Source organism: Bacillus sp. FJAT-22090 (assembly GCF_007676755.1).
Taxonomy (GTDB): Bacteria; Bacillota; Bacilli; order Bacillales_A; family Planococcaceae; genus Psychrobacillus.
Window position 1 is genome coordinate 10,868 of the sequence record NZ_VEBK01000009.1, and the last position, 57,671, is coordinate 68,538.

The 57,671-nt window shown below is 37.3% G+C and carries 57 protein-coding genes, 1 riboswitch and 1 other annotated feature (1 of these 59 cut by a window edge); of the genes, 21 read left to right on the top strand and 36 right to left on the bottom strand.

Going from position 1 to position 57,671, the window contains the following annotated elements; translation table 11 throughout:
• Positions 1–135: 135 nt before the first annotated feature.
• From FS486_RS20175 to mutY, 11 genes are all read right to left on the bottom strand, one after another.
• On the bottom strand, positions 136–312 hold the full coding sequence (locus FS486_RS20175) for a hypothetical protein (protein WP_186321437.1): 177 nt from the start codon (positions 310–312) through the stop codon (positions 136–138).
• A gap of 62 nt (positions 313–374) precedes the next feature.
• Positions 375–1,265 carry an ABC transporter permease gene (locus tag FS486_RS12075; protein ID WP_144511938.1) on the bottom strand — a complete coding sequence of 297 codons (891 nt, stop codon included), beginning with the start codon at positions 1,263–1,265 and terminating at the stop codon, positions 375–377.
• A gap of 24 nt (positions 1,266–1,289) precedes the next feature.
• Positions 1,290–2,294 carry an ABC transporter permease gene (locus FS486_RS12080; RefSeq protein WP_144511764.1) on the bottom strand — a complete coding sequence of 335 codons (1,005 nt, stop codon included), beginning with the start codon at positions 2,292–2,294 and terminating at the stop codon, positions 1,290–1,292.
• A gap of 70 nt (positions 2,295–2,364) precedes the next feature.
• Entirely contained in the window at positions 2,365–3,993 is a 1,629-nt protein-coding gene (locus tag FS486_RS12085) for an ABC transporter substrate-binding protein (RefSeq protein WP_144511766.1), read from the bottom strand.
• A 24-nt stretch (positions 3,994–4,017) separates the two neighbouring features.
• Complete coding sequence (locus FS486_RS12090) at positions 4,018–5,001, bottom strand: ABC transporter ATP-binding protein (RefSeq protein ID WP_144511768.1); 984 nt, start codon at positions 4,999–5,001, stop codon at positions 4,018–4,020.
• On the bottom strand, positions 4,976–5,995 hold the full coding sequence (locus FS486_RS12095; RefSeq protein ID WP_144511770.1) for an ABC transporter ATP-binding protein: 1,020 nt from the start codon (positions 5,993–5,995) through the stop codon (positions 4,976–4,978). The genes FS486_RS12090 and FS486_RS12095 overlap by 26 nt, the downstream gene beginning before the upstream one ends.
• 233 nt (positions 5,996–6,228) lie before the next feature.
• Positions 6,229–7,977 carry an ABC transporter ATP-binding protein gene (locus FS486_RS12100; protein WP_144511772.1) on the bottom strand — a complete coding sequence of 583 codons (1,749 nt, stop codon included), beginning with the start codon at positions 7,975–7,977 and terminating at the stop codon, positions 6,229–6,231.
• 60 nt (positions 7,978–8,037) lie between these two features.
• On the bottom strand, positions 8,038–8,577 hold the full coding sequence (ntdP, locus tag FS486_RS12105; RefSeq protein WP_144511774.1) for a nucleoside tri-diphosphate phosphatase: 540 nt from the start codon (positions 8,575–8,577) through the stop codon (positions 8,038–8,040).
• A 145-nt stretch (positions 8,578–8,722) separates the two neighbouring features.
• Positions 8,723–8,959 carry a gamma-type small acid-soluble spore protein gene (locus FS486_RS12110; protein ID WP_260858099.1) on the bottom strand — a complete coding sequence of 79 codons (237 nt, stop codon included), beginning with the start codon at positions 8,957–8,959 and terminating at the stop codon, positions 8,723–8,725.
• Positions 8,960–9,018: 59 nt separating this feature from the next.
• Positions 9,019–9,765, bottom strand: coding sequence for an enoyl-[acyl-carrier-protein] reductase FabL (fabL, locus tag FS486_RS12115; RefSeq protein ID WP_144511939.1), 747 nt, complete (start codon positions 9,763–9,765; stop codon positions 9,019–9,021).
• A complete protein-coding gene (mutY, locus tag FS486_RS12120; RefSeq protein WP_144511778.1) occupies positions 9,759–10,829 on the bottom strand; it encodes an A/G-specific adenine glycosylase in 1,071 nt (356 codons plus the stop codon). The genes fabL and mutY overlap by 7 nt, the downstream gene beginning before the upstream one ends.
• A 124-nt stretch (positions 10,830–10,953) precedes the next feature.
• Between mutY and FS486_RS12125 the strand changes: the two genes are divergently transcribed.
• The gene (locus FS486_RS12125) at positions 10,954–11,934 is read left to right on the top strand and encodes a metal-dependent hydrolase (RefSeq protein WP_144511781.1); all 981 of its coding nucleotides are present in this window, start codon (positions 10,954–10,956) and stop codon (positions 11,932–11,934) included.
• A gap of 42 nt (positions 11,935–11,976) precedes the next feature.
• Here FS486_RS12125 and FS486_RS12130 read toward each other — a convergent pair whose 3' ends face one another.
• The 3 genes from FS486_RS12130 to recX are packed head-to-tail and all read right to left on the bottom strand — an operon-like array spanning position 11,977 to position 13,379.
• Positions 11,977–12,243 carry a YfhJ family protein gene (locus FS486_RS12130; protein WP_144511783.1) on the bottom strand — a complete coding sequence of 89 codons (267 nt, stop codon included), beginning with the start codon at positions 12,241–12,243 and terminating at the stop codon, positions 11,977–11,979.
• 1 nt (position 12,244) lies between these two features.
• Positions 12,245–12,574: a YfhH family protein gene (locus tag FS486_RS12135; RefSeq protein WP_144511785.1), complete on the bottom strand. Its 330-nt coding sequence runs from the start codon at positions 12,572–12,574 to the stop codon at positions 12,245–12,247.
• Entirely contained in the window at positions 12,567–13,379 is an 813-nt protein-coding gene (gene recX, locus FS486_RS12140) for a recombination regulator RecX (protein ID WP_144511787.1), read from the bottom strand. The genes FS486_RS12135 and recX overlap by 8 nt, the downstream gene beginning before the upstream one ends.
• 114 nt (positions 13,380–13,493) lie before the next feature.
• On the opposite strand from recX, the gene FS486_RS12145 reads away from it, so the two are divergent.
• The 5 genes from FS486_RS12145 (at position 13,494) to FS486_RS12165 (ending at position 18,606) form a co-directional block, all read left to right on the top strand.
• The gene (locus tag FS486_RS12145; RefSeq protein WP_144511789.1) at positions 13,494–14,390 is read left to right on the top strand and encodes a TIGR01777 family oxidoreductase; all 897 of its coding nucleotides are present in this window, start codon (positions 13,494–13,496) and stop codon (positions 14,388–14,390) included.
• 52 nt (positions 14,391–14,442) lie between these two features.
• The gene (locus tag FS486_RS12150) at positions 14,443–15,252 is read left to right on the top strand and encodes a polysaccharide deacetylase family protein (RefSeq protein ID WP_144511791.1); all 810 of its coding nucleotides are present in this window, start codon (positions 14,443–14,445) and stop codon (positions 15,250–15,252) included.
• 118 nt (positions 15,253–15,370) lie between these two features.
• Positions 15,371–16,747 carry a 23S rRNA (uracil(1939)-C(5))-methyltransferase RlmD gene (gene rlmD, locus FS486_RS12155; RefSeq protein ID WP_144511793.1) on the top strand — a complete coding sequence of 459 codons (1,377 nt, stop codon included), beginning with the start codon at positions 15,371–15,373 and terminating at the stop codon, positions 16,745–16,747.
• A 126-nt stretch (positions 16,748–16,873) separates the two neighbouring features.
• Positions 16,874–17,296, top strand: coding sequence for an SRPBCC family protein (locus tag FS486_RS12160; protein WP_144511795.1), 423 nt, complete (start codon positions 16,874–16,876; stop codon positions 17,294–17,296).
• 170 nt (positions 17,297–17,466) lie between these two features.
• Positions 17,467–18,606, top strand: coding sequence for a zinc-dependent alcohol dehydrogenase (locus FS486_RS12165; RefSeq protein ID WP_144511796.1), 1,140 nt, complete (start codon positions 17,467–17,469; stop codon positions 18,604–18,606).
• Positions 18,607–18,674: 68 nt separating this feature from the next.
• Here FS486_RS12165 and FS486_RS12170 read toward each other — a convergent pair whose 3' ends face one another.
• Both FS486_RS12170 and FS486_RS12175 read right to left on the bottom strand, forming a co-directional pair.
• Complete coding sequence (locus FS486_RS12170) at positions 18,675–19,121, bottom strand: hypothetical protein (protein ID WP_144511798.1); 447 nt, start codon at positions 19,119–19,121, stop codon at positions 18,675–18,677.
• Between the two features lie 152 nt (positions 19,122–19,273).
• Entirely contained in the window at positions 19,274–20,467 is a 1,194-nt protein-coding gene (locus FS486_RS12175) for an MFS transporter (RefSeq protein WP_144511800.1), read from the bottom strand.
• 483 nt (positions 20,468–20,950) lie between these two features.
• Here FS486_RS12175 and FS486_RS12180 point away from each other — a divergent pair, with 483 nt between their 5' ends.
• From FS486_RS12180 to FS486_RS12190, 3 genes are all read left to right on the top strand, one after another.
• Complete coding sequence (locus tag FS486_RS12180; protein WP_144511802.1) at positions 20,951–21,136, top strand: SE1561 family protein; 186 nt, start codon at positions 20,951–20,953, stop codon at positions 21,134–21,136.
• A 1,011-nt stretch (positions 21,137–22,147) separates the two neighbouring features.
• Complete coding sequence (locus FS486_RS12185) at positions 22,148–23,677, top strand: fumarate hydratase (RefSeq protein ID WP_144511804.1); 1,530 nt, start codon at positions 22,148–22,150, stop codon at positions 23,675–23,677.
• Between the two features lie 145 nt (positions 23,678–23,822).
• Positions 23,823–25,724, top strand: a complete 1,902-nt coding sequence (locus tag FS486_RS12190) for a heavy metal translocating P-type ATPase (protein WP_144511806.1) — start codon at positions 23,823–23,825, stop codon at positions 25,722–25,724.
• A 141-nt stretch (positions 25,725–25,865) separates the two neighbouring features.
• Here FS486_RS12190 and FS486_RS12195 read toward each other — a convergent pair whose 3' ends face one another.
• Complete coding sequence (locus FS486_RS12195; protein ID WP_144511808.1) at positions 25,866–26,834, bottom strand: YihY/virulence factor BrkB family protein; 969 nt, start codon at positions 26,832–26,834, stop codon at positions 25,866–25,868.
• Positions 26,835–26,858: 24 nt separating this feature from the next.
• Positions 26,859–27,233, bottom strand: coding sequence for a YtxH domain-containing protein (locus tag FS486_RS12200; RefSeq protein WP_144511810.1), 375 nt, complete (start codon positions 27,231–27,233; stop codon positions 26,859–26,861).
• Between the two features lie 197 nt (positions 27,234–27,430).
• Between FS486_RS12200 and FS486_RS12205 the strand changes: the two genes are divergently transcribed.
• Both FS486_RS12205 and FS486_RS12210 read left to right on the top strand, forming a co-directional pair.
• Positions 27,431–28,798, top strand: a complete 1,368-nt coding sequence (locus tag FS486_RS12205; protein ID WP_144511812.1) for an alanine/glycine:cation symporter family protein — start codon at positions 27,431–27,433, stop codon at positions 28,796–28,798.
• A gap of 66 nt (positions 28,799–28,864) precedes the next feature.
• The gene (locus FS486_RS12210; RefSeq protein WP_144511814.1) at positions 28,865–29,086 is read left to right on the top strand and encodes a DUF1128 domain-containing protein; all 222 of its coding nucleotides are present in this window, start codon (positions 28,865–28,867) and stop codon (positions 29,084–29,086) included.
• 53 nt (positions 29,087–29,139) lie between these two features.
• Here the strand turns inward: FS486_RS12210 and FS486_RS12215 are convergent, their stop codons facing one another.
• The 4 genes from FS486_RS12215 to motA all read right to left on the bottom strand — a co-directional run bounded on the left by FS486_RS12215 (position 29,140) and on the right by motA (position 32,814).
• A complete protein-coding gene (locus FS486_RS12215; RefSeq protein WP_144511816.1) occupies positions 29,140–30,051 on the bottom strand; it encodes a pseudouridine-5'-phosphate glycosidase in 912 nt (303 codons plus the stop codon).
• Entirely contained in the window at positions 30,048–31,148 is a 1,101-nt protein-coding gene (locus FS486_RS12220) for a PfkB family carbohydrate kinase (protein ID WP_144511818.1), read from the bottom strand. The genes FS486_RS12215 and FS486_RS12220 overlap by 4 nt, the downstream gene beginning before the upstream one ends.
• Positions 31,149–31,259: 111 nt before the next feature.
• On the bottom strand, positions 31,260–32,027 hold the full coding sequence (gene motB, locus FS486_RS12225; protein WP_144511820.1) for a flagellar motor protein MotB: 768 nt from the start codon (positions 32,025–32,027) through the stop codon (positions 31,260–31,262).
• Positions 32,011–32,814: a flagellar motor stator protein MotA gene (gene motA, locus FS486_RS12230; RefSeq protein ID WP_144511822.1), complete on the bottom strand. Its 804-nt coding sequence runs from the start codon at positions 32,812–32,814 to the stop codon at positions 32,011–32,013. Before motA ends, motB begins: the two co-directional genes overlap by 17 nt.
• A gap of 190 nt (positions 32,815–33,004) precedes the next feature.
• Here motA and FS486_RS12235 point away from each other — a divergent pair, with 190 nt between their 5' ends.
• The 4 genes from FS486_RS12235 to FS486_RS12245 all read left to right on the top strand — a co-directional run bounded on the left by FS486_RS12235 (position 33,005) and on the right by FS486_RS12245 (position 36,542).
• Positions 33,005–34,237, top strand: coding sequence for an aminopeptidase (locus tag FS486_RS12235; RefSeq protein ID WP_186321440.1), 1,233 nt, complete (start codon positions 33,005–33,007; stop codon positions 34,235–34,237).
• A 109-nt stretch (positions 34,238–34,346) separates the two neighbouring features.
• Complete coding sequence (locus FS486_RS20465; RefSeq protein WP_260858101.1) at positions 34,347–34,481, top strand: hypothetical protein; 135 nt, start codon at positions 34,347–34,349, stop codon at positions 34,479–34,481.
• 419 nt (positions 34,482–34,900) lie between these two features.
• On the top strand, positions 34,901–35,908 hold the full coding sequence (gene mreBH / locus FS486_RS12240) for a rod-share determining protein MreBH (protein ID WP_144511826.1): 1,008 nt from the start codon (positions 34,901–34,903) through the stop codon (positions 35,906–35,908).
• A gap of 64 nt (positions 35,909–35,972) precedes the next feature.
• On the top strand, positions 35,973–36,542 hold the full coding sequence (locus FS486_RS12245; protein WP_144511828.1) for a beta-class carbonic anhydrase: 570 nt from the start codon (positions 35,973–35,975) through the stop codon (positions 36,540–36,542).
• An 88-nt stretch (positions 36,543–36,630) separates the two neighbouring features.
• On the opposite strand, the gene FS486_RS12250 is transcribed toward FS486_RS12245, so the two are convergent.
• Positions 36,631–37,176, bottom strand: a complete 546-nt coding sequence (locus FS486_RS12250) for a GNAT family N-acetyltransferase (protein WP_144511830.1) — start codon at positions 37,174–37,176, stop codon at positions 36,631–36,633.
• A gap of 6 nt (positions 37,177–37,182) precedes the next feature.
• A complete protein-coding gene (locus FS486_RS12255) occupies positions 37,183–38,985 on the bottom strand; it encodes a M3 family oligoendopeptidase (RefSeq protein WP_144511832.1) in 1,803 nt (600 codons plus the stop codon).
• Between the two features lie 156 nt (positions 38,986–39,141).
• Between FS486_RS12255 and FS486_RS12260 the strand changes: the two genes are divergently transcribed.
• A complete protein-coding gene (locus FS486_RS12260; protein ID WP_144511834.1) occupies positions 39,142–39,870 on the top strand; it encodes a tryptophan-rich sensory protein in 729 nt (242 codons plus the stop codon).
• 24 nt (positions 39,871–39,894) lie between these two features.
• Here FS486_RS12260 and map read toward each other — a convergent pair whose 3' ends face one another.
• Complete coding sequence (map, locus tag FS486_RS12265) at positions 39,895–40,644, bottom strand: type I methionyl aminopeptidase (RefSeq protein WP_144511836.1); 750 nt, start codon at positions 40,642–40,644, stop codon at positions 39,895–39,897.
• A gap of 46 nt (positions 40,645–40,690) precedes the next feature.
• Positions 40,691–41,272, bottom strand: a complete 582-nt coding sequence (gene thiT, locus FS486_RS12270; RefSeq protein WP_144511838.1) for an energy-coupled thiamine transporter ThiT — start codon at positions 41,270–41,272, stop codon at positions 40,691–40,693.
• A 62-nt stretch (positions 41,273–41,334) separates the two neighbouring features.
• Positions 41,335–41,426, bottom strand: a riboswitch (TPP riboswitch).
• A 105-nt stretch (positions 41,427–41,531) separates the two neighbouring features.
• Here thiT and FS486_RS12275 point away from each other — a divergent pair.
• Together FS486_RS12275 and FS486_RS12280 are read left to right on the top strand one after the other, a co-directional pair.
• The gene (locus FS486_RS12275) at positions 41,532–42,596 is read left to right on the top strand and encodes a M20 family metallopeptidase (RefSeq protein ID WP_144511840.1); all 1,065 of its coding nucleotides are present in this window, start codon (positions 41,532–41,534) and stop codon (positions 42,594–42,596) included.
• A gap of 26 nt (positions 42,597–42,622) precedes the next feature.
• Complete coding sequence (locus tag FS486_RS12280) at positions 42,623–42,964, top strand: magnetosome magnetite crystal formation protein family (RefSeq protein ID WP_144511842.1); 342 nt, start codon at positions 42,623–42,625, stop codon at positions 42,962–42,964.
• A 300-nt stretch (positions 42,965–43,264) separates the two neighbouring features.
• On the opposite strand, the gene FS486_RS12285 is transcribed toward FS486_RS12280, so the two are convergent.
• The 6 genes from FS486_RS12285 to FS486_RS12310 all read right to left on the bottom strand — a co-directional run bounded on the left by FS486_RS12285 (position 43,265) and on the right by FS486_RS12310 (position 48,330).
• Positions 43,265–44,134 carry an SGNH/GDSL hydrolase family protein gene (locus tag FS486_RS12285; protein ID WP_144511843.1) on the bottom strand — a complete coding sequence of 290 codons (870 nt, stop codon included), beginning with the start codon at positions 44,132–44,134 and terminating at the stop codon, positions 43,265–43,267.
• 14 nt (positions 44,135–44,148) lie between these two features.
• Positions 44,149–45,378 (bottom strand): aminopeptidase, encoded by a 1,230-nt coding sequence (locus FS486_RS12290; protein WP_144511940.1) that lies wholly within the window; start codon positions 45,376–45,378, stop codon positions 44,149–44,151.
• Positions 45,379–45,380: 2 nt separating this feature from the next.
• Positions 45,381–46,532 carry a DEAD/DEAH box helicase gene (locus FS486_RS12295; RefSeq protein WP_144511844.1) on the bottom strand — a complete coding sequence of 384 codons (1,152 nt, stop codon included), beginning with the start codon at positions 46,530–46,532 and terminating at the stop codon, positions 45,381–45,383.
• A 265-nt stretch (positions 46,533–46,797) separates the two neighbouring features.
• Positions 46,798–46,974 carry a Fur-regulated basic protein FbpA gene (locus tag FS486_RS12300; protein ID WP_144511845.1) on the bottom strand — a complete coding sequence of 59 codons (177 nt, stop codon included), beginning with the start codon at positions 46,972–46,974 and terminating at the stop codon, positions 46,798–46,800.
• Between the two features lie 39 nt (positions 46,975–47,013).
• Positions 47,014–47,598 (bottom strand): VanZ family protein, encoded by a 585-nt coding sequence (locus tag FS486_RS12305; protein ID WP_144511846.1) that lies wholly within the window; start codon positions 47,596–47,598, stop codon positions 47,014–47,016.
• A complete protein-coding gene (locus FS486_RS12310) occupies positions 47,599–48,330 on the bottom strand; it encodes an AAA family ATPase (RefSeq protein WP_144511847.1) in 732 nt (243 codons plus the stop codon).
• A 54-nt stretch (positions 48,331–48,384) separates the two neighbouring features.
• Between FS486_RS12310 and FS486_RS12315 the strand changes: the two genes are divergently transcribed.
• On the top strand, positions 48,385–48,993 hold the full coding sequence (locus tag FS486_RS12315; RefSeq protein WP_144511848.1) for a DUF3298 and DUF4163 domain-containing protein: 609 nt from the start codon (positions 48,385–48,387) through the stop codon (positions 48,991–48,993).
• 62 nt (positions 48,994–49,055) lie between these two features.
• Entirely contained in the window at positions 49,056–49,832 is a 777-nt protein-coding gene (locus FS486_RS12320) for an HAD family hydrolase (RefSeq protein WP_144511849.1), read from the top strand.
• Between the two features lie 535 nt (positions 49,833–50,367).
• Here FS486_RS12320 and serA read toward each other — a convergent pair.
• Positions 50,368–51,954, bottom strand: coding sequence for a phosphoglycerate dehydrogenase (gene serA / locus FS486_RS12325; RefSeq protein ID WP_144511850.1), 1,587 nt, complete (start codon positions 51,952–51,954; stop codon positions 50,368–50,370).
• Positions 51,954–53,114: a pyridoxal-phosphate-dependent aminotransferase family protein gene (locus tag FS486_RS12330; protein WP_144511851.1), complete on the bottom strand. Its 1,161-nt coding sequence runs from the start codon at positions 53,112–53,114 to the stop codon at positions 51,954–51,956. Before FS486_RS12330 ends, serA begins: the two co-directional genes overlap by 1 nt.
• A gap of 56 nt (positions 53,115–53,170) precedes the next feature.
• Positions 53,171–53,404 (bottom strand) — a binding site (T-box leader).
• Between the two features lie 379 nt (positions 53,405–53,783).
• Here FS486_RS12330 and FS486_RS12335 point away from each other — a divergent pair.
• A complete protein-coding gene (locus FS486_RS12335) occupies positions 53,784–55,148 on the top strand; it encodes an aspartate kinase (RefSeq protein WP_144511852.1) in 1,365 nt (454 codons plus the stop codon).
• A 101-nt stretch (positions 55,149–55,249) separates the two neighbouring features.
• Here the strand turns inward: FS486_RS12335 and FS486_RS20670 are convergent, their stop codons facing one another.
• Positions 55,250–56,227 (bottom strand): GNAT family N-acetyltransferase, encoded by a 978-nt coding sequence (locus tag FS486_RS20670; protein WP_395940854.1) that lies wholly within the window; start codon positions 56,225–56,227, stop codon positions 55,250–55,252.
• Between the two features lie 413 nt (positions 56,228–56,640).
• Positions 56,641–57,671 carry the 3' portion of an MDR family MFS transporter gene (locus FS486_RS12350; RefSeq protein WP_144511853.1) on the bottom strand. It continues 247 nt past the right edge of the window, so 1,031 of the gene's 1,278 nt are visible here — the last part of the coding sequence; its start codon lies off the right edge, out of view; its stop codon occupies positions 56,641–56,643.

The following is a 57,671-nucleotide window of genomic DNA, read 5'->3' on the forward strand; positions in this document are numbered from 1 at the left end:
GCATAGACACTCTTTCTGCTCGGATGCGGACACCTTTTGCTCGAATGATATTCTTATGCTCGGATAGACACTCTTTATGCTCGGATGCGGACACCTTTTGCTCGAATGATATTCTTATGCTCGGATGCGAACCTTTTATGCTCGGATAGACACTCTTTCTGCTCGGATAGAGACTCTTTCTGCTCGGTTGCGGACACCTTTTGCTCGGATCGCATTCTTATGCTCGGATGCGAACCTCTTATGCTCGGATACGAATCTTTTATGCTCGGTCAGCCCCTCTTTATGCACAGACGCAGACTCCCTTTTATTCAAACATCATCCCCTATTGCTCCACAAAAAAATGTGTCATCTAATTAACTAGATGACACATTTTTTTAGTTCTTCATGCGTGGATCTAAAGCATCTCGTAAACCGTCGCCCATTAGGTTAAACCCTAGAACCGTCAACATAATTGCAAGACCTGGGAACACCATTGCCCACGGTGCATTACGTAACACAACACGGGCATCTGCTAGCATTTTTCCCCATTCTGGTTGTGGGGCTTGTGCGCCTAGCCCAAGAAATCCAAGGGCAGCTGCTTCAATAATTGCAGATGCGATTGCTAAAGTTCCTGCTACAATTACAGGTGCCATGGAGTTCGGTAAAATATGAGAAAATAAAATACGAAAATCCATCATTCCAACCGCTTTGGCAGACGTTATGTATTCCTCTTCTTTGATACTCAATACTTTCGAGCGGATGAGTCGACCAAAGTTAGGAATATTAATCACTGCAATGGCTATTAAAGCATTTTGTAGGGAAGGTCCTAGCACAGAAACAACTGCGATTGCTAATAGAATACTAGGAAATGCAAGCATTATATCAAAAATGCGGGATATAATCATATCTATCCATTTTCCATAGTAGCCAGCAATAATTCCTAAAATACTCCCTACAATAACAGAACCAATTACTGAGAAGAAACCAACCCAAAGCGAAATTCTTGCACCGTGGATAACTCGGGAAAAAATGTCTCTCCCTAAATCATCTGTACCAAACCAAAATTCACTAGATGGTGGAAGCAAGCGGTGGTCTTTTATAGACTGTTCGTTGATTCCTTGTGGTGCAATAAACGGACCAAAAATCGCTAAAAGGATGAAGAAAAGAACAATCCCTGCTCCTACTAGCGCCACTTTATTTTTACGAAAGCTTCGCCATGCATCTCGCCAAGGACCGGTCGACGTATCTGCTTGAACAACTATTTCATTTGTCGAATTCGGAACCATTTGAGTCATATTCGTTTCCCCCTTTTAGTCGTATTTAATCCTTGGATCGATCAAACCATATAAAATATCTACAAATAAATTAATCATGACGAACATAAAAGCAACGACAAGAATTCCTGATTGGATAACTGGATAATCACGGAATTGAATTGCGTCATAAATATATCTTCCAATGCCCGGCCAACTAAATATCGTTTCTGTTAAAATTGCTCCCCCTAATAACAGCCCCATTTGTAGACCTATAACTGTCAATACTGGAATGATTGCATTTTTTAAAGCATGCTTGTATACAACCCAAAACATTTTTTGTCCTTTGGCTCTTGCAGTACGAACGAAATCACTTCGCATGACTTCTAGCATACTTGAACGAGTCATTCTTGCAATAATAGCCATTGGAATAGTAGCAAGTGCAATACCTGGCAATACTAAATGCTTTAACACTTGTCCAAGCTGATCAAATCGTCCATTCAATATCGTATCAATGACATATAAGTTGGTGACGGCTGCAACGGGATTCCTCACTTCTTCTCTCCCCGATGTAGGTAACCACTGAAGTTCAATTCCAAATAACCATTGCTCCATCAAACCTAGCCAGAAGATAGGCATCGATACACCGATTAACGCTACAATCATCGCTAAATAATCAAACCAAGAATTTTGGAACCATGCGGATATAATACCTGCATTCACTCCAATAATTACTGCGATAATAACTGCGAACAAAGCTAACTCAAACGTAGCTGCTAAATATGGCCAAATTTCTTTCGAAACAGGTTGAACTGTTCGCATCGATTCCCCTAAATCTCCTTTTAAAAGGCCAACCAAGTAATCGAAGTATTGAGTATACCATGGATTATTCAGACCTAACTTTTCTTCTAAAGCTTTGATCGCTTCCTCTGAGGCTAATTGTCCCAATATTACTTGAGCTGGATTTCCAGGTATTGCCCGGATAATCATAAATACAATAAATGTCATTCCAAGTAAAACAGGAATTAGTTGTAATAATCGTTTTCCAATATAGTGAAGCACTGCTATCACCTCTCCATCCAATTGAATAAGAAAAGGGAGAAATCACGAAGACCTCTCCCCTTCAAGCATATTACTTAAAGTCGACGTTCGATAACAAATCAGATCCAGTCGGATGTGGTAAGAAGTTTACTATTTCCGCTTTACCCGCAAGTAATGGAGTTGAGTGAGCAAGTGGTACCCAAGGAGCGTCTTCAAAAATAATTTCTTGGGCTTGCTTATACAATTCATTACGTTTGTCTTCATCAACTTCTGTTTGTGCTTCAATTAGGATCTTGTGTAAGTCTTTGTTGTCATAGTAAGTGTAGTTATTGCTTCCGATATTGTCTCCATCAAGTAATACGTAGATGAAGTTATCTGCATCTCCATTATCACCAGTCCAACCTAATAGGAACGCATCCGCTTCACCTTTACTAGCTTTTTCTAAATAAGTTGCCCATTCATAAGATACGATTTTCGCTTTTACACCAACATCTTCTAAGTTCTTTTGAATAGCTTCCGCAACTTTTTTCCCATCTGGCATATATGGTCTTGGTACAGGCATTGCCCATAATTCCATTTCAAAGCCATCTGCGAATCCAGCCTCTGCTAATAATTCTTTCGCTTTTTCTGGGTTGTATTCGTATCCTGTAATATCATCATTAAATCCACTGATTGAAGATGGAAGTGGATTTTTCGCTATTTCTGCACGACCTTCGAAGAATGCTTCCACAATTGCTTCTTTATCAATAGCATAATTTATTGCTTGGCGAACTTTCGCATTGTCAAAAGGTGGACGTGTTGTTGTTAAGCCTAGGTAACCAACATTCATAGAAGGACGTTCAAATAGTTGTAAAGATGATTCTCCCTCTACTGTTGTTCCATCGGATGGATTTATTCCATCTGCTAGATCAATTGCACCATTTAGTAAATCATTTAAACGAGCTGAATTGTCTGGAATAGAACGGAATATAACTTTATCTAATTTAGGAAGAGCTTCATCCCAATAACCGTCAAACTTTTCAATTGTAATAGAATCATTACGTTTCCATTCAACGAATTTAAATGGACCAGTTCCAACTGGATTGTCGCCGAATTTGTCACCGTCTTTTTCAAATGCAGTTGGGCTTGCAATTGCAAACGGACTCATCGCGATATTTTTTAAGAAAGGTGCTTGTGCTCTTGTAAGTTTGAATACTACAGTATAATCTCCATCAGCTGTAACTGAATCGATTACACGACCTTCTTCTCCCTTGAATCCACCAAACATCGATTTATAGTATGGGAATTTTTCTTCTGAACCATTTGCCCAACGTTCAAAGTTTTTCACTACAGCTTCTGCATTGAAGTCAGTGCCATCGTGGAATTTAACTCCTTCACGAAGTGTAAATGTATATGTTAGGCCATCTTCTGATGGTTCCCATTTTGTTGCTAAACCTTCATGAATTGTTGTATCCTGTTCTCCAAAGTTTAATAATGTTTCATAGATATTTTTTGTAACTTTAAATGATTCTCCTTCAGTCACAGTAGAAGGGTCTAATGAAGTAGAATCTCCCCCGCGTCCAAAAACAAGCACTTTATCTCCTGCTGATTCAGAACCATTATCCTTTGTACCTTCATTCTCTTTTTCTGTGCTGTCATCTGATGAGTTACATGCAGCTAGTACGAAACTTAGTGCGAGTAACATCAGCAACAAAAATGACCATATTTTCTTTTTTCCCACTTTAACCCCTCCGTAAATATATTATCAATGCTGCACTAGCTCATTATATAAATGGCAGGCAACAAAATGACCAGGTTTCACTTCTTCTAATTTAGGTACCACAGATGTACAAGCTTCCATTTTAAATGGACATCTTGTATGAAACGTGCAGCCTGTTGGCGGATTTGAAGGGCTCGGAATGTCCCCTTCTAATATAATCTGTTCCCTTTGATGTTCTGGATCAGGAACAGGAACTGCTGAAAGTAATGCTTTCGTATATGGATGAAGAGGCTCTTCATATAAAGATTCACTTGTAGCAAGTTCAGCCATTCTACCTAAATACATAACGCCAACACGGTCACTTATATGGCGCACCACCCCTAAATCATGCGCAATAAATATATATGTTAGCTTTAACTCTTTTTGTAAATCTTGCATCAGATTCAGAACTTGTGCCTGAATTGATACGTCTAGTGCTGAGACGGGTTCATCTGCAATAATTAGCTTTGGATTGGTCATCAATGCTCTAGCAATTCCAATGCGCTGTCTTTGTCCCCCACTAAATTGATGGGGATATCTTTTAGCGTGATAACTACTTAGTCCTACAATTTCTAAAAAATCATACACTTTTTTCTTTCGACTTTTCTTGTTTCCGATATTATGAACGATTAAAGGCTCCATTAAGATTTTTTCAACGGTATGCCTTGGATTGAGTGATGCATATGGGTCTTGAAACACCATCTGAATTTCTCTTCTCGCTTTTCTCATTTCGCTATTTGATATTTCTGTTAGGTCTTTTCCCTCGAATGTTACTTTACCTTCTGTCGGTTCAAGTAATCGCATAAGCATTCGACCAGTAGTAGATTTTCCACATCCAGATTCCCCTACGATTCCTAGTGTTTCTCCTTCATTGACATAAAAGGAGACATCATCAACCGCTTTCACATAACCGGATTGTTTTGCTAACACCCCAGAACGGATTGGGAAGTATTTCTTTAACCCCTCAACTTGTAGCAGCGGTTTTGTCATCGACTCCTACCTCCTTCTCATCGTATAAGAAACATCTTGTTTTTTGGATTTCAGAGGTTTCATATAACGGAGGATTTTCTTTCGTGCATCTTCCAAAAACAAATTCGCAGCGTGCAGCGAACCTACAGCCAGTTGGAATGGTTCCAGGCTTTGGTACATTTCCTGGGATAGAATATAAACGTTGCTTTTTATAACGCATATCAGGTACAGAAGCAATTAGTCCTTTTGTGTAAGGATGTTGTGGATTAGTGAAAATCGTTTCAACTGTTCCTTCTTCTACTACTTTTCCTGCGTACATGACAACAACACGCTCACATGTTTCAGCTACTACTCCAAGATCATGAGTGATTAAAATAACAGCAGTATTAAGCCTTTCATTCAATTCCCGCATGAGTTTTAGTATTTGAGCTTGAATCGTTACATCAAGTGCGGTCGTCGGTTCATCCGCTATTAATACTTGGGGATCACATACTAGTGCCATTGCGATCATCACACGCTGTCTCATCCCACCAGAAAGTTGATGGGGATAATCTTTCATCAATTCCTCTGCTCGAGGCAAACCAACCAGCTTCAACATTTCTATCGCTCTTGCTTTTGCTTGTTTTTTACTCCAATCCTTTTTATGAAGAGTAATTGCTTCTAATAATTGATTTCCAATTGTAAAAAGAGGATTTAGGGATGTCATTGGTTCTTGGAAAATCATCGCAACATCATTTCCTCGAACCTTCCGCATTTCTTTCTCGGAGAACTTTGTCAAATCTTTCCCCTTAAATAAGATTTCACCGTCCGTAATTTTTCCAGGTGGACTTGGTACTAACCCCATTATGGAGAGAGACGTTACACTTTTCCCACAGCCTGATTCTCCAACAATGCCAAGTATTTCCCCTTCTTTTACATGAAAATCTACGTAATCTACGGATGGTATGACACCGTCATCTGTGAAAAAGGAAGTTTGAAGATTTTTAACTTCTAAAATGATTTCACGTTCTGTCATAACGCCCCTCCTCGTTTCAAGATAATTTATAATTTTCTATCATTTGATAAGCTATATTAATATTTTACACATATTAACTTTATATGCAACACTTTTTTGTAACTATCCTCACCCCCTTATTCCAAATACGTGAGTATTTTTATGCATATCACTCACTATCCATTCATTTATTATTTATACTAAAAAAGCGCCCTATAAGTTAGAAAGTAACTTATAAGGCGCCTCTTTTTAAATTAATTATCCAATTGTTGTATTTGAAATAAATTATAATATACATTTTTATGACTCATCAAGTCTGCATGATTTCCATTTTCGACTAGTTGACCATCTTCAATAACGAATATATTATCTGCATGTGTAATGGTGGAAAGACGGTGTGCGACTATAATTGTAGTCCGATTGGATGCCAAGCGCTCTAAAGAATCTTGAATTAAAGCCTCACTCTCTAAATCTAATGCTGAGGTAGCTTCATCTAGAACTAAAATTTTAGGATTCTTTAAAAATACACGTGCGATTGCTACTCGTTGCTTTTGTCCTCCAGAAAGCTTAACTCCCCGTTCTCCAACTTTCGTTTCATATCCTTCCGGCAATTCCATTATGAAATCATGGGCATTGGCTGCTTTTGCTGCCTCAATGACTTCCTCATCTGTAGCGTCCGGTTTTCCCATTAATATATTGGATTTTACTGAATCACTAAATAAAATATTATCTTGTAGCACAATTCCAATTTGATTTCTAAGTGATTCTACTGTGACGTCTCGTATGTCATTCCCATCAATCTTAACACTGCCACTAGTCACATCATAAAATCGAGGAATTAAACTAATGATCGTCGATTTACCACCGCCGCTCATTCCTACAAATGCGACTGTTTCTCCAGCCTTCACTTGAAAGTTTACATCGTTCAAAATGGTACTTCCATCTGTTTCATACTTAAAAGATACATTAGAGAATGTTACTTCTCCCTGCGTATTTTTTAAAGTAGTAGCGCCTTTTTTATCGACAATGTCATACTCTTCATCCATCAATTCAAAAACTCGATCCATCGAAGCAAAGGATTGCGTTAAAGTTGTTGAAGAATTGACTAAGCGTCGAAGAGGGCCATATAAACGTTCGATGTATGCAACAAAGGCAGCCATCGTTCCGACTGAAAGCCTACCGTTAATGGCTTCATAGCCGGCATAGGCTATAACAAGTAAAGGCGCAATATCAGTAATCGTATTGACAACTGCAAATGCTTTAGCATTCCAAATAGTTTGGTCAACTGCTTTATCTAAAAACTCACCATTTGCTTTATTAAATAATTTTTGCTCATGCTTCTCAAGGGTGAACGTTTTAATAATACTCATCCCTTGCACACGTTCATGTAAATAGCTTTGAACACCAGCCAATGCCTGTGAACGTTTTCTCGTTAAATCGCGTAATCTTCCAAAAAAGTATTTGACGCTAAAGGCATAAAAAGGGAAAGCAAGTAATGTAACTAACGTTAACTTTACATTCATCGTTAGCATAATTCCTATTGCAATCAGAATTGTCGTTAGGTCTAACCAAACGTTCATTAACCCAATCATAACAAAATTCTTTGTTTGCTCCACATCGTTGATAACTCTAGAAATAACTTCTCCAGCACGCGTATTTGAATAGTATTTTAAGCCAAGTTTTTGGAGGTGGCTATAAAGCTGTTTTCGAATATCGTACAGTATTTTATTGCTCACTAGCTGGGCCAAATATTGTCTGTAATACTCAATTGGTGGTCGAACTATTAAAAAGACAAGTGATGTTCCTCCAAGCCAATAGACTAGTTGTTGTATTTTTTGTTCATTTGTTAATCCCTCGCCTTGAATAATATTATCAATGACGATTTTGATAAGTATTGGTATAAATAAAGGAATCGCAAATTTGATAATACCAATAACAATCGTTAAAAATATTTGAAAGTTATACGGTTTAACAAATTGCATATACCGTTTCATTGATCCCATTTAACAACTTCCCTTCTAAAATTGAAAAACCTGTTGCTTGTATTCAACAGGTTTTTTCGTCTACTCATTTAGCTGTTTATAAAAATGATAACGACTTGTCCATGCTTCGATAAAATCCGGAGCAAATGGACCCCTTCTTTGCTTTATCCACGAAATAAGTTTTTCAATATTTCTATCTAAAATACCATCCATTTCTGTTGGATACTGCATTTCTTTTTTATGCTGGTCATACTCATCTTCATCTAAAATTGTATAGGTCATGTCTGGAAAAACCTTCACATCTAGATCATAATCAATGTACTTCAATCGTCCATTATTATAAACAAATGGTGAACTCATATTGATGTAATAGTATACACCATCTTCTCGTAGCATACAAATAATGTTAAACCAATGTTCTGCATGAAAGTAGCAAATAGAAGGTTCTCTTGTAACCCAAGTCCGGCCGTCCGCCTCAATTACAAGCGTTCGCTCATTTGCTCCTATCACAATATTTTTGGTGCCTTTTAAAACCATCGTTTCCTGCCAGACACGGTGGATACTGCCATTATGCTTGTAGCTGTGGATTTGAATTATTTCTCCTTCTGTTGGAATCGCCATCATTTAGCCACCTTTTAATTCGCCCAATGTAGAATTAAGTTAAATTTTTATACTTGTTTTATTATTATAACAATCCATGCTCAAAAACTATAGTAAAAAAATCAGCGAAGGCAAAATGCCTTCGCTGATTTTTGGTGAATCCATGTTATTTTGTTTGGTTAAAAGAACCATTAGCTCTTGAACCGCTAGCTTGTTGTTTTTTCATTTCAGCTTGACGGTTCTGTTCTCTTACTTCTGCAACATCAGTTTCAGAAGCAAACTCAGCTTGTTGAGACTTTTGGGATTTACCTAACTGAGATTGACGATTTTGTTCTCTAACTTCTTGAACGTTTGTTTCAGATGCAAACTCTGCATTTTGTCCTTTACCGACATTCTTTTTCATGGATTTCACCTCCGTACACATATATCATGTGCACGAAACGAATATCTATTCATTTTTTTTTACATTTTTATCGATCTTCCACCATCCACAATAATTGTCTGCCCTCTAATCATATTTGCATCATCAGATAGTAAAAACATTGCTGTTTTTACCATATCTTCTATTTCAACCATTCTGCCCGCAGGTGTATTTCTACGTGCATCTTCTAATAATTCCTCACGATTAGGGAAATGCTTTAGGGCATCCGTGTCCAAAGCTCCTCCCGAAACAGTGTTTACTGCAATCCCTTTTTCAGCAAGCTCTACTGCTAAATAACGTGTAAGCGATTCAATTGCCGCTTTAGAAACACCAACAGTTGTATAGTTTTCTAAATAACGTATAGAACCAAGTGAACTTATCCCTAAAATTTTCCCACCAGAAGGCATTAGCTTCGCCGCTTCTTGTGCACCAAACAGCATTCCTTTTGCGTTAATATTCATTGTCCAATCCCAATGTGATTCTTCTAATTCCATAATCGGACGCAACACTCCAGATGCAGCATTACTCACAAAAACGTCTAATCGGCCAAACTCTTCTTTAATCGTTTGAAACATGACGCGAAGTTTTTCAACATCCCCTACATTTGCTCGAATAAGAAGAGCTTTTCTTCCTAATGCCTCTATTTCTTGAACTGTTTCAAGTGCTGCTGTTTTACTTCTCGCATAATTTACAACGATATCATAGCCGTTTTTTGCAAGCTCTATTGCAAGTGCTTTTCCTAATCCTCTGCTGCTACCTGTTACTAATGCTACTTTGTTTGTCATAATATACTCTTCCTCTCTTTCCATGCGTTCCATATTTTCAAGACCGGAACAGGCATTGGTTGTTCTTCTATTTCTTCTTTCGTAAACCATTTGCAGGAAGAAGAAAGTTCTTTTTCAACACGTAGCTTTCCTTCAAAGCTTTCTAGCTCCCAAACTAAATGAGAAAAAACGTGTTTGAACTGGATCAATTCTTCTCCTTTCACAATTTTCACACCATAATCATGTTCCATTACTTCCTCAACTGTATGTGCCGCGGTTGGAAGCTCAATCATTGGAAATTGCCACATATTTGCAAGTAGACCTTTTGCAGGACGTTTTTCTAATAAGATTTTACCAGTGTTATCCTCTATTACAAGGGACTTCACTTTATGTACTTTTGTTTTCTTATTAATTGTCTTAATTGGCAATTGCTCTTGCATTCCTTCAAAAAAAGCAGTGCAGTATTCTCTGACTGGACATAACAAACATTTAGGCTTAGTAGGTGTACAAATTACTGCACCGAGCTCCATTAAACCTTGGTTGAATGCCGAAGGATTGTTTACATCAATTAGCTCCATTACTGCTTCTTCGAATGTTTTTTTTGTTTTAGGCTTAGCAATATCCTCTTTTATTAGTAATAAACGAGAAAGCACTCGCATGACATTGCCATCTACCGCATGCTCTGGAACGCCATATGCAATACTTAAAACGGCGCCAGCAGTATAAGGTCCGACTCCTCTTAAAGTAGAAATTTCTTTGCGAGTTGTAGGAACAATACTGTCGTAAGATTCAACAACCTCTTTCACTCCTGCTTGTAAATTTCGCGCACGTGAATAATAGCCTAAACCTTCCCATTCTTTTAACAGTTCTTCTTCTTTGGCATTTGCAAGTGATTCAAGGGAAGGATATTTTGCGATAAATCTTTCATAATAAGGTATAACCGTTTCTACTTTTGTTTGTTGTAGCATTACTTCAGACACCCAAATTTTATAAGGGTCTTTCGTCTTTCTCCAAGGTAAATCACGTTTTTCTTCTATAAACCAAGATACTAAGGCATCTCTTACTTGTTTTTTATATAATTCGTTCAATGTTAAGTCCTTCCTTACGATTATTGTCATGGAAAATAGGGTATATCAATGGTAAGTACTTTGTTATTTTGTCGATTTATTTTATGATGAAAGTAACTTGGATCCAAAAAGGAGCTGGTATCGAATGGATACAGGTACACATATTGTAATGGGAATTGCTCTTGGTGGATTAGCTTTAGCTGATCCGGTAGTTGCAAGTAGCTCCCTTACGACAACTGCGGTTATTGCTGGAACAATTATAGGCTCTCAGGCACCTGATATAGATACAGTTTTAAAATTACGGAATAATGCTGTTTATATAAGACATCATCGCGGTATAACGCATTCTATCCCCGCCGTTCTATTATGGCCGTTGCTTATTTCAGGTGTGTTGTGGCTAATAATACCAGACGCAAACTTGTTGCATTTATGGTTATGGACATTTTTAGCTGTTTTTCTACATGTGTTTGTTGATATTTTTAATTCTTATGGAACGCAAGCACTGCGGCCATTTTCGAGGAAGTGGGTTGCCCTTGGTGTCATCAATACATTTGATCCAATTATTTTCGGTATCCACATAGTTGGTTTACTATTCTGGATGTTTGGGGCCAATCCAGTTTCCACGTTTCTTATTATGTACATTGTCATACTCGTCTATTACATTTTACGATTTGCAGTGCAAAGTGCAGTAAAAAATTCAGTAAAGCATACCATACCCGATGCCGATGAAATTATAGTGGCTCCGACCATGAAGTTTTTCCAATGGCGTATTGCTGCTATTTCTGCAACCCACCATTATGTTGGACGAGCTTATGGTAGATCCATCTCTATATACGACAAATTTGAGCGAATTCCTTTACCAGAAACCGATCTTGTAAAAGCCGCATTGCAGGACAAAAACCTAAGCGCTTTTACTTCGTTTTCTCCAATTTTCAGATGGGAAATTACAAAATTCGACCATTTATATGAAGTACGATTAATCGATTTACGCTATAGAAGTAATGACTATTATCCTTTTGTAGCTGTTGCCCATTTGAATGAAGAGTTAGAAATTGTGAACTCCTATACTGGTTGGATCTTCAGCGAGGACAAACTTCGCAAAAAGCTTGACTTCATGCCAAATTAAAATGCGGAAAACGCTAGGATTTTACAATTCCTAGCGTTTTTATTAATGTAAGAATTCGTCCGTTTCCAATAAATGCTTATATTTTTCATTAGAGCTTGCAAACTCATGAAGCTGTTCCCCGTACCCATCAATCCATTTTTTTATAACCATTTCAGTTACTGCTGCTCCTTTATACTCATAGCCTGCTCTTGCATAGGAGGATTCAAAGTCCGACCATAGCAATTCAATCCACGCACGAGCTTTTGCCGCAGACAGCTGATCATTTTTATCGAGTAATTGTTTAGTTAACTCATCAATTTTTGTCTGCATCTTATTTTCCTTCCTTTAGAGGCTCTAATAATGAAATAGGTAAAGCCTCTTCAAATCTATCTCCACCTAATCGATATCCCCAAGCAAATCTACCTTTTAAATATTCTACTTGAAAAAACATACCTGGGTCTCCAATAATTCGATACATCTCCCCTGGTTTAATCGAGGAGGGATCTGTTAAAAAGCTTTGTGCCATTGTTGCTTTTCTTTCATATACTGCATACTCATTTACAATTCCTAGTTGCTCTGCTTTTCGAGCTTTTTCTTTTAAATTGGCTATTTCTGTTCTAAGTTCATGCTCTGTCATCTCGCTATATTTTTTCTCACTCATCTTGTTGTTCCAGCTCCTTCTTCTCTATATACAAGTCAATATGCTCAGCAGGAAATCCTTTGTGATATAACGCTTGTTTGACACGTCTTCTCAAATCATAATTACTATACTTCGAAGCATATTTCCTCCAAATTTTGTCGCCTTGTGCAGCGATAATTTCGACCCATTCCTCTTGCTTTTTTTCGAGTTCAAATGAATCGATTGCTTGAGAAATGATTGTAAAGTTATATCCTTTTCTTTGCAAGGCATCTTGAACTTTTTGCTTTATCTGTCTAGGCGTTTTCGATTCGTTTTGGTTAATTATTTTTTCTGTCAGTGTACGTGCGATTGAAAGTTGTTCCTCTTCTGAATACGAAGCTAACACTTCTTCTTGCAAATCTTTCTCAATTCCTTTTTTCTTTAGTTCTTGTCGGATTGCTCCCGGACCTTTTTTACTGTTTTTCTTTTGCGTTGCCACTAATGCTTTCGTAAAGTTTTCGTCATTTAAAAACCCATGCTCGTACAGTTTTCGTATTGCTTCTAAAATGACGGCTTCTCCAAATTCATTTTGCAACAGTTTCTGTTTCACTTCATGCTCGCTGCGCATACGGTAACTTAAAAAGTGTATCGCTTTATTATAAGCCTTTCTTACTTCATCATCAAAAACGATTTCATCGATTGTAAAACCTTCAATTACTTTTCCTTTTGACAGCTGATATTTTATCAACACTGCCTCGTCCACACTAAAGGCATACTTTTCATCTAGATATAAGTTATACCGTTCATTATTATTTTTTTGACGACCTATTCTTGTAATAACGGGCATAAATAACTCTCTCCATTCATCTTTCTACTATTATAACTTATATGTTGGTAGGTTCTAAATGATTGAACTGCTATTATAGTAAGAAAAGAAAATCACTTATAGGAGGAGATTACTATGAGAGTTGCCATCACTGGTGGTACAGGTTTTGTGGGAAGCGAATTAATAAAACTTCTTAAGGAAAGAGGAGACGAGGTATTTATATTATCACGTAATACTCATGGGTACACGGAAGGTATAACTTATATAAAATGGCTAACGGAGGGTGCCACCCCCGAAAAAGAACTTGAGGGTATAGATGCTATCGTAAATCTTGCGGGTGAATCTATTAATAACGGCAGATGGACGAATGAGCAAAAAAAGAAAATCTACGACAGTCGAATGCAAGCTACAGATGAAGTACTTCGTATTTTAAAAACACTACAGCAAAAACCGACTGCTCTCATAAATGCGAGTGCGATTGGTATTTATCCTGCCTCAACTAAAAATGTATATACAGAGAAATCGGGCGAATTAGGAACAGATTTTTTAGCAAAAACAGTATACGACTGGGAACAAAAAGCGAAATTGGCAGAGCATTATGGAGTAAGAGTAGCCTTCGGGAGATTTGGAATTATTCTAGGAAAAAATGAAGGTGCCCTTCCCCTTATAGCTCTACCATACAAAATGTTTGTCGGAGGACCTATTGGCTCTGGGCAAAATTGGATGTCATGGATTCATATAAGAGATGTCGCTAGTGCATTGCTTTTTTCAATTGAGCATACTATAGATGGTGCTTTTAATGTAGTCGCTCCAGACGCTAAAAAGATGAATGATTTTGGAAAGACGTTAGCAACGGTTTTAAAACGTCCTCATTACTTCCCTGTTCCAGCATTAGCACTCAAAATAGCCCTCGGAGAAAAAAGTCAGCTCGTACTAGAAGGACAGCATGTAAAACCGAAATCCTTAATAGAAAATGGGTTTGTATTTGAATTTCCTGATTTGCCAAAAGCGTTAGCCGACATTTATTCGTGAATAAATAAATCACACTAGCGCAATCTACTTAAAAAAGGAGGTTGCGTTTTAAATGTGGAAATATCATCTCTTCGGCATCGTCCTAGCGACTTTTGTCATCAGTATGGGATTCTTTTACCAGCCATTCTCCGCACAAGCGAAAGAAATTCATTGGGGATTTAAAAAGACAACAAATGAAATCCCGCCTGAAGCTGGAGCTGAATTGGATACAATGCTCGAAAAACACGGTGCAATTTATAAAGGAGATCCTAATGAAAAAATTATTTATTTCACTTTCGACAATGGGTATGAAAATGGCTATACGGAGAGTATTTTGGATACCCTCAAAAAGGAAAATATAAAAGCAACATTCTTCTTAACAGGTCATTATTTGGAAAGTGCCACACCTCTTGTAAAAAGAATGATTGCAGAGGGCCATCAGATCGGAAACCATTCTTATGGACATCCAAACTTAGCAAGACTTTCAAAAGAAGGTGTACAACAGGAATTACAAAAGTTTGACCAAAAACTAAGTGAACTAACATCCGTAAAAAGAACAACTGTCACTCGTCCACCAGAAGGATCTTTTAACGAACAAGTGCTAGAAGCCGCAAATGAAATTGGATACCAGCATATTTTTTGGTCTGTAGCTTTTATTGATTGGCACCGTGATCAAAAAAAAGGAGGACAATACGCTTACGATCAATTGATTTCTCAAATACATCCTGGGGCAATTATTTTAATGCATACAGTTTCTCCAGATAATGCAGAGGGCCTACCGATGTTTATAAAAGAAGCGAGAAAAAGGGGTTACACATTTGGAACACTAGATGAGTTGAACATGAATAATCAGGATATTCCGCTTTCTTTTCTTCCTCAATAAACTCCTATATAATAGAGGAAAGATTTAGCCAATCGGTCTTCTATTTGCAATCAATCCCCACTGTATTTTTTAGTGGGGATTTTACTTCAAGCAGGGGCTGGGAAAAGGACGTGTAGGAATGAAAGAACAAGCAATTATACAAGTGGGACAAGAATTCCCCCTAACGATAAAGAGACTCGGGATAAACGGTGAAGGTGTCGGCTTCTTTAAACGAAATGTTATTTTCGTAAAAGGTGCGCTTCCTGGGGAAGTAATCACTGCACAAGTGACAGAAGCCAAACCTAAATATGCGGAAGCGCAGATTAAGAAAATCCGTCAAGCCTCTCCTGACCGGGTAACACCCCCATGTCTTATTTATGAAGCATGCGGTGGCTGCCAGCTTCAGCATATGACATACGAAAGACAGCTTATCGAGAAAAGAGATTTAGTAATACAAGCCCTTGAACGTTATGTGAAAGAATTAGCTGATGATATCGAAGTAAAACAAACAATTGGTATGGAAGACCCTTGGAATTATCGCAATAAAAGCCAGTTCCAAGTAAGACAACTTGGTAACAAAGTAATTGCTGGTTTATATGCTGCAAGCTCCAACAAGCTAATCGATATAAATAAATGTATTGTGCAGCATCCAATCACGACACATATTACAAACGAAATTAAAGGCTATCTACAACAGCTGAATATTCCTATTTATGATGATAAAAATCCACAGGGTATTGTACGTACAATAGTCGTGAGAACAGGAATGAAAACTGGGCAGATTCAAGTAACACTAGTTACAACGAAAAAGAAAATGCCACATAAGGAAGAACTTGTTCAGCTTATACGTGCGATCGATTCTAATATTGTGTCCATAAGCCAAAACATTAATGCAGAAAAAACATCGCTTGTTTTTGGAGAAACAACGTTCAATTTATTTGGGAAAGAAACGATTCATGAAAAACTTGGGGAATTAGCTTTTGATTTATCTGCTCGCGCATTCTTCCAATTGAATCCACAACAAACCGAGCATTTATATAACGAAATTGAAAAAGCTGCTGCACTTACAGGTAAAGAAACTGTTGTAGACGCCTATTGTGGCGTTGGAACAATTGGCCTTTGGCTCGCAAAAAATGCAAAAGAAGTCAGAGGAATGGATATCATCGAGGAATCTGTACAGGATGCGAAGAAAAATGCAAAACGTAATGGCTTTAGTAACACAAAGTATGTCCATGGGACAGCTAAACAATGGCTCGGAAAATGGAAAAATGAAGGGTTTGTTCCGGATGTATTAACAGTGGACCCGCCACGAGCAGGTCTTGACGATGAATTACTCAAAACCATTTTAGAAATCAAACCAAAGCGTTTCGTCTACACTTCTTGTAACCCGTCTACTCTTGCAAAAGATTTACAGCAATTAACAAAGGTTTATACCATATCATACATCCAACCAGTGGATATGTTCCCGCAAACTTCACATGTTGAGGCAGTAACCTTGTTAGAATTGAAAAAATAACGTTGGGCTCGAAAATCAATCACTGATTTTCGGGCTTAATTATTAATTTTTATTTATAAACGTTTATGATAAAATATATAAAAGTCAAAAGATTCAATATTTACAATAAAGAATGGTGGAATAAAATTGGGAACAGGAAATAATAAAAAAATAATAATTGAAGCAACAGTACATGCGCCTGTAGAACAAGTCTGGAAATATTGGACAGAGCCAGACCATATAAAAAAATGGAACAGTGCTTCTGATGAGTGGCACACTCCAATTTCAGAAAACGATTTAAGAGCTGGTGGTACATTTCTTTCCAGAATGGAAGCGAAAGATGGAAGCTTCGGATTTGATTTTGGCGGGGTGTATGATGAAGTAAGAGAAAATGAGTTCATCTCTTATACATTAGGTGACGGAAGGAAAGTTGAAATTACTTTTATAGCCGTAGAAAACAATACGAAGATTCAAGAAGTATTTGATGCCGAAACGACGAATTCACTGGAACAACAAAGAGAAGGCTGGCAGGCCATTTTAGATAATTTCAAGAAATATACGGAGCAATAACATAAAGGGTAGTCAGGACTTCACCGTCTTGACTACCCTTTTGTATGCATTGAAAACACATCTGTAGATAAAGAAGAGATCTTTCCCCAAGACCTAAATAAAATAATAGAAGTTTTATTATGAAAAAAAGGGTAAAGACTAAGCAGAAAGCATTTTAAGGAGGAGATTATTTGAAAGCTGTTACATTTCAAGGAGCAAAGGATATTCAGGTAAAAGATGTACCAGATGCAAAACTAGAAAAAAAAGATGATATAGTTGTTAAAATCACAACAACGGCAATTTGCGGATCAGACCTTCATATTTATAGAGGTTCTATACCTACTAGTAAAGATTTTGTTATTGGTCATGAGCCGATGGGTATCGTTGAAGAAGTTGGACCTGATGTGACAAAAGTGAAAAAAGGTGATCGCGTAGTTATCCCATTTAATGTATCTTGTGGGGAGTGTTTTTATTGTCAAAATGATTTGGAGAGCCAATGTGATAATTCCAATGATAATCCTAAAGTGGATTCAGGAGGATATCTTGGATATACAGAACGGTACGGTAATTATCCTGGAGGACAAGCAGAGTTTTTACGAGTACCGTATGGGAACTTCATGCCTTTTGTTATTCCAGAATCATGTGAATTAGAAGATGAATCATTATTGTTCATATCAGATGTTCTTCCTACTGCCTATTGGAGTATAGAAAATTCAGGTATGAAGTCCGGTGATACTGTCGCGGTACTTGGATCAGGCCCTATTGGATTAATGGTACAAAAATTTGCATGGATGAAAGGTGCAAAACGAGTAATCGCTGTAGACCATCTTCCTTATCGCCTGAAGCACGCAGTGAACATGAATAAAGTAGAAGCATATAATTTTGAGGATTTCGATGATATGGGAAGTCATATTAAAGAAATTACAAATGGTGGAGTTGATGTTGTCATCGACTGTGTAGGAATGGATGGTAAATTGAATGTCATGGAAAAAGTAGAACAAAAACTAAAGCTTCAAGGTGGAACATTGAGTGCCATCGATATCGGCTTAAACGCAGTTAGAAAGTTTGGTACAATTCAATTGACCGGTGTCTATGGCGCACTATATAACATGTTTCCTCTTGGGAATATTTTTGAACGAAATGTCACATTGAAAATGGGACAAGCACCCGTCATCCACTACATGCCAATGTTATATGACATGATTGCAAAGGGCGAGTTTGATCCTAGGGAAATTATTACTCATAGTGTACCTCTAGATAAAGCAAGTGATGCCTATAAAATTTTCCATGATCATGAGGAAGAAAGTATTAAGTTTGTCTTAAAACCTTAACAAGAACAACGTTGGATACCAGATTCTTATTAAGTTTCTGAACTAAGCTGAATCTGGTATTCAATGTTTCATTCGTTGTTAGTTGCTTTGAAGCCTTTACTAAACAATCCAATCATTAGCGTTAGTCCCACTACTATCGCTGGAATTCCATGCGTATTTATTTTCATCAACCAAAAAGGAAAAGGCACTGAATAATTATTAGGGTCTTTTGCTATGTTTTGTATGACTGTAATAGCAATCGGAGAATAAATAGAAATAATCAAAAATGGCAGCGTCACACAAATAATCAAAGACCAGTTCCATTTAACTGACCATTCTTTGATAAAAAGTAAAGAAAGATAGCTTCCGACTATAAGACTAGCAATAAATTGAAACCAAATAATAGGAAGCATATTGAATGTCGTTGCAACATGATTTTTCACCTTTAGCTCCAGATTAAAACAAATAATCAATAAAGCAATTAACCCAATCGTCCATAATAGTTTCCACACATACCTAGACCAGTTTTTACGCATTATAATTCCTCCTTTTCCTGTTATCTCCTAATACTTATCATATACATAAGTGGATACATTTGCACCTCTTTTGACTAAGTTTTCAGAATAATAAAAAACACTACTTATCGACTTTTTCATAAAAGAAACGATTTGTAGTGTTTTACATGATTCTAATTATATGTAGTTTCGTCTAGCTTTCTTTTCTTTTGAGGATTGGCAAAAAAGATAATACACGAAAGTGTTCCTAATAGAAGCGCCACTAAAATTAAAAAACTAACCCCTTCAAATAGTTGAATAAATAGACCACCTAAAAAGGGACCTGAAAGACTTCCAATACTAAAAGAAATCCCACACATTAAATTGCCGGTTGGAAGAAGTTCTTTTGGTGTTAAGTCGGCCATATAGGAAATGCCAAGTGAAAACGTGGATCCTACAAACATACCTGCAATGAAAAATAAGATGCCGATCATTAGAGCAGAAGTTTCAAACAAGCTGGCTGTACCAAAAGTTAATGCTCCTAGGCCTATCATCGTAATAAGCACTTTTCGTCTTCCAATTTTATCGCTTAGCACACCAAGGGGTAATTGTGAAACGACACCACCTAATGAGAATGCTGCTAATATGTATGACAAACTCGTTACTTCTATTGCATTACGAAGTGCATATACGGGATATATTGCGTTTAAGGAAGATTCTAAAAATCCATAGCTAAAAGGCGGTATAAATGCAACCCATGCAACTGTCAAAGCTGCTCCAAATCGTTTCCACGTTCCTTCGTATTCAGCTGAGCTTTTATAAATTTCTGGTTTTTCATTTTTCACGAAGAAAATAAGCACCCATGCACTTATACAAAGAAGACCCGAAATGATAAATGGTAGCCCTTCAAAAACTTCCACTAGTTGCACAAATAATGGTCCTACAGCAAATCCTACACTAAAGGATAGACCATATATAGCAATATTTCTCCCTAAACGCTGTTGTGGAGAAAAGCTAGTAATCCATGTTTGTGTAGAAAAGTGAAGTGCATTATCTCCAATCCCAATAAATAATCTCAAAACAAACCAAAATACCACACTTTTCCATAAAGGAAAAAGTAATAAGGAGATAATGACGATGATTCCGCCAATAATAATAATTGGCTTATACCCAAATCTTCTAAGCGGAGGTTCTATAAATGGGGAGATTATTAAGGTGCCGACGTAAAGACCGGTAGCACTTAATCCATTAATAGTTGGACTAACCCCATCTTGCTCAAAAATTACGGATATTAGCGGTAATAACATTCCTTGCGAAAAACCTGATATAGATACAATAATAACAAGTATCCAAAACCTTCTTCGTTCAATTGCTGTAAATTGTTGCATACTCTACCTCTTTAATATGTTCTAAGTTATTCTAATCAGTAGTGTATCAGACAATTCCTTCACTTCCTATAAAAAAATCATCAACAAAAGGCTCAGCCGATATCTACATGAGATCTGACTGAGCCTTTTACATATAACTATTATCCTCTTGTGTCTTCATAATTGCATTTGCGGCACGTTTGCCGGTGAAATGTCCGAACCCCCTCCTTCTAATGACTGAATGGTTTCGACTATTCACTACGGCCTCCCTTCTATGTAAGGCTTAATAACACAATACCACAAAAACAGATAAGTGTAAATATTTAAAATACATAAAATATTAAATCACCCCTTTAGACCTATCTATCTTATTATATGCGAAAAGCGAAAATGCCCTTTAAGATCAAAACCTGTCATGCCAAATGCCCCTACATCTGGACAGCCACTATATAAAAAAGTTATACTTTCTAGTGTATTGATCTGCACAAAGTGAGGTGTTATTCTGTGGGAAAACAAATTTCAAATCCCGAGCAACAAGTATCTTATTTAAAAGACCGACTACAAATGTTTTTAGAAGTATTAGATACTATTGAACCTGAAACGACTGAATTAGAAGATATCGACCGTCTTATTCAAATGATGGATGACTTAGAGTTAAAAATGGAGCAATTTAAAAACACAAAAGAGTAGCAGCCGAGCTACTCTTTTTTTCATGTAAAGAAAATAGTATACTTGTAATGCTTATTACTTAACATGTCTTTTGGTTATCCGTATTATTCCTTTTACAAATAAGAAGAGAGCTTACTATTTTATATTAAGGTTCGTTTATTAGGGAGAGTGCGTCTTAGTGCAGTGCGTTTGACTAGCGACCGCTATGATTTTCTCAGCAGTCGGACGCTTTCCGCCGGGTGAGCGATGAGCCATTCCCGCCGCTTGCGCGTTCGTTGGAATGTCTCATTTGCCCACAGTGGAACAAAGGCTAAGATCGCCACATCGTGTGGCAACACCTTCGTGACCAACATCTTGTTGGCCTCGGCAGGAGTCGCCGCCAGCAGAGAAAATCAAAGAAAATTGCTTCCACTCCGAGCAAAGAATGTTGTTATCCGGGCATAACAAGTCAGCGTCCAAGCATAAAGTTCCGTTCATTTATAATGTTGCGCAATATGGTCTATAAAGTTGCGAGTAACGACTGATATGTTACGCAAATTTAATGGACGATCTAATCCATGTAAATTAAGCGGAGACCTCAAGTAAAGTGCATGGCAATCAGTGTCCGCTAGCCTTTGCATGGAGAATTGGTTGCGTTCGTTGTCAATTTGGTTGCTTTCAAGCGCAAATTGGTTGCTCCGCATAGTGAATTGGTTGCTTTCAGAGCTAATTGGTCTCGCTAAGCCATTTCCTAACTTTTAATGGAAAGTAAATACAGAGAAAAGCGTCTATTTGGATGGATTGAAGCTGCAAGACGGCGACTCCAGTGGGATCAAGTGAGTAAGATGAGACTTCACAACGAACGCCAAAGCGGACGGTGAAGGCTCATCACTCACCCCACGGAAAGCGTCCGTCCTTCAGCGGAAATCCAAGTGGACACTTCCTTAAGACACATTTTCCCTATAGTAAGGCGTTACACATTAATCTTTATTTGAAAAATTTATTATAACCAACTGGCATGACTACTTACATAACTAAAGGAGCGTTAACAACATGCAACTGGAGCAACTAGAAAAAAGTATTTATGATTTAATCACCGAGACATCTACGAATCTACCAAAAGACGTACGACGGGCTATAAAAAAAGCGAAAGCAGCTGAAAATGCTGGAACTCGTGCAGCTATGAGTCTTGATACAATTACAAATAATATTCAAATGGCTGATGATAATGTTTCTCCTATTTGCCAAGACACTGGCTTGCCAACCTTCAAGATTAAAACACCAATTGGCGTTAACCAACTTGAAATAAAAACTGCGATTAAACGTGCAATCGTAACTGCTACAAAAGATGCTAAACTTCGCCCAAACTCTGTTGACTCATTAAGTGGAGCAAATAGTGGGGATAACTTAGGCGAAGGTGTACCTGTCATTAAATTTGAACAGTGGGAAAAAGATTATATTGAAATGAAGCTAATTCTTAAAGGCGGAGGCTGTGAAAACAAAAATATTCAATACAGCTTACCTACCGAATTGGAAGGATTAGGCCGTGCTGGTCGTGATTTAGATGGAATTCGCAAGTGTATCTTACATTCCGTTTACCAAGCACAAGGACAAGGCTGCTCAGCAGGTTTTATTGGGGTTGGTATTGGGGGAGATCGTTCTTCGGGATATGATCTTGCAAAAGAACAATTATTTCGTCATGTAGAAGATACAAATCCTCATGCTGATCTTGCTAAATTAGAAGAGTATATTGTAGAAAAAGCAAATACATTAGGCATCGGCACAATGGGATTCGGTGGCGAAGCAACTTTACTAGGTTGTAAAATTGGAGTCATGCACCGTATTCCTGCAAGTTTCTATGTTTCTGTTGCGTATAACTGTTGGGCTTACCGTCGTATGGCGATTAATATCAACCCGACAACTGGAGAAATTATCGAATGGCATTACCAAGAAGGAGAAAAAATCGAATTCAAAGAAGATTCGACCGAAGAGGCTCCTAAAGAAGTAATAGAACTTCAAGCTCCTATTTCAGAGGAACAAATTCGTTCCCTTAAAGTAGGTGACGTTGTTTCTATCTCTGGTCGCATGTTTACAGGGCGTGACGCGATTCACCATCATTTAATGAGTCATGATGCACCGGTTGACTTAAACGGGCAAATTATTTATCACTGTGGTCCTGTTATGCAAAAAGATGAGGAAGGTAACTGGCATGTACGTGCTGCTGGTCCGACTACTTCTATTCGAGAAGAACCATATCAAGGGGATATTATGAAAAAATTCGGTATTCGTGCCGTTATTGGAAAAGGCGGAATGGGTCCGAAAACACTTGCAGCTTTAGGAGAACATGGCGGAGTTTATTTAAACGCTATCGGCGGTGCTGCACAATATTATGCGGACTGCATTAAAGCAGTTGAAGGCGTTGATTTAATGGAGTTTGGTATTCCAGAAGCTATGTGGCATCTACGTGTGGAAAACTTCACTGCTGTCGTAACAATGGACTCTCATGGTAATAGCCTACATGCAGATGTGAATAAGTCTTCATTAGAAAAGTTGGCTGACTATAAAGAGCCTGTTTTTAAATAAACGAAACAATTGACGTACTGCTCCACCTAGATTATAATGATTATAAATTAGTAATAAATATAAAATGGATTTCTCTCTTAGAAATCCATTTTTGCTATTTTATAAGCTTCATAAGAGTGAATTTCATTATCAAGGAGGTTATCGTATGTCAACAGTCAAAGAATCTTTACCAAGACAATCTATTGTTCACCGTTTACTCCCCCACTTAGAATTGGTCGCTGCTCTTTTGTCAGGGGTACTTATTTTACTAGCATGGTTAGTTGAAAATGAACAGATTTCCATCAGCCTTTATATATTGGCATTTATAATAGGGGGATTTTCCAAAGCAAAAGAAGGTATAGAAGCAACAATACAAGATAAAGAGCTGAATGTAGAAATGCTCATGATTTTAGCGGCAGTCGGTTCCTCTATTATTGGTTATTGGACGGAAGGTGCTGTTTTAATATTCATCTTCGCTGTGAGCGGCGCATTAGAAACATATACGATGAATAAAAGCAAAAAAGAAATCACTTCATTAATGCAGCTTCAGCCAGAAGAAGCTTGGAAGCTAAATAAGGATGGTTCCACAACTCGTATACCTGTCAGTGAGCTTATGTTGGGAGATCAATTAGTTGTGAAACCAGGGGAACGCATTCCTGCAGACGGTACTGTTGTTAGCGGGACAACAGTAGTCGACCAAGCCGCGATTAGCGGAGAATCTATTCCAGTAGCCAAACAGGCAAATGATGAATTATTTGCAGGAACAGTAAATATGAACGGTACTATTACGATGACTATGACGAAAGCAAATGAAGATTCCTTATTTCAAAAAATTATTCAATTAGTGCAATCCGCTCAAGATGAAAAATCGCCTGCACAACAATTTATCGAAAAGTTTGAAGGCATGTATGTAAAAATAGTTCTTGTAGTAGTCGGTTTTATGCTATTCCTTCCACATATTTTGCTTCATTGGGATTGGAATACTACTTTCTATCGTGCCATGGTTTTATTAGTTGTTGCATCCCCTTGCGCACTAGTTGCATCTATAATGCCGGCAACACTAGCTGCTATTTCAAATGGAGCAAAAAGTGGTATTTTGTTTAAAGGTGGCATTCATTTAGAAAACGTTAGTGAAATGAAAGCAATTGCTCTAGATAAAACAGGTACGTTAACACAAGGTAAGCCAATCGTAACAGATTTCTTCGTTCGTGATGATTTAGATCACACAGCTACACTCACTACTTTGGCAACAATAGAGGCTCAATCTAATCATCCGTTAGCACAAGCTATTACTTCCTATGCCATAAAGCAAGGAATCGCTCAACCACCTTCCATTCATATTGAAGATAAGCCAGGATTTGGCTTACAAGCAAGTATCAATGATCAAACAATTCTTGTCGGAAAAGCTGACTTTGTAAACAAAGTAGAGGCACTAGCTTTCCATGACGGGATCGCTACAACATTAGCAGCAGAAGGAAAAACAGTTATTTTTATGCGCGACGAAAAAGGTATTGCAGCTATAGCCGCATTAAAAGATACGGTTCGTGAAGAAGCAAAAGAAGCGATAAAACTCCTTCAAACGTTAGGTATTAAAACGGTTATGCTTACCGGAGACAATGAAACTACTGCTAAGATCATTGCCAAAGAAGCAGGCATCGATCAATATATAGCAGAATGCCTTCCAGCAACAAAAGTGGAGCATATGAAAGCACTTCTAAAGGAATATAAATTTGTAGGGATGGTTGGCGACGGTATAAATGATGCTCCTGCTTTAGCCACGGCTACTACTGGGTTTGCTATGGGAGAAGGTACAGACGTAGCACTCGAAACAGCAGATGTTATTTTAATGAAAAACGATTTATCCAAAATTGCATATGCCGTAAAAATGTCTCGCAAAATGCAAAGAATCGTCAAACAAAATATTATATTTTCCCTATCTGTAATTGCAATATTAATCGTTTCCAACTTCCTACAAGCAGTAGACTTACCTTTGGGAGTCATCGGACATGAAGGAAGTACTATTTTAGTCATTTTGAATGGGTTAAGAATGCTGAATAGAAATATTTAGAAAAGCACTATCACCCTTTATACTGATAAACGATTTTTTAAAGAGATGCTGCTCCTGACTAACCCCAGGAGCAGCATCTCTTTTCTCAGTAATTATATAGCAGTTGTCAGTTCATCGCCTTTCTACAAAAAAAGCAGAGGGTTAAATTTTGCCCTCTGCTTTTTCTATCGCAATTTTTCTTTCTTGCATAACTGCATTTATTTGTCCGCCAACTAGTAAAATGATACCAGATAAGTATAGCCATAACATAAGCACTATAATTCCCCCGATACTTCCATACGTAGATGAATAATTTCCAAAATTACTAACATAAAAAGAGAATCCAAGGGAAACAACGATCCATCCTACTGTTGCAAATGCGGCACCAGGAAATACACTTCTTACAAATAATCTTTTGTTTGGAACAATCCAGTATAAAGCACTTAGTATTAAGAAAATGACAAGCGGACTAAGAGTCCATCTTAAACTATTCCATACTTTTATAAAGCCTTCTTCAAAGCCGAAATAAGAAAATAGAATCGTCCCTATTTGTTGTCCAAATACAGGAAGTACAAGTGCAACGACGAGTAATACAATCATCAATAATGTAAAAATTATCGATAACCCTCTTACGACAAAATAGGAGCGAGTTTCATCTAACTTATAAGATCTATTAAGAGATTTCACGATAGCATTCATCCCATTGGATGCGGACCATATAGTACCGATAATCCCGATGGATAAAAGTCCTCCATTCCGATTTCTTAAAACATCCGTAACTGTACCTTCAATAAGAATATATACATCTTCTGGAGCATAGTTTTCTAGAAAGCGAAATACTTGTGCTTCGTCCAAATTTAAATACGGTAATAGCGTGACGACAAATATAAGCATTGGAAACAGCGATAATAGGAAGAAGTATGCCAATTGTGCGCCTAAACCGGTAATATCCGTTTTCTGAATATGAGTTATTAAATGCTTAATAAATCCTGACCAAGTAGTTAAATCTTGATCTCCCTTTATTTCTTTATCTTTCTTCTTTGAATTTAAAAACCTTAATCGATCATACCATTTGGTAGAGGACGAAGTATTTTTCTCTTGTAGATGCTCTTTTACTCGATTATTTTGCACTTCCTCCTCCCCTTTCTTTTTTAATTACTGTTTGACAATATTTTCTTCTGATTCAGGTTCTACAATTGTTTTATATTCCTCTTTCGATTGGGCAAACGCTTCTTTCGTATCCGTCAATAGCGTTTTAACTTGTGGAGTGATTTCCTTCACTTCATGTACTTTTTGCGATAAATAAGTTGCGTCCGAAGCAAATTGTTCATAAAGTGATTTCCATTTAGTCACTTGATCCTCAAGAGTCGATTTTAGTTCTTGTCTATTTTTACTGTAATATTGAATCTGATTTCCCATATATCTTGACTTGTGGATTACAGCATTTCTTGTTTTTTTATCTAGCATCGTTAATGCGCCGCCAATAATTGCTCCACACACAATGCCGTTCAATAATTTGTTTTCACTCATCTAATTACCTCCATGACTTACTTTCGTTATATTCAATTATACCCGCGACGAGATGGAATAAAACAAATTATTTCTTTTATTAAAAATTATTCTTGACTATGTCTCTTTATTTATCGAATATTGTTAATAGAGGGAAAATTAAAAAGAAAGGATAAGAAAATTGTATTTTAAAAAATGGAAAATGGGGGTTAGTGAAAATGGAGACACTTAATGAAATTTTAGGGAGTATTTCTTCTGTTCTCTGGGGGATTCCTCTACTCATCTTAATCGTAGGAACGGGAATTTATTTGACGGTGCGCGTTGGAGTATTACAGATAAGGCTTTTACCTACAGCTCTTAGACTAGTATTCTCAAAAAACCATGACAAAACTGCAGAAGGTGATATTTCTCAATTCCAAGCACTTACTACTGCATTAGCTGCTACAGTTGGAACAGGAAATATTGTCGGGGTAGCTACTGCAGTAGTATTAGGCGGACCTGGTGCAATATTTTGGATGTGGTTTTCAGCATTCTTTGGGATGGCAACAAAATACAGTGAAGCTATTCTAGCTGTAAGATTTCGTGTGAAAGATGCAAAAGGTCAAATGGCTGGTGGGCCGATGTACTATTTAGAACATGGTCTAAAACAAAAATGGTTAGCGGTATTGTTTGCAATTTTTGGTGCTGTGGCAGCATTTGGAATTGGAAATGGAACACAATCTAATTCTGTTGCAGGTGTAGTAAAATCCACATTTGGGTTAGATACGTGGATTACGGGTGCAGTTCTTACTGTATTCACTGCGCTAGTTATTCTCGGTGGTATTAAATCGATCGGGAATGTAACAGCAGTATTTGTACCTATCATGGCAATCTTTTATTTATTAGCAGGTTTAATCGTTATGATTATGAATATTACTGCCATCCCTGAAGCATTCGCTACCATTTTTAGAATGGCATTTTCGGGAGAGGCTGCTGTTGGAGGCGCAATCGGTGCTGCTATCCGTTATGGTATTGCTCGCGGAGTGTTCTCAAATGAGGCTGGATTGGGATCTGCTCCTATTGCGGCAGCTGCGGCAAAAACTGACTTACCAGGACGTCAAGCACTTGTTTCTATGACACAAGTATTTTTGGATACTTTCCTTATCTGTTCCATTACTGGTGTAACGATTGTTATGGCAGGCATGTATAACGATACTAGCCTTGCTGCAAATGAATTAACTTCTGCATCGTTTGGGCATTTCCTAGGCGACTTTGGTCCATATGTCGTTGCAATTGGATTAGTTTTCTTTGCTTCATCTACTATTTTCGGGTGGGCATATTATGGTGAAAAATGTTTCCAGTACTTATTTAAAAATCCTTCTTTATTAATTATTTATCGTATTGCTTTTGTAATTATGGTATTTATCGGTTCGGTTGTATCTCTTGATCTTATCTGGACTTTCTCTGACATAGCTAATGGATTAATGGCTATTCCGAACTTAATCGGTTTACTTGGACTTTCCGGAGTGGTTGTATATGAAACAAAACGTATTCAGGATAAATTAAAAGAAGAAAAAGAGGCTGCCAAAGCGGCAAAATCTCTTTAGTATTTGACAATACTAGCAGACCGTGAAATGATAATGTTCTAATGTATGAAAGGTAGGAATACAACAATGAATTTATCAGAACCTTCTGTAGAAAATGTCGCATTTATGATCGAAACAATAAAAGAAAAACTTCGTATGGTTAACGTAGATGCAATGAAATCAGAGAATTTCAATGCTTCCCAATATGAGGATTTAGTATATCTATATGAAATGGTTAAAAAAAGAGATTCATTTAGCCCTAGTGAAATGCAAGCCATTGCTGCCGAGCTAGGTAGCTTGCGAAAATAAACAAAGTCTTATTAAAAAACTTCCCAAGATAAAAGTCTTGGGAAGTTTTTATATTATAGATTATTTAATTCAACTGCAATTTTAGCTCCGACTCTAGCATTGTTATATACTAACTCGATGTTAGACTCTAATGATTTTCCTTCTGTTAACTCTTTTACTTTTCCTAATAAGAAAGGTGTTACATCCTTCCCTTTAATGCCGTTTTCGTCTGCTTCTTTTAATGCAGTATGAATAATGTCATTAATGTAGGCTTCATCCATAGAAAATTCTGTTGGAATTGGATTAGCAATAATCGCTCCTCCGTTTAATCCTAATTCCCATTTCGCTTGTAGCATTTCTGCAACTTCTTTTGGCTCGTCTAATCGGAAGTTTGCATCAAATGGACTTGTTGCTGAATAGAAAGCTGGGAATGCATCAGTCCCAAAACCAACTACTGGCACTCCTTTTGTTTCTAAGTATTCTAAAGTTAAACCAATATCTAAAATAGATTTTGCACCAGCACATACTACCGCTACATTTGTAGAAGCTAATTCTTCTAAATCAGCTGAAATATCCATCGTTGTTTCAGCACCACGATGCACACCACCAATTCCACCAGTTACGAACATTTTAATACCGGCAAGTTCTGCACAAATCATTGTTGTTGCAACTGTTGTAGCACCAATTTCTTTCGACGCAACTACATATGCAAGATCTCTTCTAGACGTTTTTCTTACTGATTTGCTTGTAGCTAGCGATTCAAGATCTTCATTAGAAAGACCAATTTTAATCTGACCATTCATAATTGCAATTGTTGCTGGAACAGCACCATTATCACGAATAATTTGTTCCACTTTTTTCGCCATTTCAACGTTTTGTGGGTAAGGCATACCATGTGAAATGATTGTAGATTCTAAAGCTACGATTGGTTTTCCTGCTGCCATCCCTTGTTCTACCTCTTGTGAATACGCTAAATATTTTTTCATCGTTTATATTCCTCCAATTCATTATCTAAACCAATTTTTGTAAGTTCCGTACGAACGGTTTCGGCAGATTGTAAAGTTTTACTTGCATTTATCATGCCAGTTATTACTGCCTGATTAATCTCAGAAGCTTCAAGCCAAGCGTGTAAAGTTCCAGAAACAAATGCATCACCTGCACCAGTTACATCTACTATATCTGCTACATGTATCGCAGGAATTATGGTAGCATCGAGATTTTGTCCCGCAAATACAACGCCTTTACTGCCCCCCGTGACAACAACTTGTTTAATACCTTCCTCTACAAATAGTTGAGCAGCTTTTTTCCAAGAAGCATCATCTTCTATGTTCATCTTGAAATAAGTTTCTGCCTCGTCTTTATTTGTTATCAACCAATCGATTCCATCCAAGGATTCCGGCATTCGATTCATCTTAGGTGATGAAACTGGAATGATTGCCAATGGTATTTTATGTCCAATCGAAACAGTTTGGATATATTCAATCACATCTTTTGGACAATTCATGTCAATAATGAGCAATTGAGCGTTTGCTAAGTGTGCCTCGTGTTTCTTTAAGTATTCTACTGAAAATTGATCATAGATATCCATATTTGCTAATGCAAACAACATTTCTCCATGAGTATCTAATATTGCAGAGTAAGTACCGGTACTATAATTTGATAGCTTTTCAACCGAAAATAAATTCATCCAAGGACTTGAAACTTTTTCTATGGATTCGTATTCCATATCATTACCTACTACAGAAAGCAGGCGCACGCTATGCCCTAAACGCCCTAAGTTTTCTGCTATATTCCTTGCCACTCCCCCAATACTTTGAAGACTTGTCGTTGGATTGGAGGTGCCCATTTGCAATTTATTTTTTACAATATACTTTCTATCTACATTGGCTCCGCCGATACATATAATTTCCTTGTTTTCAGGTAAAATATAAGCTCTACCTGTTATCTTTCCACTTTTAATGAGCCCTGAAATAATATTAGCAACAGCTGGCCTGGACATTTGTAATTCATTTGCGATTTCCAATTGAGATGCATATGGGTTTTTCCTTAAAAAGTTTAAAATCTTCACTTCTTTCGAGTCCAACTAATTTCCTCCTTTCTATTCGCATCAGAACTTTTGTTTTAATTATAAACTTTTGTTTCAAAAAGTCAAAAGAAAAACTGACAACTAAAAAATAATTGTCAGTTTCAACTATTATTGCGGAGCTTCGTTCAATGTACCATCTTCTAGCACCCTTGGTTGGATGAGCACTTCTACACGTCTATTTTGTGCACGACCTGCAGCAGTATCATTAGAAGCTACAGGCTTAAATTCGCCATAACCTTTTGCGCTAAAATAAAGAGGATCGATTGTATTATTTTCTACTAAAATTTTAAGGAAATTAACAGAACGCATCACACTTAGTTCCCAGTTAGATGAAAATTCACTGCTCGATATCGGAATATTATCTGTATGTCCTGTAATAACAACGTTCCTTGGAGGATCAAATACTAAAAGTTCTGCGATATCTTCTGCAATCTGTCGATATTCCGTTTTCACTTCTGCTTGTCCCATATCAAATAATATATTTTCACGAATAGTTACTAGCAATCCTTCATCCGTTAATTTGGTAGCAAATTGTTTTTCTAGTGCATTGACTGCAATATATTCCTCTACGCTATCTTGGATTTCCGATAATGCTTGCTGATCTTCAATATAAGCTGAACTTTGCTCTGTTTCATTTGTCTGATTTGGTGTCTTCGGAACATCAATAGGAGATGGATGTTCCATGAAGGCTGTCCCACCATCAAAAATTTGGTTAAAGACTTGAGACATTTGTTCTAGCTTCTTTTGATCTACTGTACTCATGGAAAAAAGCACGATGAACAATGCTAATAGTAATGTAAGAATATCTGCGTATGGTATAAGCCAGGATTCATCTATATGGTCATCATGATGCTTCTTTTTACGCTTCTTTGCCAAGGTCAGCCTCCCCGCTTTCATTTAAGATTTTTTTGCGGTCTGACATGGATAAGTAAGAAGCTAATTTTTGTTCAATAACACGTGGGGCATCTCCTTCTAATACAGAAAGAATTCCTTCTAACATCATTGTTTTTTGACGCACTTCTTGTTTGGACTTCCGTTTTAATTTATTTGCAAATGGATGCCAAATTACATATCCCGTGAAAATCCCCATAAGGGTAGCAACAAATGCAGCTGAAATAGCATGACCCAACTTTTCTATATCATTCATATCTTTTAAAGCTGCAATTAGACCGATTACTGCCCCTAAAACTCCAAGTGTCGGAGCATATGTCCCAGCTTGAGAAAAGATGGAAGCACCACCCGCATGACGATCCTCTAAAGCATCTATTTCTTCTGTTAATACGTCTCGGATATAATCTGCGTTTTGACCATCAATGGCTAATGTTAACCCATTTTTCAAAAAAGCATCATCCACGTCCGCAATCTTTCCCTCTAAAGCAAGTAAACCTTCTCTACGGGCTAAATCTGCCCAGCTTGAGAACATCTTAATAATCTCCGCATCTGATTCCAATTTCTTATCTTTAAAAAGTACCCCAAATAGCTTGGGAACTCGTTTTAACTCTCTCATCGGAAACGCAATAACAACCGCTGCTATTGTTCCAAAAATAATAATGAAAATAGCAGCCGGATTTAAAAGTGCATCCGGAGTAACACCTTTAAAATACATCCCTATTAGCAAGGAAAGAACAGCAACTATAAGACCAACAACCGTAGATATATCCAATTTTGTAACCTCCACATTCTATTTCTTTACTTTATTTCGGCATTATTATGAGAATTTCAATATAAAATTTTTTGTTCAATAAGATAAATTCATTATTTTTGAACAAATTTCGACTTTTCATTTTAATGAATATTGAAAAATCATATTAATAACTGATACTATAAGATTAGTAAAGAAGGGGAGTATGAATATGACATTGTTTAAAACTAAATTAGAAAAATATGCGGCATTAGCTGTAGAAGTTGGGGTAAATATTCAGCCTGGACAAAATTTATATATAGCGGCTTCTACTGATAGTCTAGATCTTGTGCGATTAGTTACGAAAAAAGCTTATGAAATAGGTGCAAAACAAGTTTTTGTGGACCTTTCTGATGATGAAATTTCCCGTTTACGTTATGATTTAGCACCAAAAGATTCTTTTGACTTTTATCCGCCATGGAAAGTTCAAGAACGTGAGCTTTTAGCTGAGGAAGGCGCAGCATTTATGAGTATTATGAGTCAAAGTCCTGATCTTCTAAAAGGAGTAGATCCTTCTAAAATTGCAGCTTTCCAAAAAGCTTCCGGACAAGCGTTAAGTAAATATCGTCAATATGTACAATCAGATAAAATTAGTTGGACAGTTATTGCGTCTCCCTCGAAGGAATGGGCAAAAAAAGTTTTCCCGCACTTAACAGAAGAAGAACAAGTACCAGCACTTTGGGAAGCAATTTTCCAAGCTGTTCGTGCAGATGTAGAGAACCCTGTTGAGGCTTGGAAAGAGCATGATTCTCTTTTACATACTAAAGTAGACTATTTAAATGAAAAAAACTATCAAAAACTACACTACACTGCTCCTGGAACAGATTTAGTAATCGAACTTCCTAAAGGTCATTTATGGTGTGGTGCAAGTAGTGAAAATGAAAAAGGCGAAGCGTTCATGGCCAATATGCCAACAGAAGAGGTCTTCACAGTTCCTTTGAAAACTGGGGTTGACGGATATGTAGCAAGCAGTAAACCTTTAAGCTATGGCGGGAACATTATTGATAACTTTACCGTTACATTTGAAAAAGGCCGCATCGTAAAAGTAGAAGCAGCACAGGGACAAAATGTACTAGAAAATCTAGTAGCAACGGATGAAGGTTCTCATTATCTTGGAGAAGTTGCACTTGTACCACATGATTCACCGATCTCCAATTCTAATTTATTATTTTATAACACATTATTCGATGAGAATGCTTCCAACCATTTAGCGATAGGTAGCGCGTATGCTTTCTGCCTAGAAGGCGGGAAGAAAATGAGTAGAGAAGAACTTGCTGAAAATGGATTAAATGAAAGTATCACTCATGTAGACTTTATGATTGGTTCTGACAAAATGAATATAGATGGAATTAAAGAAGATGGAACAATAGAGCCTATCTTCCGTAACGGTAACTGGGCATTCTAATATTATTTCATCCGAAATGTCTTCTACTCTAGTTTCTAAATATTTCTTCTTACTTTTTAGCTTAAAATAAGCTATAATAATAATATCATAACTAGTGAGGTGTTTTATAATGGGCTTATTCACAGTTACAGTTCTTGGTTTTGTAGTATGTATAGGAATTTCAGGCTATACTATTATTCATTACTTTGCTAAAGGCATGAACACACACGATGCAATCCAAGTAGATCCAAAACCTTCTAAATAATTCAAACAACCGCATTTTTGCGGTTGTTTTTTTATGACAAATTTTATCTGTTGAACAAATTTATTAATCGAGAAATCTGTGAATCGTCATTAGTTCTCATTTTTCTTTCATTTTTATAACAAGAATGTTTCAATTTAATGACAAAACAGTGCTATCCAACTATTTTAGCATTTCCGTATAATTATAAATAACCACTTAATATTGAAACATACGTAATCTTCCAATATGTAACATATGGCAAGCCCCTATTTATCTATTATACTAACTAAGTATCTAGACTTCAGCGCCTAGCCCCTCGGGGTCAAATGTGAAAAAGCTGTGGTGGCTGAGGAGCTGCCTCCTCGCTTTTCCTCATTTGCCTGTCGGGGCTAGCATAGGCGCTTTCGCTTTTAAGGTATGATTGGATTGGAGGAACGAAAATGTTTTCAAATGCACATATTGGAATAGATTTAGGAACAGCAAATACATTAGTTTATACAAAAAGCAAGGGCTTACTTATAGATGAACCAACTGTTGTTGCAGTTAATACAAAAACGAAAGAAATCGTAGCTTTTGGTGAAGAAGCAAAGAAGATGATTGGTAAAACACCTACATCCATTGAAATAATACGTCCATTAAAGGATGGAGTTATTGCTGATTTCGATATTACTACTCAATTATTAAAGCTAATTATGCAAAAGGCTAGTAAAAAACTAGGAACTTCACTTAGAAAACCAACCGTTATTGTTTGTACTCCTTCTGGTGCAACCTCGGTGGAACGTCGAGCGATTCAAGACGCAGTTCGACAAAGTGGTGCCAAAGAAGTCCAACTTATGGAGGAACCTGTGGCAGCTGCAATCGGAGCTGGCCTTCCTGTTAGTGAACCAGTCGCAAGTATGATTGTGGACATTGGCGGTGGTACAACTGAAGTTGGAATTATTTCCTTCGGTGGAGTAGTTGCTTCTAATACTGTTAAAGCTGCAGGTGATCGAATGGACGAAGCAATTATCCACTTTATTCGTAAAGAATATAATGTTCTGATTGGTGAACCTACGGCTGAAATGATAAAGAAAACAATTGGCCATGCATTAGTCCCACATACCGTGGAACAGATGGATGTTCGCGGAAGAGATGTAGTTACTGGTCTACCTAAAATAATCCACTTATCTTCTACACAGATTCAAGAAGTGTTGAGGGAATCTCTAGAGATTATTTTGGAGGTAATTCGTGCAACACTTGAAATATGTCCTCCCGAACTTTCGGGGGATATTGTTGATCACGGTGTCGTCCTTACAGGAGGCGGTGCTCTGTTAAAAGATATAAAAGAATGGCTCGCAAGCGTTATTGAAGTACCAGTTCATCTCGCACCTGAACCATTACAGTCAGTAGCAATTGGAACTGGCAAATCTTATTTTATCGGAGAAAGAAAGCAAAAATTAGCAAAATAATTGAATCAAATTACAAGCATTCCCCTTTCTTTTCATATAAAATAAATAATGAAGGGGGAATATTATGTCTAATTTAAATGAAATATTAACGTTTAATAAGTCGTTTGTAGAAAATAAACTTTACACACCCTATTTAACCACTAAATTTCCGGATAAACGAATTGTAATTTTAACTTGTATGGACACACGGCTTACCGAAATGCTCCATAAATCAATGAATATTAAAAATGGAGATGTAAAAATAGTCAAAAGTGCTGGTGCCGTTATCAATCATCCATTCGGTGGAATTATGAGAAGTTTGATCGTCGCAGTATATGAACTCCAAGCAGATGAGATATATGTTATTGGACATTATGATTGTGGGATGAGTGCCATCCAAACAGATAAAATAGTGGAAAAAATGATTGGTCGTGGTGTTGATCCTCATGTATTTGACGTGTTGAAACATTCGGGGGTTAACGTAGATAGTTGGCTAGAAGGATTTTCAGACGTGGAAAAAAGCGTATTACATAGTGTAGATATGATTAGAAACCATCCACTTATGATTCCAAGTGTACCAGTTCATGGACTTATCATTGATCCAGATACGGGACGTTTAGACCTCGTTACAGACGGATCAGTCGACAAAAACTAAATTATTTCCCGGGAAATCGACAGCAAAAGCTGGTTATTCAAAAATTGAATAACCAGCTTTTTAGTTTTTTATAAATACTCTTACCTTTTCAAAAATCTTCACTTAGAGAAGCATACATATAATGGTCTTCCCACTTACCATTAATAAATAAAAGCTTGCGAAGCAGGCCTTCTCGTAGAAATTCATTTTTTTCTAACACTTTGATCGAACCATGATTTCTTGGAGATACATAAGCCTCTATTCGATTTAAATGGACATGCTCAAACCCAAATGATTTTGCTAGATGAACTGCTTCGGACGCAATCCCTTTTCCAACAAATTGTTCATCCATAGAATAACCAATTAATCCACTTGAAAATGGCATTCTCTTTAGACTATATAACGAAACATGACCAATCAGTCGATCGGTATTATGCTCGAATACCCCAAAACCAAATTCTCTTTTTTCCTCCATCAAAAGCAAAGATTCCCGAATCTTTTCCCGTTGTACGGTGGTAGTGTAATAATCATCCCTATGCAATGGTTCATAAATTGACCAATATAGTTTATTTCGATATACAAGGTCTGCTAGACTTGGTGCATCTTTTATACTTAATGTCCGTAAGTAACATGTATCCCCTTCTAAGTAAATCAAGCTTTTTCACCCTTTTGCATTAGTTAATTGAATAAAATCGTTCACATCTTGAATGCAAAGGTTGATTCCTTTAATCCAAAACGCTTCTTTCGTAATATCTTCCCCTAAATGCTTCATAGCCAAATCTTCTACTGTCATCACAGCAGTATCTTGGAGTAAAGCGATATATTTTTCCTCAAAGTTGGCACCTTCTTTAATTGCTTTTGCATAAATACTTAAAGAGAATAAATAGCCAAATGTATATGGGAAGTTATAAAAAGGTACGTCAGTAATATAAAAATGCAGTTTAGATGCCCAAAAATGTGGATGAGTAGTTTCTAATGCACCACCATAGGCTTCTATTTGCGCAGTTTCCATTAATTCATTTAATTTTGAAGCAGAAACTATTCCATTTTTACGTTCCTCATAAAATCTTGTTTCGAATAGGAAGCGGGCGTGAATATTCATGAAGAATGCAACACTGCGCTGAATTTTATCCTCAAGAAGAGCAATTTTCTCCTCATCGTTTTTTGCTTCTTTTACCGCAGCATCTGCTACAATCATTTCCGCAAAAGTAGAAGCCGTTTCTGCTACACCCATTGCATATTGACGGTTCATCCAATGCACTGGTCTTAAAGCATATGAATGGAAAGCATGTCCCAATTCATGAGCGAGAGTAGAAACATTGGACATTGATCCACTATACGTCATAAAGATACGGGATTCTTCCGATACAGGCATTCCAGTGCAAAAACCGCCTGGACGTTTATTTGGACGATCCTCTGCTTCAATCCATCCTTTTTCAAACGCATTTCTAGAAAAAGCTTCTAGTTTTGGACCGAATTCTTTGAAATGCTTCAGAATGAATGAGGCACCCTGCTGGTAATCCATCTTTTCGGTAGAAGCATTTACAGGGGCATCGAGATCATACCAATGCATTCTCTGTTCGCCTAGCATAGCCGATTTCTTATTTAAATATTCGGCAAACGGTGCTTTATTTTTCGCTATTGCACCCCACATTGCATCCAGTGTTTCTTGTTTCATTCGGTTGATTTGCAAGGGTTCTTGTAAAACAGATTCCCATCCTCTTTTTTCATATACGGCCAGTCGGAAGCCTGCCAGATGATTAAGCGTTTTAGCAAAGAACTCCTCTTTTTCTGTCCATGCCGCTTCTAATGCCTCAAAAGATTCCTTACGAATATTAGCATTTTCATGAGAGCTTAAATTATTTGCCTGCCCAACAGATAACACTTTTTCTACTCCATCAATTGTTAGTTTGATATGAATATCCCCAACTAGTAAGTCGTATAGTTGTCCCCAAGCATGGTAACCGTCAACGCCAAGTGTCGTGATCATTTCCTCTTCTTTTTCTGTTAGCATTTGTTTGGCTTCTTTTCTCCATTCATTTAGAACAAATGAAAATGAAGAAAGCTCTTCTGTTTGAAGTAGTTCTTGCCATACCGTTTCTTCTGTTCTACTAAGCACTTGTTGAATAACAAGGAGTACAGAGGATAGTCTAGCGTACAACGACCCTACTTCCCCTTCTAATAGAGTTGCTTGTTTATCTGTTGTATCTTGAGCTAATAAACAACCAATCACTGCTCCACCTTCGGATAAATTAACTGCTATATCTTTCAAATTATTAATTGCTTTTTCTATTTCCTCTACATTTTGAACCGAGGAAGGTGTCGTAAAATTATTTAAATCCTGTTCGAACTCTACTAATTTACTCTTTACGTTGTCCAAATGTGTACGAAGAGCTTGTGAACTGCTCCCTCCCTCAAAAAAACGGTCTAAATCCCAAACAATAGGATAAGTTTGTTCAATCATTTAAATTTTCCCCCTATAATGAAAACTAGTTTAGAAACTTAGTATAACATGTTTTTCATTATTCGATTATTCCGTTTTCGTCACATAATATTCATAATTCTAATTTGTCGTGCGTTTGTTTCAAAGGTATACTTATTACTACAAGGAGGAGATCATATGGTCAAAATAATCCTTTTGATTTTTAGTTTAATCTCTACTGTTACAGTACATTTACTCGCAAACACAATTCCCATAAACAATCAAACAAACGGAGATATCTTAAATAGACTTCCTGTTTTTTTCACACCCGCTAATTATGTATTTTCTATTTGGATTGTCATATATATCTTACTGGCTTGTTGGGTTTGGAATAGTATAAGAGAATATCGAACTATTCACCAGCTCCCAATGAAAAGGGTTCTGCTATTTGTGACCTCTTGTATTTTTCATATAGCGCTAATTCTATTTTGGCATTACGAACTGTTTAATCTCTCTTTTGTATTAATAATTGCGTTGTTGGGAACTTTATTTTTACTTTATAAGAATTACTCAGTAAATGAACAAAATTGGATGAGTAGACTACCTATTTCCATTTATATAGGCTGGATTTTCATTGTTACATTTGTACATTTTGATTACCTGCTTACCTACCACGAATTCAGCGGTTTAGGAATAACAAAATCTCTTTGGACAGTTATTTTCTTAACCATCGCCACGGCTATTGCCCTCCATTTCCGATATCATTATGAAGATCGGGCAATAGTAATCGTGTTTATATGGGCATTTTTAGGACTTGCTTGTCGCCATCAGTTTCATGAGTTATTGATCACGACCGCATCCTTATTTTTAAGCAGTGTGCTTGTGGTAGGTATACTATTTATAAAAAAAACGCCACCGAAACAATAAGTTCGGAGGCGTTTTTCTATATGATTAATCTAACTTTGTTAAGAAAACTGGTCCTTCTTTTGTAACTACAATCGTATGCTCAATTTGAGCAACTAATGATTTATCAGGCGTCACAAATGTCCAGCCATCCCCAGATTCTACAATATGTTCTGCCTTTTCAGAGATAAATGGCTCCACTGCCAGAACCATACCTTCTTTTAATATTGTTGGGTCCCAAGCATCATAATAATTTAGTACATGCTGAGGTGCCTCATGAAGTGATTTACCAATCCCATGCCCTGTTAAATTCATAATAACATGCAGACCATTGTCTTTTGCTTCTCTAGCCACTGCTTTTCCTATTTGGTTTAAACGGGCGCCAGTTTTCACTTTTAACATCGCACGATCAAATGCACTTACAGCAACTTCACATAACTTTTCCTTTTCCGGATAACCGTCTCCAACGACAAATGAAATGCCAGTATCTGCAAAATAACCATCGCATGAACCAGAGACGTCGATATTAACAAGGTCTCCTTCTTTTATAACGCGGGAACCTGGGATTCCATGTGCCACTTCCTCATTTACACTAATACAAGTATAACCTGGGAAATCGTACTCCCCCATCGGTCCAGAGATCGCACCATTTTCTTTAAACAGTTTCCCACCAATTTCATCTAGTTCTTTCGTGGTTACCCCAGGCTTCGTTGCCGCTTTCATCGCTTCGCGAATTTCCGCGACAATACGCCCTATTTTTTTTAACGCTGCTAACTCTTCATTCGTTTGTACAATCATTTTACAAGATCCCTTCTCAATTAACTGTACAACAATCATATCATATTTATGCTTTATACGGCAGTAAAAGGCGTGGTGCTTTTACAAACAAGATTGAGCAAATGAATGCGGCAAGTAAAAATACAGGAATCATATACGTAGAGTTATAGACTAACGAATATAAAATTGGGTTTTTATCGCCGGCAAATTCTCCAAAAAATAGAATTCCCGATGTTACATGTGCTAAATAGCGAAGAAATGCAGCAAGGAATGCTCCAGCGATGACGGCTGTTGCCATTTTCATCTTATCTAGACTTTCATATGCTCTTATAAATGCAGGTCTAAATAGTCCTGCGAAACCAGCTACCATGAATGCAAGAAAATAGTCGATTCCTACTTGAAGAACAACAAACTCAAAAGACAATGGTGCTGGATAAAAACGACCTGTTACCACTTGGAGTAACCCAATTAAAAACCCCGTTATAAGACCAGCTGTAATACCACGGCGAAAAGCAATTAAAATAATTGGGACAAGTACAAATGTAACGTCCCCACCTTGTGGCATACCAAAACCGATCATATCCAATACATACCCTAAAGCTGCAAATATAGCAATCTCTACTAATAATAATACACGTTGATTTTTCATTGTAATCCCCTTTTTTGACCACAAAAAAACGACGCCGGGATAGACCCAGACATCGCGCGATTGTCAGTTTCCATCCACATCCCTACGCAAGCATTAACTTACAGGTTCGAAGGGTACGATCTCAGCCGCATAAGCGACGCCCCTTGTGGTTATGAATTATTTAGTTCGAATTCATTGTAGCCCAATAAAATAAGGAATGCAACCCTTCGTTCATAATTGTTATACTAATAGAAATATTGTAAAGATAGGAGCAACTAATATGATTGATTTACTAAAAGATTTGATTCGTATTAAAAGCGATAATGTCGAAGGGGCAAATACTGCACTATTATTCTGTAAAAATTGGCTTGAAGAAAGAGGTATCAGTCCATTAATATATGAAAATGATTCTAAACTTATGCTGGTCGCAGAAGTTGGGATAGGAGAAGAATGTATTATTTTAAATGGACATGTGGATGTTGTTCCAGGTAACGAAGATCAGTTTACCCCTTATGTAGATGGGGACCGGTTATTTGGGAGAGGAACTGCCGATATGAAAGCGGGCGTGGCTGCTATGATGCAAGCCTTTTATGAACTTTCATTAATCCCTGAGAAATTAACGAAAAGAATACAGCTACATATTGTGACCGATGAAGAAACCTTTGGGGACACGTCTAAATACTTAGTTGAGCTAGGATTTCACGGGAACTTCGTTGTTTGCGGGGAACCTACCAATTTGCATATCGGTCTTCAAGCAAAAGGGATTGTTCAGTTGGATATAATACTAAAAGGAAAGGCTAGTCACGGAAGCCGCCCATGGGAAGGGGACAATGCGATCGAGCAAGCATTTGCATTCGATCAAAAAATGCGCAAACTCTCTTTTTTAACTGCAAGTAATGCATTTTATGATTATCCATCTTTAAACTTGGCAAAAATACATGCAGGTGAAAGATTCAATGTCGTTCCAGACAAATGTATATTAAGCTATGATATTCGTTTTGTACCTGGTCAAAGTGCAGAAGATATAATTAGTGAAATCAAACATGCTTCAAATAGTTTTCCACTCAGTGAAGTAATTATTCATTCCACCGCACCTGCTGTAACGACGGAAGAGGACAATATATATGTAAAAAAATTATTACAAGTAACATCTACTGTTACGAAACGTCCAACTGAATTATTTGGTCAACATGGGTCTGCGGACACACGTTTTTATGCTGCAAAAGGAGCAGGAGCAATTGAGTTTGGTCCAAGCGGCGAAGATTGGCATGGAGAGAAAGAATACGTATTAATACCATCTATTGAGCAATTTAAGCTTATTTTAGTTTCATTTATTCTAGAATAAAACGAATAGAGAGGAGTTTCAAGTGAATGGATAACAGTAAAGTACTGAGCGCACTATCCTATTTTAGTGTATTATTTGCACCGTTCATCGTTCCGATTATTATCTTTTTTGTGTCGCATGATAAAGAAGTAAAAAACCATGCAAAAAAATCTTTGATTTCCCATATTGTACCTGTAGTTCTATTAGTTATTTTATTTATAGGCTTGTTTGCAACTACCGTTCCGTTTTCCTATTCTATGAATACATCTTTTGAGAAACCTTCTTTTTGGATTGCATCTGGCCCTATCTTATTCATTCTTTTATATGTGATCGTCTATATTATTGTTTTAATTTGGAATATCATTCAAGGGATTCGTGTGCTCAGATAGTTGTTTATAATCCTTATTTTAGGGAATGAAGAAAATACAGCTATTAATCGGGGAGAGATTATAATGAATGTAAAAGCTATCGTAAAAACCGCAATTAAATTAGCACCAATTGTCTATCCGATTATTCGGAAAGCAGTAAAATCAAAAAAAACTGGGAAATAAGAGGAGCGTAAACGACCTTTAAGATGGAAACCCTTATCTGGCGTTATTTAATAACCGATTTTTTAAGAGATGTTGATCTTGACTGAAGTCATGATCAACATCTCTTTTCTCGGTAATCCTATGGCATGTTGTTCTTCTTTAAATATATGGTTTCAATTCTGTTAGGGATAAATAGCCGTCAAAACCGTCTATTTTAGAAACTGATGATTTCTCCACTTCTTTTTGACTGCTTAAAATCTCTTCAAATGTTAAAGGATTTGGTTTTGGTAATTCATTTGGACTCACTTGCATTCGCTTGTTGTATTGAGTGAAAAACGCATTCGCCATCTGACGGTAGCCTTCCATCGAAGGGTGTACATCAGATGGATTTGGTATTAGTTCTTTCGCTTGCAGTTTGAAAGCTTCTTCTACTGAAACATATACAGCTCCATTTGCTTCAGCTTGCGTTTTTAAAATAGCGTTCAATGTATTTAGTTCTTTTTCGACTCCATGCTTTTGTGTATCCCATATATGCGGATAAGCAAAATAATAACCCATCACATATATCTTTGCTTTCGGAGCTGCTTTTTTTACTTCTGTTATGATTTCAGCTATATTTTTGCGAACACTATTTAGTGCAAAATCGGCTGGGACTTGTTGATACGAAAGCGAACCATTCGATGGATTTACTTGAACTAGTCGAAGTAAATCATTCGCTCCAGCGGAAATCGTCACAAGTGTCGCGTTTTTTAGCGGTTCCTTCGCTTCTTTTGATTGCACAGTGGTTACTACATCGTCTGTGGTAAAACCAGGGAACGACAAGGATTTCGAAAAATAACCGAGCTGATGAGAGCGAGTCAACTCTGCAGCTATTAAATCCGTATAACCCGCATCAATTGCACGGTAAGGTGTCTGCCCAGCTGCCAATGAATCTCCTAATGCAATATATACTTCTGGACTTTTTGCTTCAGCTGACAACGTTGTGAAGGGAAGTAATAGAAAAACAAGTGTAGCAAACCACTTCTTCATGGTAGATTCACTCCTTAAAATGCCCATGTACCTTTAAGGAAAATAGGCTCCATTGTTCCATCTTCTAATTCACCTATTATATCCATATCTGCGCTTCCAATCATAAAATCTTCATGTACGATAGATGTATTAATTCCCATTTGCTCTAATTCTTTATGAGAGAGGCCACGTGCACCTTCCACACAAGTCGGATACGCTTCCCCAATAGCAAAATGATTCGATGCATTTTCATCGAATAATGTATTAAAGAATAAAACATTTGATGCGGATATTGGAGATTCATGAGGAACTAGTGCAATTTCCCCCAAATATTTTGCACCGCTATCTGTTTGTATCAGATCTTGCAACAGCGCTTCTCCTGTCGATGCTACCACCTTCGTAATGGCACCATCTTCAAATGTTAAAGTAAAATCATCTATAATATTTCCTTGGTATACGAGCGGCTTCTTATTTTTTACATAGCCATTTACCCCAGCTTTAAGTGGTGCTGTATACACTTCTTCCGTTGGTATATTAGCAATATAAGGGTTATTTTGGGCGTTTTTACTAGCGCCAGTCAACCAAATATGTTCTGTTGGTAGTTCGACTTGAATATCGGTACCTTCCGCTTTGTAATGAAGTCTTTTAAAACGTTTTGCATTTAAAAGTGCTGCACGGCTTTCTAAATTTGCGATATGTTCTTTCCATTGTTGTACAGCCGTACCTTCTCCGACTCGCACTACTTTAAAAATTAGGTCCCATAATGCTTCCATTTGTTGTTCTGCATCCAATTGTGGGAAAACTTTTGCAGCCCATTTCTCAGAAGGTATTGCAACGATAGACCAAGTAATTACATCGTTCATGACTGCTTTTCTGTAATTTTCCAAAGCCTTCCCTGCTGCCTTTTGGAAACTTGAAATTCGATCAATGGACACACCTTCCAATAAATCTGGATTTTCTGCATCGATCCACAATAAGGCACCTTTGTTTTCAATCAACTCATCTCGCTGCATAGCCAACCATTTTGGATATTCTCCAAACGCTTCATCTGGTGCTAAATCGTAAAATGCACGTGCATTCACTTCGTCTGTGTAGTTGACATCTACTCGTTTTGCACCCGCTTCATATGCTTTTTTCACGATAAGTCTAGTAAATTCGATCGTATCCGTTGTTGTACCGATTAATAGAGGTTGTCCCTTTTGAATATTTAAACCAACTTTTACAACTAACTCAGCGTATTCTTCTAACTTTTGCTGAAAATTCATCATTACTTCCCCTTTTTCTCAATCGTTTTTGATGAACCTTCAATCAATTCACCACGATACCAAATTTTTTGGACAGGTTTACTTGGAATCTCTTTCGTCCATTTTTTATACGTTTTTTCGTCTGAATAAGTCAATAATGTAAGTACTTCTCCGTCGTTCCCGGCACGTCCAGTACGACCAGAGCGGTGCAAGTATTGTTCAATTGAATGTGGTACATCTACATGGATCACATGTGTTAGACCAGAAATATCGAGTCCTCTTGCTGCAACGTCTGTAGCGATTAAAATGCTCACTTTTCCATTTTTAAAATCGTCCAAAGCTTTTTTGCGCTCTTCCTTTTTCATTTCCGAATGTAAAGATACAATTGGTGCATCTCGATAAGACAGTTTATAATCTTTCATCAGTAATTGGTCTAAGCTATTTACAAATGCTAACCCCTTCATCCCTTCTATGTGAGAAAGTTTTCGTAGAAGCTCGGTTTTATCTCGTGGCTCAGTCTTCACAAAACTATGAATTACTTCCCCTTTTGCAGGAATCTCCTCCGCAGACACTTGTATACGAACTGGGTTTTTCATCATTCTATCTGCTACTAATTCTATTTCATCCGTGATTGTTGCAGAGGTAACAACAAGCTGCCTTTCCATTGTCGCATCGATCAGACCTTTTACCGTTGTACGATGTTCTCTACTTAATAATTGGTCCCCTTCATCTAATACGATTGTTTTAATTTCATGCATTTTGAGTTTTTTGGCTTTTACAAGCTCTTGTAATCGTCCAGGCGTTCCAACTACAATTGTCGGTTTCTTTTTAAGCGTTTCGATTTGTCTTTGCATATTTGCACCACCTATTAGCTGTGCAACTGATATGTCCGTACCTGCAACCCACTCACGAAATACTTCTACAATTTGCATTCCTAGCTCTTGAGAAGGAACTACAACCAATGCTTGGATTTGTTTCTTAGATGGATCTACTTTTTGTAATATTGGAAGTACATAAGCTAACGTTTTTCCTGTTCCTGTTGGCGATTCTGCTACTATATCTGAACCATCAAGCATATGCGGGATTAGTTTTGTTTGTATCGGCATTTCAAATGCAAAATTTGATTTTGCCCATTTTTCTTGTAATGTTCCATTTAAATTTTGTATAAAAGTCAAGTTTTTCTCCACCTCATCTGTGTTTGAATCCAGTGTACCACATTTTTTATATCGACAATTAGCAATTCAAAATAGAGAGAATATACGCAAAAAAGCGAAAGTACCTATGTCTGCTCTAACAGGCAAATGTGGATAGGAGAGGTCTGCAAATTGCGCCACATCGTGGGGGCCTAAGAGGCAGCTCCACAGCCACTACAGCTTTTTCATATTTGACCCCGAGGAGCAACGGGCTTTGCGCAGGGGCTAGAAACGAAAAAAAGTGCCTTTAATTTGGCACTTTTTTTCGTTCTTCCTCTTCTGCTATATATTCTTTCATGAGCTCATAATAATTTAGTTGATATAACTGTCGTCCATCAATTTTAAATATTCCTTTTTTCACTAAGTCTTCTATCATATGGTCGCGTTTTTCTTCCATTTTAGATTCTTTATATTGTATAATCATAGCTGTCTCCTTGCATAGTTAGTACTTTGTATATTTACCCTATTGAAGAGATTTTAAACTACTTTTTTTAAATGCTTTGGTGAATGCAGGAAATCTTCTATGAATGAACAGATAACATAAATAACCTAAAAAAGCACCCAGTGTGTTTAACCACAAATCATCTACATCACTGCTCCTACTCTGAGGAATTTGAGTGATTTCAATAAACAACGAAATACATAAACCGATTATTGCGGCATTCGGAAAATAAACCATCCTTTTATAAAGTAAAGGCAATAAAAAACCAATGGGCATAAAAAGAATAATATTTCCGAGAAAATTAATATAAAATGGTTGCCAAAATCCTAAATATACAATTGCATTATATGTCTCTTTTACAACACGAAATAATTGTAAATTTACACCGGTTCCATAAACCTGTTCAGCACCTGCTTTTGGAAGAATGGTTTGCGAAAACAATCCTACAAGTACACATATAAAAACAAGAAATCCGATTTCATGCAAGCTATCTTTTATATCAAATCCTCTCTTTTTCCAACGTGTAAAGCGCCAAATAATAACAATCGGAAATGCTATACAAATAAAAAAGAACATATCATCCAAGTATTCAATAATTACATTCATCTATTCACCTTCCAATAATTCTTCCAACAGTTTTTCTCGATGATCAAGAAAGTACTTTGTTATTTGATAATGTCCTGTCATTTCATATTCTACTTCTTCTATTTCACCGTTATCGAAGCTAAGAATGGTCGCATTAGGATACCCTAAAATGATCGGTGAATGAGTTGCAATAATAAATTGACAGCCTTTTTCCTCCACTAAATCATGCATAATTCGTAAAAAAGATAATTGTCTTTGCGGTGAGAGTGCTGCTTCTGGTTCATCAAGCAAATAGATAGCACGTCCATTAAATCGATTTAAAAATAAGGAAAGAAAAGATTCCCCGTGTGATTGTTCATGAAGTGATTTTCCACCGTAGCTGTCTAACGCCCCTGGGCATTCTCTTTCCAGTTGATCGATATGAGAGGCAAATTGATAAAAGGACTCCGCCCGCAAGAAAAAGCCATTCGTAATTTTTGGCATCCATGATAAACGAATGTGTTTTCCTAATGCACTTTCAGCAGCATCTACTTCAAACAAATTATTTCTGCTTCCCCCTGCAGTATTGAACTCGCAATTATCTGCAATTCCTTCTAGTAAAGTTGATTTTCCAGTACCGTTTTCTCCCACTAGAAAAGTGACATTATTTTTAAGTTCAAGCTCCGTTAAACTATTTATCGTTGGAATTGTAAAAGGATATTGGTTCTCTACATTCGTTTCCTTTGGCAAAATGGATATTTTATTTAAAAACATACGACCTCTCTCCCCTACATACTATTTACTATTAACTACGAAAGGCTGTGAACATTGAATCTTCCCGTTCGTATAGAAACAAAGCGTATTTTTAAACAATCACCTAATGTGAATGTCTACTATCCTATTGTATCTAACTTACCTCATCCACATATAGAAAAAAAGATTAATGGGGATATTATTACTCTTCTCAACAAAATGTTAATTGAACAAGGCTTTTACGCGGAAGGTGTAGAAGAGATTACCGGCTACTATGAAATTAAAAATAATCAGCGCGGGATTTTAAGCATATTATTAATCGTTTACACTTTTTCGGGTGGAGCACACGGATTAACGCTCTGCAAATCTTTAACTTTTGATGTAACTACGGGCAAAATGTATACATTACGCGATTTATTTAAACCTAATAGTGATTATGTCAAAACCTTATCTGGTATCATCAACAAAAAAATTATAGAGTGGGATGTACCACTTTTAGGCGAGTTTAAGGAAATACGAAAAGACCAGGACTATTATATTGCTGACCATTGTCTGGTTATCTATTTTCAATTATACGAAATTACCCCATATGTATATAATTTTCCGTTCTTCCCGATCGTCATTAAAGATATAGAGAAGATTGTTCCATCGAACGGCCCTCTTGAAAAAATGCTTTACTTCTAGTGACACTCCTCCTTTACTAAGGTAGAGTAGTAAATAGGAAAGTAAAGGGGGAATATGTTGTAATGAAAGCTATATTTTTTGATTTAGACGATACTTTATTATGGGATAAAAAAAGCGTGGAAATCGCATTTCAAAAAACATGCACCTATGCAACAACAAAAGTGAATGTCGATGCAGAGTCTTTAGAATCTGCCGTACGTGAAGAAGCAAGCATACTGTACGATACATATGATACCAGACCTTTCACACAAATGATTGGCATTAATCCTTACGAAGGATTATGGGGAACTTTCGATGATCCAAGTGAGGACTTTCAAAAGATGAAACTCATAATTCCCGACTATCAAAAAGAAGCATGGAAAAGAGGCCTTAGAAAATTAGGCATAGAAGATGAAGCCCTGGCTAGTGAACTAGCTGTATATTTCCCCCAAATGCGCAGAGAAAGTCCCTTTATATATGAAGAAACCTTTGAAGTGCTCGACCAATTAAAAGAAAAATATACATTACTTCTAATGACAAATGGCTCTCCTAGCTTGCAAAATACTAAGCTAGAAATAACACCTGAATTAGCACCTTATTTTGACCATATACTTATCTCTGGAGCGTTCGGAAAAGGAAAACCCGACCCATCTATATTTGAACATGCTTTAGATTTAGTCGGATTGCAGGCAAGTGAAGTATTAATGGTTGGGGATAACCTAATGACCGATATACTCGGTTCTTCCAAAGTAGGTATGCAATCTGTTTGGATTAACCGTGAAAACAAACGAGCAAATGATGAAGTAAAACCTACATATACAATAGAAAACTTAAGAGAGCTAATACAGATTCTTAAGTAAAGTATAAAGCTAGCCTGAGTATAATTCACTCGGGACTAGCTTTTTATCGGACAGTTTGCGTATGCTTGGTTGTGGTTTAATTATGCTCAGATAGATGCTTTCTTTGCTCGAAGCTTTCCCTATGCTCGGTTGGCCCCGATTTATGCTTGGATAACCGCTTCATTTGATCGCTTGCCCTGTGTTTATGCTCGGATAACCGCTTTCTTTGCTCGAAGCTTTTTGTACGCTCGGTTGGCCCCGATTTATGCTTGGATAACCGCTTCATTTGCTCGCTTGCCCTGTGTTTATGCTCGGATAACCGCTTTCTTTGCTCGAAGCTTTTTGTATGCTCGGTTGGCCCCGATTTATGCTTGGATAACCGCTTCATTTGATCGCTTGCCCTGTGTTTATGCTCGGATAACTGCTCTCTTTGCTCGAAGCTTTATGTACGCTCGGTTGGCCCCGATTTATGCTTGGATAACCACTTCGTTTGCTCGCTTGCCCTGTGTTTATGCTCGGATAACCGCTCCTTTTGCTCGATTGACTCCTGTCTTTATTACAAATCGATTGGGGTTGCATCATAAATATCTGCTAAGCTCTTCAGCTTTTCCACGCTATCTTCTTCTACATGTTTATCGATAGAAAGCATCATTATTGCATCTCCACCAACTTCTGAGCGTCCAACCTGCATTCCTGCAATGTTAATACCTTCTGCTGCAAGAAGGGTTCCTACACGACCGATCGCCCCTGGTTGGTCTTTATGACGAATGAATACTAAATAACCTTCTGGAGCAACATCTACTACAAAATCATCTACACGAACAATACGTGCACCTAGGCCATTTAGTAGTGTACCGGATACTTTACGTGTTTCAGTAGCTGTCTTCACTTCTACTGTGATTAAGCTTGTAAAGCCTTTAGATTTTGTTGTTTTATGTTCATTTACTACTATTCCAATTCGATCAGCTAAATATTTGGCGTTCACATCATTGACAGACTCTCCTAACTTACTTTTTAGTAGCCCTTTTACAGCATTCCGCGTGAGGGGACCGACTGTCATATTTGCTAAATCGCCAGAGTAGTAAATATTTAATTCTTCAGCTACCCCGTCTGCTAAATCATTTAAAAATGCCCCTAGCTTTTCTGCTAAATTAAAATATGGCTCAATTTTTGCCATAATATCCTTTGGTACAGATGGAAGGTTTACTGGATTTTTTACTACACCTCCTTGTAAAAAGCTAACGACATCATGAGAAACATCTATCGCGACGATTTCTTGCGCTTCTACTGTACTAGCTCCTAAATGAGGTGTTGCGATTACTTGAGGTAGTGTTAATAATTTATGGTCTAAAAATGGTTCTTCCTCAAATACATCTAATGCTGCTCCAGCAACTTTACCAGCAACAATCGCTTCATATAAAGCTTCTTCGTCAATAATTCCTCCACGTGCACAGTTTATAATTTGTACGCCGTCTTTCATTTTTTCAAATGCTTCTTTATTGATTAAATGATGCGTTTCTTTTAAAAGTGGTGTATGCACAGTTATAAAATCCGCCGCTTGGATTACTTCATCGATCGTGCCATATTGAACTCCAAGTTTTTCTGCTTTTTCAGGCGTTAAAAATGGATCGTAGGCAATAACGTTCATGCGTTGACCTTTTGCACGAGTAGCAACCTCTGCACCTATTCTTCCTAGTCCAACAACCCCCAATGTCTTGTTTTTGAGCTCCACTCCAATAAAAGATTTACGATCCCATTGTTGGTTTTTCAGTGCATGGAAGGCTTGTGGAATATTGCGGGCTAAAGCCATCAGCATAGCAACTGTATGCTCAGCAGCTGAGTTAGTATTGCCATCTGGTGCATTTACAACAATGATTCCATTCTCTGTCGCAACAGGAAGATCGATATTGTCAACGCCCACCCCTGCACGACCGATAATTTTTAGATTCTTCCCTTTCTCAATAATTTCCCGTGTAACTTGCGTTTGGCTACGAACGAGCAAAGCATCGAACTCTCCAATTCGTTCACCAAGCTGCTCTGAATTTAAATTGGTCTCCACTACTATATTAAAGCCTTCCGCCTGTCTTAACGGATAAATACCATCTTCGCTTAATGGATCACTAATTAAAATATTGTAAGTCATTATTTATTCTCCTCTTCTGCCAAATAAACTTTTTGTGCCGCTGCTGTTGCTTTTCCTAGTTCAATATTTTTTCCTATTTTCTTTAGGGTTATTTCTACCGCACTAATAATTTGCAAAACATCTGCAGGTGAGCAATAGCCCATATGACCGATTCGGAAGATTTTCCCCGTCAGATGCTGTTGTCCTCCTGCAATAGAAATCGCAAATTCTTGTTTTAATATTTTTCGGAATTCTTCCGCATCGAATTCTTTCGGTTGCACTGCCGTGACCGTTGGAGATGCATCCTCTTCTGTTGTAAGCAATGGAATATTAATCGCTTCAAATGCTGCTCGAGTCATTTTCTTTAATAATGCATGTCGTGCATATACATTTTCTAGGCCTTCTTCTTCTAACAGGTATAAGACTTGCTCCAAGCCGAATAATAATGATAGTGCAGGAGTGAATGGTGTAGTATCTTTCAGTAAATTGTCTTTGTATTTTTTTAAATCTAAATAAAATCTTGGTTGCTTATTCTCTTCCATAACGCTATATGCACGTTCGCTCGCGGCAACAAATGTCAGGCCAGCAGGTAACATGAATGCTTTTTGAGAACCGGTCACCATCACATCTATGCCCCACTCATCCATTTTCGTTTCAACACCACCAACGCAAGAAACACCATCCACAACGACAAGTGCTTGGGAAACTTCGCGTATCGCCTTAGCAAGAAGATCGATCGGATTCAATACACCTGTAGAAGTTTCGCAGTAAGTAGAAAAAACAACATTTACTTGTGGGTGCTCCACTAAATAAGCTTTTACCTCTTCAGGATCCAGCGCCTTCCCCCATTCCACATTTAACACATGGGTTTTCACATTGTAGGCTTGGCAAATCTTTGTAAAACGATCGCCAAATGCTCCTGTCACGATAACTAGAACCTCATCACCCGGTTTTACAACATTCACTACCGCAGTTTCTAAGCCAGCTGTACCACTACCGGCAATAATCGCAACTTCTTGTTCCGTCCCAAAAACTCTCTTTAATCCTGGAGTAATATTTTTTAACAGTTGAGATGTTTCTTTTCCCCTATGCCCAATCATTGTTTGGTTCATCGCTCGCTGTACACTTGGCGGAATTGAAGTCGGTCCCGGAATTCGTAAAATGGTTTGATCTTGTAACATGTTCATTCTCCTCTCTATTTTGAAAAACAAAAAAGCCCTTCACTCCCTACAAAAATGTAAGGGGCGAAGAGCTTCGTATAAACTCACGCGGTACCACCCAAATTTACTGCAAAACATATGCAGCTTCTTAAGTCTCATGCTTAACGCGCATTTTACGGATGGGCCTACTTGTTTGTGTTCAGACCACCAATTCAAGAGTGCTACTCTACAATCGAAATCACTGATTTGCACCACCCATCAGCTCTCTAAAGATTTCCAAATATAAAGCTTATCTCCATCGAAATTGTTTAAGTTGTATTAGATTAAACCCATCATACTGACAGTCTTTTTAATTGTCAATATAGTTAAAATACTTGAAAACGCTATCATTTAAATTTTCGCTTTAAAAAGACTGATATTATGCCATTTTAAAATAAGAAATTTTTTTCTAGAAAAATTATAATTCGTGTTAATTCACAAATACCTTTCATTTTATATAGGGTACAACAAAAAATTTATTTATAAACGAACTTTGAGTCAGTAAATTTACCTTTTATTCGTGTTACAGTATTTTAACTCCTAAAACTCTCACAAATATATTGACTCCATACGCTTTAATTTGTACACTGTATAAAATCATTTGTTTTCTCTATAAATACAAATATAAATTTAAAGTTAGGATATGATGATATGAAAGTAAGTAAATTTGGAGGAACATCTGTGGCAAATGCCGAACAGATAAAAAAAGTAGCAGCAATCATTAAAGCAGATCCAGCTCGTAAATTCGTAGTTGTATCTGCCCCTGGAAAACGTTTTGACACAGATAAAAAGGTAACTGATCTATTGATCGAATTAGCAAATGCAGCGATACATAAGCAAAATATCGAGGAAAAATTGCAAAATGTAGTCAATCGTTATAAAGAAATCGCAGTGGGACTTGGATTAGGTCAAACAATTTGCGATGTGATTGAGGAAGATTTACGGAAACGTATAGAGGAGAGCCAATCCAACTTAGAACTTTTTATCGATAATATTAAAGCGAGCGGAGAAGATAATAACGCTAAACTTATTTCTACTTACTTCACAAGCATAGGTTTACCAGCCCAATATGTAAGTCCAAAAACAGCGGGATTAGTCGTTAATGATTTACCAGAGCGCGCACAAGCCTTATCCGAGGCATATAACAACTTGAGTTCATTACAAAAAGCTTCTGAAATAGTAGTATTCCCAGGATTCTTTGGTTATACAAAAGAGGGGATGTTACGAACATTCGAACGCGGGGGGTCTGATATTACCGGATCCATTTTAGCTGCCGCCGTGCAAGCAGATTTATACGAAAATTTTACTGACGTAGATTCTGTATTTTGCGCGAATCCAAGAGTAGTCAATAGTCCTGCTGAAATCGAAGAGATTACTTATCGGGAGATGCGCGAACTTTCATATGCAGGTTTCTCCGTTTTTCATGATGAAGCGTTAATGCCTGTTTATAAACGTGGGATTCCTGTTTGTATCAAAAATACGAATAACCCTTCCGCTCCAGGCACAAAAATTGTAGCAGAGCGTAAAGCAAATCATCGTCCTGTAACTGGAATTACCGCGGATAGTGGGTTTTCTATTTTGTTTGTGAGCAAATATTTAATGAATAGAGAAATTGGATTCGGTCGAAAACTCCTTCAAATTTTAGAAGAAGAGCATATTTCATATGAGCATACGCCTTCGGGTTTAGATGATATCTCCGTTATTATGCGTAGTCATCAACTCACATCTGAAAAAGAAGCCCGAATTATGAATCGAGTAATAAACGAGTTACATGCAGAGGAGGTGCATTTCCGTCATGAATTTTCCATGATCGTAATCGTAGGAGAAGGTATGAATAATAGTACAGGGCTTGCGGCTCGTGCAGCAACCGCTATCTCCCGAACAGGGGCAAATATTGAAATGATTAACCAAGGATCTTCAGAAGTGAGCCTTGCATTCGGCGTTCATAAAAGTAACGAAAACAAAATCTTGCGAGAACTATACAACGAATTTTTTGCCCCGGTTACAGTCGGATAAATTTAAGGGTGACAACTATGTTACGAGTGCCCGGCACCCGTAACATAGTTGCAACAAAAAAAGCCAAGAGAAGTTCTCTCTCCTCATGGCTTTCCAATTTTTTAAAGACATGGCATATGATTTAGGCTAGTAGTTTTAACATAGTGAACTAATGTCATGTTATCATTTACTTTCCAAATATCCCCTGTTTGCACATAGCCCATTTTTTCATAGAGATAGCAGTTTCGCTTTTCTTGTAATATGGTATCCAGCTCCCAGATGCTTGCTTCTGGGTACATACTTTCAATGCGTAACATCACTTGTTGAGCAATGCCTTTTCCTTGAAATTCTTCTAAAATGTTAATCATATGAAGTCGCATGACACCTGGCGATTTTGCATATACATGAACACTTCCTACAATAGTATGGTCAAGAATGATTTTATAGAAATCCCCTATCTTCAACCGCTCTTCAAATCTTTCAAATGTTTGGTTAACTGGTGTAGTTTTATGATCTTGGTATTTTTCGTAGAGTGGCATGAATACGGACCTCTGTATATCAAATAACTGTTCCGCATCTGCATTTGTTGCCTTTGTCAATGCAATCTTTGAATCAATCATTTCGAATATATTTTCTAGTATATGGTAAGGGATAAATTCACCACTTTGGACTAACTCTCGTATTTCAGCTATTGTCGCCCATCTCGCATTTGCGACCTCCTCATATTGCAAGGTCACCTCCTCAATATCCACATTTTGCTTCACAAGAAAATGATCATCAAACCCTCTTTCGAATTTAATCGTAAATAAAACCTCGGCATATTCCATCTGCAAATCAATTCCAAGCTCTTCTTTTACTTCACGGATCGCTGCCATTTCAGTTGTATCCCCAAGTATAGCGGATCCAGCCGCAGCACAGTCCCACATATTTGGCCATCCAGTTTTCCAAGGTTGTCGCTGTTGAATTAATAATTGTTCTTTTTCATTCATAATCCAAACATGCACAACTGTATGAAAATCTCCTTTTTGCATTTCTTCACCTCGGACATGCGTTCTTCCAGTCTTTTCTCTATGTGCATTATAAATATCCCAAATCTCCATTTTCCCACCCCCATAGTCGTTTTAATTGCGTTAGTATATCATGATGGCAACAGGAATGTATATATCGTTTATTTGACATCAAGCGTGATTTATGAGATACTTTGTCATGTTGACATTTTTGGTAAGACATAAATATTAGAAATTTGGCATTCTGCTTTATGTGTTTTTGATTATACTTATTCACACTGGCGCGACTATAGGGTCGCAAGGACGTAAAAGAAGGTAGGGTTTACGTTGCTTAGGTTAGAAGGCAACCAGTGGAACAATTTACCGCGGCATTGAAAGATAAAGATGCATCTTTCATGGAAATTATTCCCCGAAGTTTTTCGGGATGAAATTTTAAATTCAAAAGTTATGTTTTACCTATACAAAAATCAAGGGGTACTCTTTTATTAGAGTACCCCTTGTCCAATTTATGCGGCTATTTCTTTTTTCTTTTTACTATACTCCTTGAACATCAATAAATAGATAAACCCACTTCCTAATGCTAAAATGGCTAAAATGATGAACGTCCATGTAAACCCAATCCATGCTACGAGTGGAAAAACAAGCGGTGCGATTGTCCGCCCGATCGTGTAACGCAAACTCGCTGCTGCAAAATACTGCCCTCGCATATCTGCCGGCGCTAATTTAGAAACAAAGCTTTCCTGCAACCCGACTGTAGCCAATTCTCCTAAAGTAAATATAGCCATTGCAAACAGGAACACCCAGAAGTTCGCTGTCATCGGGAAAATGAACATCGCTATCATATACAAAAACGAGGAAAGAAAAAATACCCATTTATCCGGATATTTCGACATCCATCTCGTAACAAAAACAGTGAATAAGACAACTAATAAACCATTCTCTGATAATAAAATACCAAAAGAACCTTCCCCCGTAACTGCCCATTCACGGCCAAATAAATTTCCTAACACTTGCTTATCAATTACTTCTTTCATATAAACAGGTATTAGCATATCTAATTGCATATACGTTTGCCCTAGCAATATACCCGCAAGTACAAAAAGTAAGAATACCTTGTCTTTAACAATTAAACCATATGCCTTTATCTGATTCACGACCACTTGCATCCAATTGTTTGCTCCGTTATTAGCTAATTGCTGTTTAATATCTTTTGGCAATGTTTCCTCTGTTAAAAAACGAAGCGCAAGGCCAACTAGGCAGAATATAATACCCGCCGTGAGCAATAGCATAAAACGATATTGAAAGAATAATACCGCCCCTACAATCGGTCCAATAACAACCGAAATGTTGATAGATGTATAAAAGACTGAAAACACCGTGCTTCTTTGATGTTCAGGCACAACATCCGCGACAATCGCTTGACTGGCTGGATGATAAAATGAACCAGCTACACCAGCAATTGTGAATGCCACAAAACTCCATAAAGGAGAATCCAACCACGGTGAATTGGCGAAAGCGAAAAGAATAAACGCCCCTC

Coding starts and splice junctions, on each gene's coding strand:
- FS486_RS12075 (WP_144511938.1), bottom strand. CDS start 1,265: ATGGTTCCGAATTCGACAAATGAAATAGTTGTTCAAGCAGATACGTCG.
- FS486_RS12090 (WP_144511768.1), bottom strand. CDS start 5,001: ATGACAAAACCGCTGCTACAAGTTGAGGGGTTAAAGAAATACTTCCCA.
- FS486_RS12095 (WP_144511770.1), bottom strand. CDS start 5,995: ATGACAGAACGTGAAATCATTTTAGAAGTTAAAAATCTTCAAACTTCC.
- FS486_RS12100 (WP_144511772.1), bottom strand. CDS start 7,977: ATGGGATCAATGAAACGGTATATGCAATTTGTTAAACCGTATAACTTT.
- ntdP (WP_144511774.1), bottom strand. CDS start 8,577: ATGGCGATTCCAACAGAAGGAGAAATAATTCAAATCCACAGCTACAAG.
- FS486_RS12110 (WP_260858099.1), bottom strand. CDS start 8,959: ATGAAAAAGAATGTCGGTAAAGGACAAAATGCAGAGTTTGCATCTGAA.
- FS486_RS12125 (WP_144511781.1), top strand. CDS start 10,954: ATGGATACAGGTACACATATTGTAATGGGAATTGCTCTTGGTGGATTA.
- FS486_RS12130 (WP_144511783.1), bottom strand. CDS start 12,243: ATGCAGACAAAAATTGATGAGTTAACTAAACAATTACTCGATAAAAAT.
- FS486_RS12135 (WP_144511785.1), bottom strand. CDS start 12,574: ATGAGTGAGAAAAAATATAGCGAGATGACAGAGCATGAACTTAGAACA.
- recX (WP_144511787.1), bottom strand. CDS start 13,379: ATGCCCGTTATTACAAGAATAGGTCGTCAAAAAAATAATAATGAACGG.
- FS486_RS12145 (WP_144511789.1), top strand. CDS start 13,494: ATGAGAGTTGCCATCACTGGTGGTACAGGTTTTGTGGGAAGCGAATTA.
- FS486_RS12150 (WP_144511791.1), top strand. CDS start 14,443: ATGTGGAAATATCATCTCTTCGGCATCGTCCTAGCGACTTTTGTCATC.
- rlmD (WP_144511793.1), top strand. CDS start 15,371: ATGAAAGAACAAGCAATTATACAAGTGGGACAAGAATTCCCCCTAACG.
- FS486_RS12170 (WP_144511798.1), bottom strand. CDS start 19,121: ATGCGTAAAAACTGGTCTAGGTATGTGTGGAAACTATTATGGACGATT.
- FS486_RS12175 (WP_144511800.1), bottom strand. CDS start 20,467: ATGCAACAATTTACAGCAATTGAACGAAGAAGGTTTTGGATACTTGTT.
- FS486_RS12185 (WP_144511804.1), top strand. CDS start 22,148: ATGCAACTGGAGCAACTAGAAAAAAGTATTTATGATTTAATCACCGAG.
- FS486_RS12190 (WP_144511806.1), top strand. CDS start 23,823: ATGTCAACAGTCAAAGAATCTTTACCAAGACAATCTATTGTTCACCGT.
- FS486_RS12200 (WP_144511810.1), bottom strand. CDS start 27,233: ATGAGTGAAAACAAATTATTGAACGGCATTGTGTGTGGAGCAATTATT.
- FS486_RS12205 (WP_144511812.1), top strand. CDS start 27,431: ATGGAGACACTTAATGAAATTTTAGGGAGTATTTCTTCTGTTCTCTGG.
- FS486_RS12210 (WP_144511814.1), top strand. CDS start 28,865: ATGAATTTATCAGAACCTTCTGTAGAAAATGTCGCATTTATGATCGAA.
- FS486_RS12215 (WP_144511816.1), bottom strand. CDS start 30,051: ATGAAAAAATATTTAGCGTATTCACAAGAGGTAGAACAAGGGATGGCA.
- FS486_RS12235 (WP_186321440.1), top strand. CDS start 33,005: ATGACATTGTTTAAAACTAAATTAGAAAAATATGCGGCATTAGCTGTA.
- FS486_RS20465 (WP_260858101.1), top strand. CDS start 34,347: ATGGGCTTATTCACAGTTACAGTTCTTGGTTTTGTAGTATGTATAGGA.
- mreBH (WP_144511826.1), top strand. CDS start 34,901: ATGTTTTCAAATGCACATATTGGAATAGATTTAGGAACAGCAAATACA.
- FS486_RS12245 (WP_144511828.1), top strand. CDS start 35,973: ATGTCTAATTTAAATGAAATATTAACGTTTAATAAGTCGTTTGTAGAA.
- FS486_RS12255 (WP_144511832.1), bottom strand. CDS start 38,985: ATGATTGAACAAACTTATCCTATTGTTTGGGATTTAGACCGTTTTTTT.
- FS486_RS12260 (WP_144511834.1), top strand. CDS start 39,142: ATGGTCAAAATAATCCTTTTGATTTTTAGTTTAATCTCTACTGTTACA.
- map (WP_144511836.1), bottom strand. CDS start 40,644: ATGATTGTACAAACGAATGAAGAGTTAGCAGCGTTAAAAAAAATAGGG.
- thiT (WP_144511838.1), bottom strand. CDS start 41,272: ATGAAAAATCAACGTGTATTATTATTAGTAGAGATTGCTATATTTGCA.
- FS486_RS12275 (WP_144511840.1), top strand. CDS start 41,532: ATGATTGATTTACTAAAAGATTTGATTCGTATTAAAAGCGATAATGTC.
- FS486_RS12280 (WP_144511842.1), top strand. CDS start 42,623: ATGGATAACAGTAAAGTACTGAGCGCACTATCCTATTTTAGTGTATTA.
- FS486_RS12285 (WP_144511843.1), bottom strand. CDS start 44,134: ATGAAGAAGTGGTTTGCTACACTTGTTTTTCTATTACTTCCCTTCACA.
- FS486_RS12290 (WP_144511940.1), bottom strand. CDS start 45,378: ATGAATTTTCAGCAAAAGTTAGAAGAATACGCTGAGTTAGTTGTAAAA.
- FS486_RS12300 (WP_144511845.1), bottom strand. CDS start 46,974: ATGATTATACAATATAAAGAATCTAAAATGGAAGAAAAACGCGACCAT.
- FS486_RS12305 (WP_144511846.1), bottom strand. CDS start 47,598: ATGAATGTAATTATTGAATACTTGGATGATATGTTCTTTTTTATTTGT.
- FS486_RS12310 (WP_144511847.1), bottom strand. CDS start 48,330: ATGTTTTTAAATAAAATATCCATTTTGCCAAAGGAAACGAATGTAGAG.
- FS486_RS12320 (WP_144511849.1), top strand. CDS start 49,056: ATGAAAGCTATATTTTTTGATTTAGACGATACTTTATTATGGGATAAA.
- serA (WP_144511850.1), bottom strand. CDS start 51,954: ATGACTTACAATATTTTAATTAGTGATCCATTAAGCGAAGATGGTATT.
- FS486_RS12330 (WP_144511851.1), bottom strand. CDS start 53,114: ATGTTACAAGATCAAACCATTTTACGAATTCCGGGACCGACTTCAATT.
- FS486_RS12335 (WP_144511852.1), top strand. CDS start 53,784: ATGAAAGTAAGTAAATTTGGAGGAACATCTGTGGCAAATGCCGAACAG.
- FS486_RS20670 (WP_395940854.1), bottom strand. CDS start 56,227: ATGGAGATTTGGGATATTTATAATGCACATAGAGAAAAGACTGGAAGA.